Source organism: Exiguobacterium sp. ERU653 (genome assembly GCF_018617775.1).
Taxonomy (GTDB): Bacteria; Bacillota; Bacilli; order Exiguobacteriales; family Exiguobacteriaceae; genus Exiguobacterium; species Exiguobacterium marinum.
Map to the genome: position 1 here is coordinate 1,895,619 of NZ_JACSKV010000001.1, position 41,760 is coordinate 1,937,378.

A 41,760-nucleotide genomic window follows, 5' to 3' on the forward strand; every position below is an offset into this window, starting at 1 on the left:
AAGTGGCAAAAGACATTGGCTCGGGACGGTCACATTAACCCAACCATTGACTGATGTCACTTCCTTATCCGCTTTTCCGACAGCTACTTTTTTCACTGTCGAAAATAAATCATATGTTCAATGTCAATTAGACGCCCTCACGTATGTTACAAAAATTGATAAGATGCCTGAGAGTTTAAATGATGTTCAATATGCAGCTGATGCTTATCCTGATGTTGCTAAAATTCGGTTTGCCGAACCTCACGAATATGCGCATTTTGCACAAGAGATGAAAAATCCGATAGGTAATGAGCCCTATCCAGAGCGAAAAGGCATCGAACACACCCTTTTCCACCTCACCATGCCATTCAATGGTGAGTTCGAACTGACGTTTGAATCTTCAGATGGCGAAGAACACCTGACAATTCCAATTCAATCATCACGTCAACCTTATTTGTCATTCGGACTCGGGACCGAAAAATCTGACGATACGTTACAATATGCGATTTATACAAGTCATGACCAAAATGACTATCAGGAAGTATTACGACCGAAACAAGCTCATATGTCACAGATGTTTGGTGCGAAGATGGCCTCACAACTTCCCACAGTTCTTGTACCCGGCCACCGCTATCCACTCTATAGCTTTACATTTATGAATGAAGGAACAGCTCAGCGCCAAAACGTTTCACTTACGTATCATGAACCTAAATTACTATATGGAAAAGAATTGGACGAAAAGATTCATAATAAATTAAGTAGTCAACGTCATGTCGTTTTCCATGATTTGGCACTTATCGGAACTGAATCAAAAGACGCCCCATTCCTCCAGCATGTCGGTCAAGATGAAATGAAATTTATTTTCCGCGCAATCAAACGGGCCAATGCGACTGCCTATGCAGGCAAACCTGCTCCTACACCTTACGTGACATTATTTAAAGGGGTATGCGCCCAAACGTTTGACGTCAGTTATGAAGGTACGAATGTGTACTTGACCAATTCAAAGACTGGATCTCACTTCAAACTGTTACGTGAAGACGCAATCAAATGGTATAACCTATTTGGAGAAAACAGGTAATCCGACAGATGCGAACGTATCTGTCTTTTTGCATATTCATGAGACAAAGAAAACCCGATTCGCGTCATTTTTTGGGAAGATAAGAAGGGAAAGGAGTGAATCTTTTTGATAAATCCATTTATACGAGACGTGAACCGTCATTGGCGTGTCTCCTATCGACAAAACGGATATCCCCATGTGCAACAAGGATGGGTATTACCACCTGAACAAAAAGAGGCATTCGATCCATTTATTTTGATGGCAGAGGACTGGTTCAAACGTGGAACGTTTTCTGACCACCCCCATCGCGGATTTCAGACAATCACATATGTCATCGATGGTCGCCTAGAACATATTGATAATCATGGCGGACATTCGATTTTAGACGCCGGTGATGTTCAATATATGAACGCCGGGTGGGCTGCTAGACACGCTGAAGAAGCGGTCGAAGATGATTTGATCCATACGTTGCAGCTTTGGTTAAATTTGCCGAAGTCGTTAAAAACGACAACGACTTCCTATCAGAACGTATACGTCGAAGACGCACCCGTTGTTTCCTTCGACGGTGGACAGCTACGTGTCTATTCTGGTGAAATCGCGGGAGTAAAGGGACCGATGGACAGTCTCGTTCCAATTACGATGACCGAAATATTGTTGAAAGAAGGCAGCGAATACGAACACATCCTGCCTGCGAACCATAACAGCTTTATGTACGTACTCGCTGGTTCGATTGAAGTTGGATCTTCTAGAACCCCGCTCCATAAAACTGATGTGGCGACACTGACGTTTGATGAAACATCTGAAGCGAAGAGCACATTTCGACTGAAGGCCACGACACGCACACGGGTGCTCGTCTATTCCGGAAAACCGATTCGGGAAGATTATATTGCGCACGGTCCATTCGTGATGAATACGGAAGAAGAAATCCGTCAAGCCTTCCGTGATTATCATAGCGGAGCATTCGGTCCCCCAGCAGTGAAATAAACAAAGGGAGCTTCTCGACATGAGAGCTCCCTTTACTGGTTATGATCGATCCGGTTGTAACACCGTCTGTTGTGTCGGAACATTTCCGATTGGTACAGTACGCTCGACGAGAACGTAACGCTTGCCTTCCACCTCAAACTTACGGTCGCCAAGATAGTGAGCGGCCTTTCCATCTTCGTATAGTTTCGACAAGATAGCAGGTACGTACTCTTCTAGCTTTGTATAGTGTTCATCAAGGGTCATGACGATATTGCCACCTTTATATCCGAGCCAGTAACTATAAAAGAACCAACCTAACGACAGTACTCCGAGAATTCCTAATCCAATTGTAAGTAGCTCCATCATGTTATTCCTCCAATTTTTTCATGACAATCTGACGTTTCGGGATAAACCCGATTTCGCCATAAAACGAAGCAGCATCCGTATTGCTCATCCAGTAGTCTAGTTCAATCGATTTGAATCGGTGGTCAAGCGCCCATTGCTCCATCCATTCCATCACACGTCGACCATAACCATTCCGTTGATACGTTGTGTCGATACTGATGTGATGAACATACACGGTTCGGACAGCTTGACGAAAAGCATTCGCTTCACTCACTTTCTCCTCGAACCATATGTAACCGATTGGAGTTGCTTCAAGCTGCATCACCATATAGTGATGGCCGTGTCTTCCAATCAGTGTTAAAAAGGCTTCATACATCTTCTCTTCCTCATACTCCGCAAAGAATTCTGGGTTCATCCGGAAATGATGCTCATGAATGGAACGATTCAACCGTGCGATGAGACGTGCATCGGTCGTAGGGATAAATGTGATCTCCATCATCCGGTATAGTTTGAAGAATTTCGATCTTCGTTCACACCGTGCGGTTTTTCAATTCCTCGCAACGTATGGTCATTCGAAGCTTGAGTCCCTTTCCCTCCTAGGCGACGTTGAAGCGGACGTGCCAAAAAGTAACCCACGAGGAGCGAAATAGGTAACACGATAAAAAATGTACCGAGTAGCGTCATCATATACCCTTTGTCTGTATCTCCGGCAATCATGCGGAGAAGAATGAACAGCCCTGTGAATATAAGTGCAGCCAAAGAGTATTCCACACATTTCCCGAGAAATCTTTTCATACGACATCTCCCCCTTTAAGGTTTGATGTATTATACGACCATTCCCATAAAAAGGTTTCAAACCCCATGATTTTCTTTATACCACTGTGTCGCTAGCCGTTCCGTCTCGATAATCCAATTATGCTTCCCTTGAATGTACCCCTCCATATCTTCTGGGTGCTGCGCTGCGAGTTGAAGTTTCAATGCACCATAGTCATCTCGCACGTCAGGAAAGGTACGTAAGTAATCTCGAAAGGCGAGGTGTCTGATGACATCCGGATTCCCCTCTTCAAACACATGCACGTGAACCGTTCTCTCTTCTTCCCCTTTACGGAAATAACGCCGCTTCGGAATACCGTATTCACCGAGTCCTCGATAACCGAGCGCTTCCATCCGCTCCATATACGCATCGACTCGTTCAATGTCCCGTACGACCGGCATCATGTCAATGATTGGTTTCGCTGCTAACCCTTCGACCGATGTGCTTCCGATATGATGAATCGAAACGAGTTCCTCTTCGAATAGTCGACGCAACTTTCCCGCCTCTTCTTCAAATTTCCGCTTCCATTCCGGACTGTACTTCACCACTTCGACTTTTCTCATGATTCGTTCCTCCTCACTAAAATAAATACTCTCTATTGTCATCATACCCTTTCTAAACATCGCTCGACACGACGGATTCCACTTCAAAAGGTTTGTACACAAATAAAATGGGAAACCCTATATTAATGACTTGAGAACTGGAGAGTGAATGGATATGTTGACCGAAGAACAAATCGAAACGTTTAAAAAACGACTGTTGAAAGAAAAAGCAAAGACAGAAGGATATATGGATAACCGGGAAGAGACATATGATGAAGGAGAGCTCTCCCATTACGATAATCATCCTGCTGACTCGGGCGAAGAACTCTTTTTGCGTGAACGCGACCAAGCACTCAACGAACTTGATGAGGAGTTCTTAAGCGATGTCGACAAGGCTTTACTCGCCATTCAAAATGGAACGTATGGAAAATGTGAAGTATGCGGGAAAGACATTGAACTAGACCGTCTTGAAGTCATCCCGGAAGCTACGCTATGTATCGAGCACGCTCGTGCACAGGAAGAAGAAGAGCACGAACATGAACTTGATCGACCAGTCGAAGAAGACGTGTTGAACCCGAATGAGACGGCCCGTCGTAAGGAACTAGACGGAACGGATGAACCCGGTCAAAAAACGGATGCCTTCTCACAAGTTGAAGATTATGGAAGCTCGGATACGATTGCCGATAGTGAAGGCAATCACGATCCGACACGCGAACAATAAAAGATGCCCTGACCTCAATCGAGAGGTTCAGGGCATCTGTCTGCTTAAAACGTTGCTTTCACTGGAGAGGCACCACCGAGGCGTTCTGCCACTTTCATCGGATTGACGGCATTTCCAGCTGAAGTGGCCGAGAAATTGTAGTCCCCTTTATGAATTTCAAAATGTAAGTGTGAACCTGACGAGTTGCCCGTGTTTCCGAGTTGACCAATCGGTTCACCTTGGCGCACCGTCTGCCCCTTTTTCACATCGACTTTGTGCATATGGGCATAGACCGTCGTCCATTTTTGACCGTCTACGTTATGCTCAATTTGAATATGGTTTCCATAAGGTCCACTTGAGCTAACTTTTGTGACTGTTCCAGCTTCTGCGGCGTAAATCGGTGTGCCTGTTTTAGCGGCAATATCGAGACCGTTGTGGAATGTGTATCCGAACTGTCCGCTCGCCGCACCGAATCCTTGAGAGAGGCGTCCTTCTGCCGGCATTAAGAACCGATCAGGAGCCATCGCTTCGTACTGCTTCTTCAAATTGCTTAACTGATTCGTTTGCTGCTTATATTGTTTTGACTTCTCGTCATATGATGTCTTCACATCTTGACGGGTCGCTTCAATCTGTAGTTGTTCTTCTTTTAACTGTTTCAACGTTTCGTTTACTTGCTCTTTCTTTTTAACGAGTACATGATGCGCTTCCTCTGCATCGGCGGCTTCCGCTTTCGCACTCGGTAGGACAGAAGAGACGACTTTTGAAAAGAGTGATCGTTTTGTCGGAACAAGGTCTTCTTCCACTTTTTCTAACTCTATAGAAGTGCCTTCAATCTCGTCTCGCAACGCTTCCGCTTTATGGTCGACTTGCTTCAATTTTGTTTGAATGGCTTGAATGGATTGTTTCGTATCTTTTACTTGCTGTTTCGTTTGTTGCAAGGATTCTTCCGTATGAACAAGGTCTTGCGGGGATATGTCGTTAGCGGATACGGTTTGTCCTTGGAATAAGAGAACACCGGCACCTGCCGTCATGATGAGTTGTTTCCACATATATATAATAAACCCTCCAAATTGATACATTCATAAATTTTAAAAAAGCTACATGTGCGAATATACCACTAGGAGGTTAAACATTTCAATATATGAAGTTTTTCATTTTCGTTTCATAGATGACAGAATGATGTGAAAACCATAACGACCGCTTCACAATCGTTTCACCCACGTTTCCTCGTATAATATTTTGTAAGGACGACCCCAACGATTGAAAGAACGGTGACACCCATGCCACCCAACATGAAGAGCTGTGACATATGTTTGGGGATGTTCGTGGTCAACGCAATTAAAGTTAACGTGTTCCCACCGATCAACCCAATGATGCAAATCACTATTAGTCGCTTCATAAGGCATTCTTCACCATTTCAAATTGTGCTATCTCGTCTTGAACAAATCCTAATCGTTGTGCTGCTTCAATCCATTCAGGACGGTCCGACGTCAAGGTGATATGAAGTGGCGATCGGCTCGCAGCCGCCCGCAACAACCATTCCGCATCCTCGGCGTGACCAAAAACATCGAGCAATACATGATTGCGGTATAACAAAAAACCTTCTTGTTGATCTTCTACCACTTTCACAAGTTCCGCCTCCTGTTGGGTCACACGCACATCGCATTGCCAAATTGGAACATGCTGAGCTGTCGGATATAGTCGGTCGAACAGCGTTTGAATCGGTTCCGAAGTCATCTGAGCGGTCGTTACAAGTGGTACCGCTTGAAAGTAATAAATTTCACGTGTCGTCTTGTATCCAAGTTGATGATAAAGCGACAACGCCGCATCGTTCCCTTGAATCACTTCGAGCAACCGAGTGCCTTTTGCGTTCTCTTCAAATCGTTGCATCAACTCGGTCGCAACTCCTAATTTCCGGACGTGTGGGGCGATCGCAAGACCGCCACAACGCGTCTGCCATCCTGAATCAAGATGTGCAATCCCACTCAATACGACGCCAATCGGCTCTTCTCCGTCATAAGCGACGATTGAACGAGACGGCTGATTTTGGTCTCTTACGAGAAAGACGTCTTCAAACGTCTGCTCGTCGAATTGGAACGGAATGATATAATCAGAAAAACCAGTCATAAACGCGCGATATATATCTTGCAGTGGCGGATTTTGGCGATATGTAAATTGTGTAGACATATAACTCCTCTTTTCTGAAAGAAATGAATAACGACCGAAGGAGACTTCTCATGAAAATCACACTCGAACACCGAAATGAGTCGCACCAATCAATCCTTGATACATTTGATTTACCAACGGACCAAGAGAAGTACACGACTCTTCCAAAAGACATGGATCATTCATTACCTGATGGCGTTCATCCAATTATCGTCGTCGAGGCGAAGCCGATCGGTATGTTTTTATTACATGACAATGAACGCGTCGCTTCCTACACGAACGAACCAAACGCCTTACTGTTCTCCGCTTTTTCCATCAATTATGAGGAGCAAGGCAAAGGTTACGCTAAAGCGGCGCTCCGAGAACTCCCGACATTCGTGCAACAACACTTCCCACATGTTCGTGAAGTCGTCTTGTCGGTCAACTTGAAAAACGAGGCCGCTTTTTCACTCTATACGACAAACGGATGGATTGATACCGGACGTCGAATCGGTGGGCCGATCGGCGAACAACGTATTCTTTCCTTAACGATTTAACAAAAGTAGGCGAGAATTCTCCCTCCCCCTCCGCGGGTATCGGATGAGGAGGACACATCACGATCTGCTGGAGGGAGGAGGGACGGACATGCTGAAAGGCTACACATACAGGCTCCACCCGACGCCTGCACAGGCCGAGTTCCTGGTCCGGACGATTGGTTGCGCCCGGTTCATCTACAACAAGCTGCTCGAGGACCGCATCGCCATCCGCGAGGAGGCGAAAGCGGGGACCGGAACGAGACGGAAACCGGCGACGAACAACCAGCATGGCACGATCCGCATCGAGGCGGGGCTAAATCGGTTTGCGTGATTTGAACAAGATGATTTGTCATTAGGGAGTTCCCTTCAATCGTTCGCAATCTTCCTTCTGTAAGCGCCAAAAGCTCGTTCCTGTGTACAGCTACGATATCCATCACTTCCCCGTCGTCAAAATGAATCGGCTCACCTTGATAGAGATAGCAATACGTATGTGTAAATTCGCGATCGACAAACCCGTCTAGTTCAATCGTGTCTTCAAAAACTCCCATAAAAGCAAGCTGTTCAAACGTCAACGACAGTCCAAGCTCTTCTTCAATTTCACGAACGCCATCTACAATCGTCTCGTCTGCAGTGAGATGTCCCGCCGCAGTGATATCATATTTCCCGGGAAAATCCTGTTTCTCCATGCTTCTTCGCTGAAGGTAGATGAGGTCTTGTTTCTAAAACCAACAGTGGAACGTCTCATGCCAATCCCCATCAAGATGAACCTGTCCTCGCTCCTTCTCCCCTATTTTCCGGTGATTCTCGTCAAAAATGGTGAGGTGCTCCTTCATTCAGACACCCCATCTTCTAAAAATCGAATCGTTCCATTCGTCGCATCCAACTCGGCCTGAATGCCGATTGGGAAAACGTGAGACGGAAACGTGTGTCCGATATCAACATTCGTCAGAATCGGAAAATCTTTTTCTCCGATGACTTCAAGCAACAAGTCGTTGAATGAGAAGGGGGCTGATTGATCTTGAAAATGCTCATGCTTCCCGATGATCAATCCCGAAATTTCATCAAATACGCCAGCCAGCTTTAGCATGCTGAGCGAACGTTCTTCTTCAGCCATGGTCTTGAACGAGTCTTCTAGGAATAGAATCGCTCCTTTCAAATCAGGAAAGTAATCCGATTTGAAGAACCCGGACATCGTGTTCAAATTCCCGCCAATCAACGTCCCCTGTGCCTTCCCATCCCTAAGTGATATCCATCCTTCATTCGGTTGGAACGTCTTGACGCGTTGTTGCGTCGACCAATCGAGCATCTCTTCGGTCCATTTATCAGGGGTATGTAACTGAAACGGAGCGTTTCGTTCTAAGCAGAGAATATCTTTGACATATTGCTCCCCCGCCTCGAACATCCCACCGTATTCACCGAAAGAAGGGACGATTGCCGGACCGTAGAATGTGACGACTTCCGTTTGGGCATAACACGCCATCAAGATTGCCGTCACATCACTATAGCCCATGATGATTTTAGGTTGACGTCGCAATTGCTCATAATCGATATACGGTAGCAATGAGTTTGAATTCGTTCCTCCAATCGTACTGATAATCGCCTTCACTTCAGGGTCATGTAACAATGCATTCAGTTCGTCCGCGCGACTCCGAATGGACGATGACCGATATCCTTCTGTTCTATATGTACACGTGCCCTCTTTCACCTTGAATCCCATCCGCTTGAGCTGTTCGACGCCACGTTGATAGCGCTCCTCAAATTGAACAGGTGCCGGAAAAGAAGGCGTAATGATTCCTATCGTATCCCCGAATTGCAACTTTTGCGGTGTAATCATGATCCCCACTCCAATCCCTTGTAACATCGTTATGACGTATTATACCGCAGGAGTGGTAGATTACGATTCAAAATAAATCAGGGTCTTCCGATAACGTTCTCACTTTTCGAACTTTCGCTGGTCGTCCAGTCCACCCGAGCGCCACAAAGAAAAATGCACCTGCGAATAAGCCAAATAGTGTGGTCAATCCCACTTGAACGCCAACGAACCCATACTGTTCTCCCATTTTCACCAGTAAAATCGGCGCGAACAGACAAGTCATACTGAGTGAAAGAAGACCTCCCCATACTCGTCGCTTTGCATTACCGATTGTAAACCAACCAAACGTAATCCATACACAAGCAACCAATCCTAGCGCCGCAACCGTCATCCACATTCGCCGCACCTCGCCTTTCGTTTTTCTTTCTATTCCCTATTTTTCTTATGATTCCTACTATTTTTTCAAGTAATGAGAGAATTTCCGGGTAAAGGTAAATTAGACAAGATGCGAAACGGGACAATGAAGGAGTGGGTTGATATGAGTTCACGATTAACCTTTGCCCTAGTCTTTCTCGGCCTTTTTTTAATCGTCGTTTATTGGATGAGTACGTGGAATGACAATGTTGTCGAAGGACAGATTGAGCGAGTCGATATTCCTCAGCTATTGATTGAATCTGAGTCCTCAGAAGAAATCAGCTTGCGTGTGATTTTGATCAATGACCAAACAGAAGTGACGGGTATCGTCAATAGCGTACAAGACTTACAAAGCGGTCAGCTCGTCACGATCGAAGTCATTCCCACTGAGTCCGACTTGAACATCGCGCGTACGATTGAAGTCACGTCGCCATGATTTTCTGAAATGAAGCGTAACTTTTCTAGAACTGTGGAATATGAGAAGGAGTCATAAAAAGGAGTGATTAGGTTGATTTCAAATAAATTACTATCTGGAAAAGTAGCGCTTGTCACCGGAGCGGCCTCTGGAATTGGACGTGCCGCTGTCATCCGTTTCATTCAAGCGGGTGCAAAAGTCGCCATTCTTGACCTGAATGAAGAAGATACGATGCGTCTCGCTAGTCTCGTCGGAGAAGAACGGGCCATCGGCATTAGCGCGGATGTTTCGGATGAAGCAGCAATGAAAGAAGCGTATGAACGGACGATTGAGCGATTTGGTCGAATCGACATCGTCTTCGCGAACGCCGGACGAAACGGAACCATCACACCGATTGAACATCTATCTATAGAAGATTGGAACGGTGTTGTAGAGACGAACCTGACGGGAACGTTTTTGACCGTCAAACATGCGATTCCTCATTTGAAAGAGAATGGGGGGAGTATCATCATCACCTCTTCGATTAACGGCAATCGCTACTTTAAAAATTTTGGTTTCAGCGGCTATGCGACAACGAAAGCAGGACAGACCGGCTTTGCGAAAATGGCAGCTGCCGAGCTCGCACAATTCGGAATTCGCGTGAATTCGATTTGTCCAGGGGCGATCGATACGAATATCGACGATTCGACTAATCGGGACGATGCGTTGCTTGAAGAAGTCGTGATCCCCATCGAGTATCCACTTGGGAATCAACCCCTTGCCGGAAAATCCGGTTCCGCGAAACAGGTCGCTGACGTTGTCTTGTTTTTCGCGAGCAACATGTCGAGCCATGTCACCGGTTCTGAAGTGTATGTCGACGGTGCAGAATCCCTCTTGTAACTCAAAATCAGCTCACCTCGCATGAGGTGAGCTGATTATTTGAGGATTGGACTTTTCATGACCGCTTTTTGGTAGAATGGCTGAAATCCGAGCCGTTCCATATTACGTCCGGAGGCCGAATCGACTTTCGTCGTTACGGTCAGGACGTCACATCCAATCACTTTCGCCTCGGCGATTCGTTCCAAAATGAGTTGCGTCTGGTATCCTTTTTGTCGGTAAGTCGGTACGGTGCTCGTCAGAAACAGTTCTCCGATTCCGTCTTGCGTCGCTAGGATCCCACCCGCTACGACAGTGTCCTCTTCTCGGACGAGATAGGCGTGGTTACTCGGTAACGCATAAAACCCTTTGGCCGTATCGACTGTCTCTTGAAGAATCGTTCCAGATTCTGCAAATCCGGCCGCAATCGCGGTTGCCCATTCATTGAGCGTCTCATCCTGTACCTTTTCGACTTGATTCGAAGAAGCTGGTCCGTCATATCGCGTTACATCTAACGTCCACACGTCTAAAAAGTGATCGAGCGTATAATTGCGTTCTTGCAGTAAGCGCAGTAAGGAATCATCCGCTAATGGACAAACTTCGATATGTAGGCGAGACACATTTTTCCCGCGCACCCACTTTTCCATCTGATGCAGGTCATAGAAGCTTGTCGGTCGGTTGAGTCCGAATCCGACTGCAAAGCTCATATTCCCCATTTTGAATACGTGCCCTTTACCTTCAACGTGCAGTTCCGCACCTTCATAGGGAGGGGTTTGTTTGCGGTGTCGAATATAAGCAGACGTCCCCTCCGCTTTTATACCTTCGATGCGTCGTGCCAATTCTAAACGTTTCACTCTGTTCCCTCCCTTGTTTCTTCCATGTTGAGTGTAGCATATCACGTTCGAATCAAGTGACCGAACCGGATCAATCGTTCTTTGACAGTAGGTACGAGTTCAACAGAATCGAGCACGGTGTCCCACTCCTCTAATCTCACATCGACCACTTCATCGATTTGTAAAGAGAGTTGTCTCAAATCAATCGACCGCTCGCTCGTGTATACATACAAATCTAAGAAGTACGTCTCGCGCTTGATCGTCGTCACGAAACGAAGCTGTTCAGGCAAGACACATAGTCCCAATTCTTCTTGAAGTTCACGGACCGCCCCTTCGCGACTCATCTCTCCCGCTAAAATCGAACCGCCTGTCCCTTCCCAAAGAAGAGGATATTTCTTATCAGGATGACGCCTAGAGAGTAACAGTTTGCCATCCGGATCAAATGTGAACACCTCGATGACCGTATGGAACGTGTTCGGTTCCAAGTCGTCACCTCGAAAATGGGTTCGTCCGAGCGGTTGCCGATTTTCGTCTAGTAAATCCCACGTTTCCCGGCTCATGGACGAATCTCATCAACCACAAACGATGACGATCCTTGAATTTCTTCGAGGAATTGAGAGCCGAACAACATGGCCGGTGTAAAACTCCCGGCAAGCATTCGACCGGGACCGAGTAATCGTTTGACGACGGCGAGCGCCCCATACACGGTGAAAGCATACGTACTCGCCGTTTGAATTCGGACGACAATCTTTCGTCCTTCTGCATTTGTCGCTTCGCCCCATACGTAGGTCGATGATTTTTCACGTTCAGCCTCGTCCGGTCCAGATACGTTCTCGTCGACATATCGGAGCAATCGCTTTTGGACGGCGTCTTTTCCAAGAATCGGGCTGAACCATGACAACGTACGTGCAACATAGGCAGCCGCTGTCGGCACCGGCACCCACGTCGTAATATTCGGGATGTCCGTCGTATAGTAGGCGGTCGAAACGTCTCCCCAAGGAATCGCAATCGCGGTGCGGCTTCCACGTCCGAAATCAATCGTTCTGCGCTTTGCCCCAATCGGAAATGGTGATAACTTTCCGTTCACACGCTCCATACTGCTCGACCCAAGCCCACGGACGGCTGTTTTCATCGTTCCTGGTGAAATGCCACCTGCCGCCGAAAAGCCGAGAGCGAGTGATGTCGCATCCGGCAATAGTTCCTTTAACTTTCGCGCCACACAGTCAGTCGGAATGACATCAAATCCAACGCCCGAACATAAAATGATGCCACTTTCCTTCGCCTGAGCCGCCCGTTGTTTAGAATGGACGTATTCAAACACGTCAATTTCCCCGGTAATATCCAAGTAATGCGTGCCCGTCTCCAAACATGCTTCAATCATGACTTGACTCGTATCCGTGAAAGGACCTGCACAATGAAGGACTAAATCTACATCGTGAAGCGCCTCGATTGCGGCTTCACGACTCAATGCAAAAATCGATGTCTCGCAACCGAGTTCGTCTCCGAGTCGATGAATCGAACGCCCATTCCGACCGGCAAGAACCGGACGCATTCCGTCACGAACGGCTTGTCGGGCAACCAGCTCACCCGTATATCCATTCGCCCCATAAATCATCCATCTCATTTTTACTCCTCCTTATGTAAGTTTGTCCTTGTTCGTTTCCCTAAAATAAGTTGAATCGAACGAAAAAATCTTGGATGACATCGATGATATACACACTTCCCGTTACAATAAGCAAATATCCGATTGGGATGAGCAGACTTTTCACTGCAGCTCGTTTCATCACGTCCATCCGATTAATCAGTCGACGATCGATGAGGAAAAACAGAATAGTCGCGAGAAGACTGAGCCATGACAAGACGAGTCCGAATAGTATATGTAAAGCGAACGAGGTGAACCACCTTGATCGTTTCGAACCGAATCGATTCGCCAACCAGTCACTGCACCATGAGGTCACGACACCATAGGTCAACATGATTGGAAAACTGACCGCTACATAGGCAACCGTCATCAGAAGGAAGCCACTCAGTACATCACTCATTCCTCCATTTTCTCGTACACCCGTCATGGTGACCCCGCACGCTAACAGAATCGCATAGATGGGCGAGGTGATCGATGCAACGATGATTTTTCGATTCCACATCTACGTTCCCCCTAATCCCTTCCAACTTTACACGACCTGTTCTGAAAACGCACAAAAACCAGCCTAAATTTAGGCTGGCTTCGCGATTTGTTAATTGTTTGCAACTTCTCCCGCTTTCGTACGGACCGATTGCATCGCTTCCGTCCATGGAAGGAGTTGGTCGATCATATCGTTGACCGATTGTGCTTGAACGTCTTTCGGAGCGAAATGCGTGCCGTTCTCGAAGTCTGTGAAGAGTGAGAGGGCAGGATGGACACGGACGTGAGCGATTGACAATTCACTCAAAACACCCCGTAGATGTTCTGTTGCCCGCGCTCCACCGACAGAACCGTATGAGACGATTCCGGCTGCTTTGTTGTTCCATTCGACGCGTAAGTAGTCGAGTGCGTTTTTAAGAGATGCTGAGATGGAATGGTTGTATTCTTGGACGATGAAGATGAATCCGTCCATTTGCGCAATTTTCTCCGACCAGGTCGCTGCGCCTGATGCGTCTTGACCCGCTTCACCGAGGAGCGGTAAGTTATAATCTGCGATGTCGATGACTTCATAGTTGGCATCGCCACGTTTGTCGGCGAGTTCTTTCACCCATTCCCCGACTTGTGGACTGACGCGACCTTCACGAGTTGATCCGAGTACGATTCCGATGTTTAACATAGTAGTTCCTCCTTGGTTATGTTGTGATGCATCTGATTTTCCAAACAAGCGATTTAAGAAACTCATTTCATGCCCTCATATTCTTTCTCAAATGTTTTCGTGCTTCTGACCGTATCGATTGGTCGTACCATCGCCTCGATTTGCGAACGTTTCGCTTCGAGGAATGGCGGGAGTGACAATTTCTCACCAACTGTCTCATACGGCTCATCCCCCATAAATCCTGGTCCGTCTGTCGCCCATTCAAACAAGATTTGCGGTGCGACACGCGCATAAGAAGATTCAAAGAAGAAGCGATCGACGTAGCCAGAAGTCGGCAAACCGAACTGTTGGAGACGTGCTGTCCATTCATCGAGGACGCTACGATTCTCGACACGGAATGCGACGTGGTGCACGGTACCGAATCCTTGACGTGCTTGCGGAGATGTGTCGTCATGAATGACAATCACTTGCGCTCCGTTTCCACCTTCACCTCCTTCAAAGAGATAGACATCGCCTTCTCGTCCAATCTCTTTGAACAGCATCACTTGCTCCATCACTTGTTTGAAATACGTGATGTCGGCGATCCGAATAAAGATGGGACCGAGTCCCGTGATGGCGTATTCAAGCGGAATCGGACCGTTTTGCCACGGCTCGCCCGACGCGATACCTTCGTTGAACTCATCTGAGATGAGTTGATACGCCTGCTCATCAAAGTCGATAAACGAGAGCGTCTTTTTCCCGAACTGTTCCTGAATCCCCTCGTGCTCGACACCGAGACGGTCGAAGCGACGGAGCCAATACGTCAACGCTTCATCATTCGGCACGCGGAATGATGTCTTCGCGATCTCATTTGTCCCATGCTTGCCTTTCGGGATACCTGGGAAGTCGAAGAAGGTCATGTCTGTCCCGGCATTCCCTTTATCGTCTGCAAAAAATAAGTGATACGTTTGAATGTCGTCTTGGTTGACCGTTTTTTTCACTAAACGCATGCCTAACACGTGAGTGAAGAAATCGTAGTTTTTTTCGGCACTACTCGTGATTGCTGTGACGTGGTGAATTCCTTTAACATGATTCATCATTCTCTCTCCTTTTATATCTTGATTTCAAGATACATGATTAAAATTTTTTGCGGCTTCTGCCCGCTTTCCTATTTGTTTCAACTGTTCAATCGTTTCGTTTAATTGCATCCCTTCAAACACGGCGTTCATATGCTCCGTATGCTTAGGGAAAATATCTTGCATCAAGCGCTCTCCGTCATCCGTCAGCGCCGCGTATGTGATGCGACGATCGCTCGGACAAGCCTTACGAATGAGATACCCTTTTTCTTCTAACCGGTCCACGACGTACGTCATACTTCCGCTCGAGAGGAGAATTTTCTTCCCGATGACTTGAATCGGTTGATCTCCTTTATGATATAAAAACTCGAGTACGGCGAACTCGGTCGCGTTCAATCCGTAAGACGCCACTTCCTGCTTCACCAGGTCTTGTAACGACTGAGAGGCACGTAACAGCACAGTAATTGTTTTTAATGCATCAGATGGTTCCATCTGTCTCCCTCCTTTGTCCAAGAGAGCCATTAACTTAAATTCAAATATCTTTAATTCGAGATAAATATATCATGCGAAGATTTTCCCGTCAATCGATTTGATTCAAAAAAATGAGACGGGTTGTTCCCGTCTCATTCTCCTTTAATCATATGTCTCATTTAAGTTTCTCGCATAGAATGCGATGGCACGGCGGTACCTTGCGATACTCTCGTCCGGTTTCGGGCTGGCGAGTAACTCGAGTAACGCACCCGTCGCCTCTTCATGGCGACCGACGTTATAGTGCGTCATCGCCTGAAACACCTTGAGCGCCCCATGATTCGGGAATTGCTCGATCGCATCTTCAAATAACTGTTCCGCCTCCGCGTATCGACCGAGTGCCCGATACGTGCTGCCGAGTCCGAGATACGATTCTACCAACTCACCCCCGGTCAACCCGAGTCGGATGGCCCGCTCATAATGAGGTACCGCTTGACGTTCTTCCCCGAGCGAGTCATAACACCACGCGCAGTACGCATGTAACCTCGGATTCTTTTCATCTTTCCGCAAGAGCGACAAGAACAGTTGCTTCGCCTGCTCGAGTTGTCCCTCCTCACGGAGACGGACGGCTCGATCAAAGTCATGGTCTTCTGGCACGTCGGTCACCTTCTTCGCAAAATCTTCGTCTAACCAAGCTTGTAGTGTTTCGTAATACTTGCCGATATGCACTCCATCGACGAGTGCATGATGGGCTTGGACGGATAACGGCATGACCAGACGCTCGCCTTGGCGTTCGAACTTGCCCCAAGCGATGCGTGGCACGCTGTCATGTTGTTGCTGATGCGTCGGGTGCATGATACTCGTGAACGTGATCCACGGGACACTCGTGATATACAGCAAATCGTCGGGCTCGTCATCCCCGATCACGACTTCATCGCCAGCTTGCTCCATCCGCGTCGTCACTTCCTGTAAGAATGTCGGTAAATCTTCATAAAACGTAGCCGCACAAAAGTTGAAGACTTCCTCGTCTAACATGACCGTGAACGAAGGGTGGACCACCTCGTGTTCGACGACCTCTTCACCACGAATCCGATAGCGCAATTCCGGAATCGCGTTCGCCGCTCTCACCGCACCGTATAAAAAGAGTTTGAAGAACGATTGATTGCTCTCCTTGGCATATGTATATAGGTTCGTGACATCTACGTTTGCCGTCACATTGAAATGTGGCGCATCAAACGCTTCGAAAAACGCGAAGTGCTTACGTCGTGCCCACGTCTCAATTTCAATTTTTTTCATAAAAACTCTCCCTCCTACGCTCTTACTGTAGCAGAGAGAGTGAATTCGCTCATAGCTTTTGTTTTAACTGTTCGTAATGTCCTTTTGCCAAATCAAAGTAGATGAAGTCTCCACGTTCGATCCGTTCGAGCGTCGCTTCGAACTCACGCCATCCACGTTCGACCTGTTCAGGCGTCAGCTCGCCGCTTTCAGCCGCCGCCTTGAACTCATCCTCATCCTTTTTGACGATATCGCCATTTGGAAATACAAGAATATCGAGCAACAAGTCATCCATGTACGGAATGCCATTTTCTTCGCCGATTCGGTCGACGAGGTCGATATACCATTGCACGATTTCACCGTCAGGGTTGAACATGACCGTCACACCGAACGGTTCATTGTCCGGGAAATATTGGAGCCAAGCAAACCCGGCATCCGCCACGATGAATTCTTCCCCTTTATGCTTTTTATATAATGGTGCCCGAACCTCATCGATTTGGAATAAGGCGACGACGCCTGAAAATTGTTCCGTCTGAACACGAATTTGCGCGTAGCGGTTCTTTAAAATCCGTTCCCAGTCTCGTCGATTCGCATACTTTCGTTTTGCCATATAGATCTCCCCTTTGGTCATCTCTATATGATACAGTTCGCCAGAAGAAGGAAAGTTCCTTGTTAGTCGTACAAATTATGCTGATTGAACCAAACGAGATGACTTTGCTTCAAGCGTTTCCGCTCAACCATACGGACGAACGCGTCTGTCGAGATGAAACGGTTCCCGGGATGGAGGTCGGCCAACATCAAGAGGATGAGGCGTGAACCTCGTTCTCCCTCTTGAAGAGAGATATGCTCCATCTTTCCTTCACCATTGAAGCGATTGATGAACAGTTCGACTTTACACTCCTCTTTTAAGAGACGAGTCGTCACATATGCGACCTGGCTGATGATCGACTCGAAGTCGTGATGCAACGTGTAGCCGGACGGCCCACTCAAATCAACTGCGAATGTGAACGTGTCGAGCGACGTCTTTTGAAAGACTTTCGATTGGACTCGTCCAAGTTTCGCCGTCGCGACCCAGTCGATCTCTTTGACCGGTTCCCCTTCGTAAGGCTTCGAACCTAGAACCTGAAGTGGATTCCGTAAAGGTGATGCGGTCAAAGGACGGTCACCGAGTGCCAATCGTTTCGTACCGACCGGAGGATGTAACGTGAGGGACGGCAACACCGTCCATCGTTTCTCGATCGGGCACTCAAGAAGATACGTCCCGAGATGAAACGGGAGCGTCACAGCAAGTACGCACTCTTCGATATAAGCTGGTCCCCGGAATTCAGCCTGCACACGAAGCACGTGACGAGCCTGATCTGTCCGTAACGTCAAATCCAGACTGTTCGGGGACCGGTCGTGGTCTGGAAAGCTGAGCGCTGTATTGGTTTTCAAGCGAACGCGAACGGGAAGCCCGAGTCGTTCGACGGTTTCACTTCCATCTAGCATCACCTGAACTTCCGTCTCATCCCCGACGAACAGAAGAGACTCGTGCGTATGTATATGAAGACGAAGGGCTTGTTCCAACTGTTTCCGCGTCCGTTCAAAGAACCAGACGATGCCCGCAAGTAAACAAAGTGCATACCCGACAATCTCCATGTACGGGACAAATACGAGAATCACTCCGGCGAATCCGTAGACCGGGATCCATTGTTTCTGTAGGACGTTATGTGTCGAGAACGTCATCATCAACCCTCGACTGGAACAGAAACGGTGTCTAAGATGTAACGGATGATGTCCTGTTTCGTTGATTTGATGCCTCCTTCAAGCGTCAACGTCAGACGATGTGCCAATACATAAGGTGCCACGGCTTTCACATCTTCCGGAATGACATACAATCGATCGTTCAGATAGGCATAACTTTGAGACGCTCGCATGAGCGCGATGGCTCCTCGTGGACTGACACCGACCTCGACAGATTGGTGTTCTCGTGTCGCATGAACGAGCCCGAGTAAATAATCGAGGACGTCATCTTGAATCGATACTTGCTTCACTTCATCTTGCGCTCGGCGCAACTCGTCTAACGTCGCGACTGCCTCCACGGTTTTCCGTGTTTGGCGCATGACTTGTAATAGTAGCTCTCGTTCTTCGACGACATCAGGATAACCGACTGGAATCGAAATGAGGAAACGATCGAGTTGGGCATCCGGTAACGGGAACGTCCCCGCTGATTCGATCGGGTTTTGCGTCGCGATGACAAAAAATGGTTTCAGCATCGGATACGTCTCTCCCCCGATGGAGACTTGTCGTTCTTCCATCGCCTCGAGCAAGGCAGACTGCGTTCGTGGAACCGCTCGGTTGATTTCATCGATCAAGACGATATTCGCAAAGATCGGTCCTTGTCGATGGTCGAACGTCTGCGTCTGCATGTTGAAATAATCTGCGCCAATCACGTCAGACGGTAACAAGTCGGCCGTAAACTGAATCCTTGAAAACGCCCCGTCAAAGCTGGCCGCAATCGTCTTGGCAAGTAACGTTTTTCCGGTACCCGGTACATCTTCTAATAAAATATGTCCTTCCGCGAGTAACGCGGTACAACAAAGGCGTACGACATCCTCTTTTCCTAAATACACCTCGTTCAACTGTTTGATAACCTGCTCCATGCCCATATGACGACCTCCATTTTTTGTCTTAATCAAACTTTACCTTTTTATGGTAAGATAAACAACAAATAGTCTGAACATTCAAAAAGGAGGTAACTTCTTGCGCTGGACGAACAAGTTTTTTCTCATGATTGCCGCCACACTTCTCGTCACCTTTACAATGATGGTGGTTGCGACCGGGATATTCGAATGGCTCTATAACCCGGAAACGATACCGGTCGAGGAAAATAATAGTCCTCCTACGGATTTCAAATCAGATGAAGACAGTAAGCTTTTAATAGATGAATCTAAAGCAGATTATCCGTATGAATTAGATCCTCGAAAAGGAAAAATAAAACCTCTTGAGAGATTTACGGGCTCTGGAGAGTCCACACGACGAAATCTCGGTTTATTGGTCGCTTTGATTGCATTCTGTTTGCTCGGTTTTTATGTCTATCGAAAACGAAAGCAACGTTTGGCGCGTACACGAAGCATCGATTCAAGCACAGACTTGTTCCAACAAGACGTGCAGAACCAGAACGATTCGTCTGTTTCAACGCTCACAGCGTTCACGAACGTTCCGATTCGCGATGCGCTGATCACATTTAACCAATCTCTCGTACCAGCCAAGCGATTGCGTGCCCATGAAACATTGCAAGAGTGGTTCCGACGCATCGATTTACCGATGAACCCGTCCGTTTATCATGCGGTTCGCTACGGCACCTCCTCAGGTGTGACGATTTCTGAAGAAGATACGCTGCATTTTAAGAGCACCCTCGATGATTATGCGGGACGTCCTCACCCCGAGTGAGAATGTGCACAGGTTCTGCTTTTTCATCATGAATGATAAAATGGTGGAAAATGTCAGTTAAGGGGATGGAAACATGAGACGATGGGCGATGTTCGGATTAAGTGCACTTTTACTCACGGGTTGTACGGATACGGTGGCAGACAATCCAACCCCAATCGAATCACCCGATGAACCCATCACCGAATGGACGCGTGAGGACTTTAAAGACGTCTATGACCAATACGAACAAACGAAACCACTCCTCGTTGCGCTCGAGCAACAAGGCATCAAACCGTTTCGCGAGACGTTCGAACGCGTCATCATCGCCGGAAACGGCCTCGAGCATACGTATGCGGATATTTACCCATTCAAGCTCGATGACGGGACGTATGCTACCATTTTCGATAATCAGGACGGAACGGTGATCAATGGATCTGAGTCGGTCGCTCCGCTATTCTGGCAGGAGGAATCCTTCCTTCAATACGTCGAAGAGATTGAAAATCGGAAATTCGGTACAAGTGCTCCACCTACCGATGTCGTCCTCACGCAGGATGAATTCCAAACGGTCTATGACCGCCATGCCTACACGTCAGCCCTCCTCGTCGAACTCGATGAAGCGGGCGTCGAACTGGCCCGGGACCCAATCGATGACGTGATCATCGCCGGGAACGGCGTGACCGAAGTGACTGCCGACTTGTTCGTATTCGATGTCGCGAGCGGATATGCCATCGTATACGACCAGGATGGAGAAATATTAAAAGGTCCCGAATCCATCTCACCGCTCTTTTGGAACGAGAAGGACTATGAGGACCTGTTAGCCAAGAATGAGGGATAATTTCGCCCATTTTCCGATTTTAGCTATGCTATACTCAAATCAATAAACGACCACTAGGGGAGCCTTCGGGCTGAGACGGCATTGTGCCGGACCCTTTGAACCTGATCTGGCTCATACCAGCGTAGGGAAGTGGCTTGGGATACGTCTCTGTATATCCACGCCATTTTTCCGTCTGGAAACGTGGCGTTTTTATTTTGAAAGGAGACTATTCATGCGTATTCAACAACTCACTTGGATGGCGATGCTCGTCGCCATCGCCGTCGTCGGCTCGATGTTCATCTCGATTCCCACAGGTGTCGCCCGCGCTTATCCGATTCAGCATATGGTGAACGTGATTGCCGCAGTCACCATCGGCCCAATCGGAGCCGTCCTCGTCGCATTCGTGACCGGACTCATTCGCGTCATGACCGGCACAGGGTCACTGCTCGCGTTCCCCGGTGGCATGATTGGCGCGTTTCTTGCCGGCATTTTCTTCGTTCGCACGAACCGCTTCTATGCTGCCGCTCTCGGAGAAATCATCGGGACTGGGGTTATCGCTTCGTTGATTGCCGTCCCGTACGCGAAACTGTTGATGGGCTCGACGTTCGGTGCTTTCTTCTTCGTCCCGGCGTTCCTGGCCTCTAGTTTGACCGGCGCGCTTCTCGGTTGGCTCGTCTTGTCACGCGTCAAACAGTTGCGACCGAGTATACTCAAATAAAAGCCCCTCAATTGGATGGAAATGGTAAACTATAGACAACATCTATAGAGGAGGGGTTTTATGTCTCGTTTCAATCAACTTGTAGCGGGTGGTATGTTGTTGTTTTTGTCCGGACTCTTATACACACTCGAACGCATCGCACTCTACATACGTTGGTACGCCGAAATCTCAACCGGGAGTTGGTTGGAAAAACCGACGTTTGTCGATCCGTTTCTCCAAAACTGGTTCGTTACCCTATTCTTCTTTGCAGCTATCGTTCTCTTTTCGATGGGCATGAATGCTACAAAAACAACAAGTCCAGCCGAGAATCCGACCGACTCATGACGGTCGGTTTTTTGTATGATAGACCCAAATCGCTTCACCATTCCATTCATCAATTAAGCCGCTGTCGACAAAGCCGTTCTTCGCATAAAATCGTTTCGCAGCTTCATTCTCTTGATGGAGGCTCAGGATGATATCATCGACATCATATTTTGTCTGAATCCAGTCCACCGCCATGCGTAGGCACTTCGTTCCAACACCTTTCCCCTGTTCGTTTTGATCCATCATGAAACGATCGAGCCACACATACCGTTCTGTCTGGTTTTCTGCTCCGACCATCATGAAGCCAACCGGTCGCTCACCGTCATAAAATGCATAGCTCTGCCAATTATATTTCGTATCCTCAGCCATCTCTTGAAGCGACTCGGCATTTGTCTCGATGAATCGGGATTGTTTCTCGTCCACTGTCAGAGCGATGACCGCATCTCGATTGACTGCATCAATCGGTTGAATCGTGATTTCATTTCCTTTCATGCTTTCACCTCATTGGTTTCTATCCTTTTCTCTCTTCCATACGATTTCTTCCGTAAAAAGTTTCTTACCCCGTATCTTCAAAAGCACGCGTTCGGTACACTAAAATAAATGGGAAGTTGTCGTCTTTTTCACATCATAGCTTCATCCGCTTAGTATTTGACTAGGCCATATCGTACACTTCATCAAAATTGAATGAGAGGAATCATCCTAATGAAACAAATCCATCATATCTGTATCCAAACGCCTGACTATCTTGCGTCCAAGACATTTTACGAAGCACTCGGTTTTGAACTCGTCCAAGAGTCGCGAAACTTCCATACGCGTGACTTCAACAGTTGGCTCAAGCTCGGTGATTTTTATATCGAGCTCCAGACTGCTAAAACGAATGAAACGTTACAAGATTATTCGAAACATATGGCCGGTCCCGTCCATTTTGCGATCTATGTGGATGACCTCAAAGCGGAAGTCGCACGACTCGAACAACTCGGCGTCACGTTTTTACCGAAGCACGGTGGCAACATCTATTTCGTCGTCGACGGTCATTTAAGTAAACTGAAAGCACCAGAAGGAACCATCATTGAACTGCGCGATACGTTTCTGATCAACTGAGGTCGACGTGCCTCTTGTTTGTTGGACACATCTTCACGTTTCCCGCACTCGTTTCATCGGGAATGGATATGAAAAGGATGTGTTGTTCATGATCAAATATCTCGATTATTGGAGCTACTTGTCACTCTCCCTGGCAAAGCTCTTCTTTTTTAGCTGGTTGACCGCGACGGCGTTCGACTTTTCGTTCTTTCTCATCAACTTGGCGACGATTTTGCTCCTGACGAGTTGGGCACTTGCCGTGTCTTATCCGATCCGCCGATGGATTTTATACGTTTCTCTGTTCCTGCATAGTACCCTGCTCGTCTCAGACGTCTGGTACTATCGCTATTTTGAAGACTTATTATCCGTCGCTTTACTATCCGATATCGGGCAGATGGGAGATGTCGGGGGTGGCTTTTTGACGCTCATCCGCCCAATCGATGCGTTCTTCTTTATCGACCTCATCATCTACGGTTTGATTTTGCGTTATATGAAACGTCATCCTGTCCGTGAAGTGAAGTGGAACGGAAGACGGTTAGCGATTGCCGGCTTCACACTTGGATTTCTTCTTTTCACGATCCCGCTCACGCTCAGTTATCAGCGTGGGGAAAAATGGATTGCAGACGACCCGATCTCGAATATGCGTGAATACTACCATCTTGGATTTTGGGGCTATCACGCGATGGATGTCGCTCGAGGCGTCGAACGTGCCATGGGCTGGAACGAAGCCTTGACAGACGAGGAGCGTTCTCAAATCCGAGCACTTTCTTATCAGGAATTAAGTGCCCCGAGTCAGGATACGAACGTCATCGTCTTACAACTCGAATCATTCCAAACATCCGTCATCGATCAACAGATCGATGGACAGGAACTGACCCCGAATTTGAACCGATTGCGACGTGACCTGCTTTACTTCCCGAACGTGTATCATCAGACACATGAGGGACGGACGTCCGATGCAGAGTTCATCGTCAACACGTCACTCTATCCTGTCAAATCTGGTTCCGTCTACACGCGTTTCCCGGGAAATAAGTTCAGCGCACTCTCTCAATCATTGAACGAGGCGGGCTATGATACAGCAGCCATGCACTCATTCCGTAAAGACTTTTGGAATCGGGATGATTTTTACGACAACATCGGGTTCAATCATTTCTTTAGCGACAAAGACTATCCCGATCAAGGAATCATCGGGATGGCACTCAACGACCAGGAATTCTTAAATACGTCGGTTGGATTTATGGAAGAGTTGGATGAACCATTTTACGCATTTTTAGTCGCTTTAACGAGTCATACACCGTACGATATCCCGGAAGACGAGAAGCGGTTGGACCTATCTGATATCGATGACCCCCTTCTCGAAAACTACTATCATACCGTTCATTTCGTCGATGCCGCAGTCGGTCAGTTCATCGAACGATTGAAACAAGATGGGCTGTGGGATGAGACGCTTCTCGTCATATATGGTGACCACGATAGCGGTCTGACGGCACCTGGAGAAGAAATGGCTACCATCGAAGAAGTGGACTCGGCGGTTGACGCGTTTCAACTCGACCGTGCTGTCCCTCTCTTCATCAAACCACCCGGATTGACGACAGGAGAAGTCATGGAGGCGAGCGGTGGACAAATTGATATCGCGCCGACGATTCTCGATTTGCTTGGACTCTCCCCAGCGTATATGCTCGGCGACTCCTTATTGAATGATACGCCGAATCTGACCGTCTTTCGGACGGGTGCCTTCCGATACGAAGATATTTATTACGAACCAGACTTGACCGAACGAGCAGGGAATGGCACGTGCTATTCCGTCGAGACAGAAGAACCGGTCGTCTTTGATCGATGCAGCCCATATATCGACCGCGCGACCAACCAGCTCCGTCTCTCGGATACCATCATCGAGAAAGATGCCCTCTCACAAATCAATCCGTAATCGAAAAGCCTCCCGAGATATGTCTCGAGAGGCTTCTTTCCTAAGTGCTACGCAACTTGGTAGACACGCTTGTACGACCAGTTCAATTCCACACACAATCAGAATCAGACTTCATGTAGCCGATAGACCTCACGTACAGCGAGAAGCTCTCCGGCTTCATCACGATACGCCTGATAGTGCGACGAATGGATATGGTGATTGAGTGCATTTTCATCCTCGTACTTTTCATAGAAGACAAACGTACCTGGCGCATCAATTGCCTCGTGAAGAACGTACGCGAGACACCCTTCTTCCGCTCGTGACGGTGGAATCACACGGTACAACGCATCACGTAACGCCTCTTCTTTTCCGGGATGGGCTTTCAAGATTGCGGTAATGACGATTTCCATACAGTATTCCTCCTTAGATAATGGACCTGACTTTCTGTTCCCGAATCTACCGCAATCTATCCCAAAAAACGGATATCTCATCATACGAGACATCCGTTTCTGCTTATGACTTTTTCTTTGACCGGAATGGCCACCAGACACCATCGCCAAACGAAATCGTAATGGCTGGAATTAAAAGTGGTAACACAATCAAGCCGTATAGTAATAACCCGGTGATGACAATCGTTGCAATCTGGACGAGACTGAGCACACCTGACGGAATCATCGCACCGAACGTCCCGGCGAGGATGACCGCGGCAGTCATAATGACGGTACCCATCTTCGTCATCGAATAGATGAGCGCCTCACGGACCGCCTTCCCATTGATCGTCTCTTCCCGGAATCGATCTAACAGGAAGATGGAGTAGTCAATCCCAAGGGCAATCAACATGACGAAGCCAAAGAACGGAACGGCCCAGCTGATCCCGTCATAGCCGAGTCCTTCTACAAAGATCAGCTCTGTGATCGCCGCCGACGTATAGTACGTCAAGAGAAGCGAAGCAATCATATAGAGTGGCATGATCATCGAGCGGAACAGTGCTGTCAAGACGATGAACAATGTCACCAGCATGATCGCTACCGTTCGATTGAAATCATTCGTCGATGTTTCATTTAAATCGCTATTGATGCTCGAGATACCGGCATATCCGATGGTCGCATCCGCATACGGTGTTCCCGTCACGGCACGATTCATCGTCTCTTTGATTGTCTCGACGGTATCAATCGCTTCTGGCGAATACGGGTCCATCTCCAAGACGACCTCGAGTTGAGTCGCCATTCCTTCATCGAAGACATAGCGTTCGACGGCAGGTGAGAATTCATCCGATGTGAGTGTCCCTTCCGGAAGATATACGCCTGTCTCCCGAAGCGCATCTGCTTCACTCAACTGTTGTAAGAACGAAACGGCTTCGCCGAGACCAGACTCAATTTGCCCTAGCCCGTCGTTCGCTTCGCCAACGCCTGTGGCAAGTTGTCCCAATCCGGTGCTGAGTTCACCAACCTGAGAACCTTGTGCATTCAATGCAGACGCTGCTTCGTTGATTCCTGACTCGATTTGTGTGAGCCCTGCTGACACTTGGCCGAGCTGTCCGACTGCGGCCGGGATGTTTTGAGTCGCTGTCAATCCTTGTCCAATGAGACCAAGTTGACCATTTAACTGATTCAGCCCAGCTGCTGCTTCTGCAAGTGGCGCCCCAGCATTGGCTGAACCACTTGGCAATTGTCCGACGACCGCGTTTAGCCCCTGCTCAATCTCATCTAATCCAGTTTGGACATCACCGAGACCCGTCTGCGCTTCAGTCAAGCCTTCACTGACTTCGCCGAGTTGCGTATCGACATAAAAATCGTCGATCACTTCACCAGTCGGACGTGTGAGCGCACGAACACCATTCACCCCATCAACTTTTTCAAGTTCGCTTGCGAACATTTCAATGTATGGGACTTCTGATTCTGTAATGGCTTGATCTTGTTTCAAAATGACTTGTACCGGAAGAGATTCCCCTTGACCAAACCCTTCAGAAATCAAATTCAGTCCACGAACCGAATCGTACCCGTCTCCAATCTCATCGACGGTATTGAACGAACGGGCATCGTCATATGTGAATAAGACAGGTACTGTAATCAACCCGACGACCAAAATCGATACGAACGGGCGATTGACTGACAATCGACTCAAGATAGCCCAGAGCTTGCTGTCGTGATGTTCGCTCGCCTTCTTCGATGGCCAAAACAGTCGCTGTTTGAGCGTCGCCATAAAGAACGGGACGACCGTGAAGAGAATCAGCAGCAACACCGCAATCCCGACCGCAACGGCGACAGCTGATTTAAAGATTGGAAAATCTGCAAATCCGATGGCAGCGAAACCGACGAATACCGCGAGCCCACTAATCAAGACCGTCCGTCCTGCCGTCTTGTACGTATTGACGATGGCATCTTCGATGGCACGCCCCTCACTCAGCTCCTCTTTGTAACGGCTAAGAAGTAGAATACAATAGTCTGTCCCAATCCCGAACAAGATGGCGACAAGGAAGATTTGTGTGTAGTTGGATACCGGGAACCCGAACCAATCCACGAAGAATGCGACAAAGGATTGGCTCAACAGATACGTGAATCCGACCGCGATGAGCGGGATGAACGGGGTCACGATGGAACGGAAGACGAGAAGGAGTAATCCAAAAATCAACACGACCGTGATGATCTCTGTCTTTTTCAACCCTTCCTGGGCACTTAAGTTCACATCATTGTTAATGATTTCTTCCCCGGTGATATATACTGTCTCCTCTTGCGGGAGCACGTTTTCACGGACATCATCAGCAAACGCATTGATTTCTTCCGTCGTACCTTCTACCGTGATTGGGACGAGAACGATGCGTCCGTCTTCTGAGACAAGCTGTGCCTCTGTCTCCTCGTTTTCGAACGGATCGAGAACATCTGTCACGACCGTTTCATTTTGTTTAAGTTCTTCGATGACACGCGCGACATCTGTTCGCTCCGTCTCACCGATTGATTCGAACTCATAGACGAGGGAGATGGTCTTGTCACTCTTCGCGGCTTCATCTAAAATCGCTTGTGCGCGTTGTGAGTCCATGTCGTCCGCAAGTTGGAAGCTCCCTGCCTCTTCTGCTTGTTTCGTTAAGTTCGGTGCTGCGACAAATAATGCTGTCGTCAATACGATGAGGGAAATGAGAATTCCCCAGCGCCATTGAATGATTTTATGCATGTGTTATTCCTCCCCGATTCGGAGCAATTGCTTTATTTTTCGGAACGTCCGAACAAACTGCTCGATTTCAATTTCGTCTACTTCTCCATCGATGAGGGATTCCACATATCGATAGACGGCACCGTCCACTTCTTCGACGAGCCGTTTCCCTTCTGGGGTCAATTCAATCAATCGTTCCCGTTGATCTTGTCCTCGTCGACTCGTGACGAGTCCTTTTTCGACCAACTTTTTCAGACGATTCGAGACCGCACTTTTATGGACACCTTGTTTTTGCGCCAATTGCCCAGCCGGAGTTGGTCCAAACTGATCGAGTAACTTCAACAGTTGGAGCTGTTCACGCGAATACTCGCGCCATACGTCTCCCTCCATCGCTTCGATGACATGTTCCGTCCCATGGAACATCACTTCTTCAAACAACTGCACCGCTTCGCGCATCAATGCTTTCATTTTTAGTTTACCCCCTAAACTAGATGGTTATAGTTTATGCCCTAAACTAAATGGCGTCAAATAAAAAGACCGATAAGGAGTGCCCTATCGGTTCATAAATCTATATACAAACGTATAAAATGATAAAGTCTGCCCTTCCCATTCAACCTGTCGTACTTGATTGTTACGTGTAAAACCAGCGCGCATCAATACACATTGTGATGCGTGGTGATCGATTAGCGTCTCGGCAATCAGTTCGACATATTCCGGGAGATGGCATGCGAGCAGTTGTTGGAGTGCAGAAGTAGCGTATCCACGACCACTATAATCTTCCCCAATTCGATAACCCACCTCACCGACTCCATCTCTAATCGAATGCACATTCATACGCCCTATGATCGTGTCATTATGCCAAATCACATAATAGCGCCCTGTACCTTCAATTTGCTCGGTTAAAAGACGGTCTAACGCATGACGGAATCCCTGCGGTTCGTAGTATGTATCTCCTCGACTAGGGACAGAGCGTTCGAAGTAGGAACGGTTTTCACATTCAAATAAGTGAAGAGCTGATTGATCGTCAATACTTAACGATTTTAACTTAATCGAGTTCATATCGAAGTCTCCTTGATTTTCAACCTTCTATTGATTCTTGCACCGCTTCTGCCACACGTAACCCAGACAGATAGGCACTTTCGAATCGCGTTCGTCCGGATGGATCATCAGCTTCAAGGAAGACGTCCCCTGCTAAATAGATGGGATGATGGCTTACTTGATAAAACGGCTCATGCCATACATCTTTCGCTTGCGCGTAACGCCAACGTTTTAACTGCCGTGATTGGATACCGAGGTCTCCGACTTCTTCACGCACTAACCGCTCTATTTCAGCAAGTGTCTCTGCTTCCGGTCGCTCATACCACGCCTCACTCCACGCCTCTTCCATATAGACACTTACGAGTGGTGTCGCAGAGATTCCTTTTTGGCGATTATCGACGATTTTTAATACACCAGGTACCAGTTCTTGATCGAGAATACCGTCTGCTCCAATCTGTACATCACCGGCACATTCAAAAAGACCCACGAACGTCGGCGAATATACGAGACGAAGTAGCGCGGGCTTGATCTGGACGACCAAACTCCCTAGTAGTTCGAATGACTGTGGAAGCGGTGCCGTCATCACGACTCGATCATATGAACGCGTCGTCACGTCTGTCTTGACTGTGACGGTTCCGTCTTCTTCCACTTGAACGTTCTCCACTCGTTCATTCAACTGTACGGTCAAATCTTCAGCTAAATGCTTAGCGAGGGCATTCATCCCATTAATCGCGACATAACGTGGATAAGGGTCGGCATACCAGACCCGCACCCAGTTTGCATTCATCCACGACTGTACCTCTCGTTCGAGCTCTTCTCCACGCACCGTGAAATATACCGCTCCATGGTCGGCTCGTCCATCACCGATTCGACGTGTCGCCAAGCGTCCCCCGACGCTTCGACTCTTTTCAATCAGTTCGACGACATGACCTTGACGCACGAGTTCACGCGCTGCGATGATTCCGCTCAGACCGGCCCCGATGATCCCAATCTTCATTCCGCATTCCCCTTTCTCTTCATGAAGATTGTAGCACGTTCATTCAATTCCCCCTCTGTTCGATATGCTTCAGGCTGGCTTGTTCCATTGTTCGTCGTACACCCGACGCGTATCTTCATACATGACAGCGAAGCGCGCAACTACTAACGGACGAACAAGGGAAGTCGCAACTAACAGCGACCAGGATGACAAAATCGGTAATTTGAAAACAATACTCAACGTGAAACCCGTCAAAAAGACCGGAATCATTGGCAGGATCAATTTAAATGCTTCCCATTTCTGTCCACGCATCATCCCACGAGATTTTGTAATTGCTTCTGTTGGGGACAAATGAGGCTCATCTCGCAATATAAAGAAAGTGAATGCGTAAGAAAAGTACTTTATGATTCCTGGAACGATTAGAAGCAGCCCCCACAATAGTTGGAAGAGAACCATGAGTAGGAATGTGGCCAAATTTAAGCGGTAATTCTTCCGAAACGGTTTAAATACATCTTGAAAATGCAATTTCTTATTTCGCACCGTATCTAAAATGATCCAGCTGTATCCGATATACATTGGAAGAGACATCACATATAGGATGAGTCCAACCACACCGATCATCATAAGAATAGTAGAACTGTGTTAGATTCCGTAATACGTCGGATCTATCATAAGCCACACTTCTACTAAAATCGCCATTGCAAAAGACCAACCGATGAGTTTCCCCGTTTTTCCTTTCAAGGCCTCATGTGTCCGTTCTGTCCATGTTTGAATCATTCTACATCTCCCCCTGACTGATACTTTTATATACGGAGCATAGTAAGCACACGTTTCAAATTCATATAAAAAGCAGAGATTCACTCTGCTCGTTCGACCGCTCGATATTCCAATATGTCTCCCGGCTGACAGTCGAGTGCTTCGCAAATCGCTTCAAGTGTCGAGAAACGAATCGCTTTGGCCTTTCCGTTTTTCAATATCGATAAGTTCGCCATCGTGATCCCGACTCGTTCCGACAGTTCCGTCACACTCATTTTCCGTTTCGCCAACATCACATCCAGATTCACAATCATCGCCATTTCTCTCACCTCATATCGTCAAATCGATTTCTTGTTTCATGTCGATGGCGCGCTTCAATAGTTTCTGTAACAACTCAGCGAAAACCGCAATGACAAATGCGGCGAAGACGAAGACGAATCCGATGACTAAAAATCCTGGCGAGTCGTCACGCTCAGCGAACCAATAGAAGAAGGGAAGCAACGCCGTATAGATAACCGTGATGGTCAATGCACAATACTTGATTACCCGAAGTACCTTCACCGCTTCATAGGAGAATGCCTCGTTCCGGTCAATCAATCCTAGTAAGATAAACGTCTGGAACAAAGCCATAAAATAGGGAACTGCCGCCACATACATCCCGATGACAATCGGACGCATCGAATTCGCAATCCATCCCCCGCTCTCGATTGCGTCTCGCCAAAGAAACGGCAGTAAAAAGATACAGGCCGCAAGAATCGGGAGCGACAAGACAATCACTGCTAGTTTCAAAAAGATGGTTTCCCGTTTCATCTGCCAAACACCTCATTTAGTTTTATTTTCTTTATCATATGCTATGATTTATCGTTTATCAATAAATATTTATCGAAAAAAATAGACCACGAGATGTACTCGAGGTCTACTGCATTCATTTCATTGCTTCTAATTCACTTTCGGTCACCCATTTATGATTTGTGACCTCTTCTCCGTCTTCAGTCGTGTAATCAACCATGTAAACGGTCGTCTCTTCCACTGTATCGATAGTCGCTTCTGCGCCGTCCATTCCTTCCATATGGTCGGCAGCCAATACGACCTCATCCCCTTCAGACAAAGGCGCCTCGTCCGGATTATCCAGTTCTTCGTGAATCACCCATTTATGATCTTCTACCGGGTCACCACCTGTAGTCGGTGTATAGCTGACGGCGTAGACCGTCGTATCATATGCACCGACAATCGTCGCCTCCACGCCTTCCATCCCTGGCATGTGATCCGCTGTCATCATCGCGGTTGATCCGACTGGATACGTCGGATCACTGGCTTCCATCAGCCCGTCTGGAACTTCTCCAGACCCCGAGTGATCCATCCCCGAATGGTCCATGCTTTGTTCTTCTGACATCTCCATCGAGGGATCATCTGTCGTATCCCCACAAGCGGCTAATGATGTAGCGAGTACGATGGTACCTAAGCCCATCATCCATTTTTTCTGTTTCATCGAATCTCTCCTTTATTCATACTCACGTTGAGTGTACCCATTCCTAAGAATGGACAGACGTTTTTGAGAGTATTACGATGATTTGTTAACGCATTGCAACAAAAAAGACCAAAATCCCGAAAAATTTTGGTCTTGAACATTATTCAACTGTTACAGACTTCGCCAAGTTACGTGGCTTGTCGACATCACAGTCGCGGGCAAGTGCCGCATAGTACGAGATGAGTTGAAGCGGAAGAACCGTCACGAGTGGCGTGAGAAGCGGTTCAACACGTGGAAGAACGAATGCGTCGTTCTCATGCTCCATTCCTTCCATTGAAATCGTACATGCGATCGCACCACGCGCCACAACTTCCTTGATGTTTCCACGGATGTTGAGGTGTGTGTTCGGTTGAGACACGAGCGTGATGACCGGTGTCCCGTCTTCAATCAAGGCGATCGGACCGTGCTTCAGTTCCCCACCTGGGTATCCTTCTGCTTGGATATATGAGATCTCTTTCAGCTTCAATGCGCCTTCGAGACCGACATATGAATCCAATCCACGTCCGAGGAAGAACGCGTTACGTGACTCTTTCAAGAACTTATCTGCAAGCTCTTCAAAGATTTCTTTTTGTGCCATGATCGAGTCCATTGTCGTTGCAACGAGTGCGAGTTCCTGCATGAGATCAAACGGAAGTTTCTTCCCGTTCGCACGAGCGATGTCGTATGCGAGAATCGCGAGGACGGCAATCTGAGCCGTGTATGCTTTCGTCGACGCGACCGCGATTTCTGGTCCTGCATGGAGGAGCATCGTCTCGTTCGCTTCACGCGAGAGTGTCGATCCTGCTACGTTTGTCAACGTGAGCGCTTTATGGCCAAGCTTTTTCACTTCGACGAGGACGGCACGGCTGTCCGCTGTCTCACCTGATTGTGAGATGAAGAGGAAGAGTGGCTTCTCTGTCAAAAGTGGCATGTTGTAACCGAATTCTGAGGCGACGTGTACTTCAGTCGGTACACCTGCAACGCGCTCGATCAATTGCTTCCCGACAAGACCAGCGTGGTAACTCGTACCGCACGCGACGATATAGACACGGTCTGCTTCCGAGACGAGCTCGCGCACGCCTTCCGTGAGTTCGATGTCACCGTTCTCGTTCTGGTAATGCTGGATGATATTACGGATGACGGCCGGTTGCTCGTCCATCTCCTTCAACATGTAGTGCGCGTACGTGCCCTTCTCGATGTCTGACGCATCGATTTCGGCCGTATATGGTTTGCGTTCGAGCACGTCGCCGTCGAGCGTCTTGATCGTCGCCGTCGAGCGTGTGAGGATGACAATCTCGCCGTCGTGGAGCTCGAGGTACTGGTCTGTCACCTGGAGCATCGCCATCGCGTCCGATGCGACGACGTTGAATGTGCCGTCACCGAGTCCGACGAGAAGTGGTGACTTGTTCTTCCCGATATAGAGGCGCTCTTTGTCCTCTGAGTCGATCATCGCGATCGCGTATGAGCCGTGGAGGTTCGAGAGCGTCTTGCGGAACGCCGCCTCGACATCGCCGAGCTCGACGAAGTGTTTCTCCATGAGCAAGACGATGACTTCCGTGTCTGTTTCTGAGAGGAACGGGACATCAAGCGTCTTCTTGATGAGCTCGTCATTCTCGATTACGCCGTTATGCACGAGCGTGAAGCGTCCTGTCGTGCTCTGGTGCGGGTGGGCGTTCGGTACACTCGGTACCCCGTGTGTCGCCCAACGTGTGTGGCCGATTCCAATCGTGCCGTCTACTTCTGCTGGGATGATTTCGCGTAGCGCAGCAATGCGACCGACTTCTTTGTGAACGTTGACATTATCATGCATCAACGCTAGACCTGCCGAGTCATAACCACGGTACTCGAGTTTTTCAAGACCTTTGAGAAGGACTTCCTTCGCTCCGGTATTCCCAATCATTCCTACAATTCCACACATAAATAAATCTCCTCTATTCTTCGATTTCTCGAAAAAGGAAACGGGCTTTTTCTAAGAGCTGTCAACACACACTTCTTTGTCCGTCCGGTCACCCGGGCGTTTTAAAAGTATGCTTCTCGTCGTGACAGGCGACGAGGAGGCATCCGCCGAAATCTCGATAACCTCCAACCTCGTCAACTCCGCAGAGTTCTGGCGCTTGTTCGTACTCTTGTGTCCTTCCGTTTCCAAGGTCACGCTCTTAATAGTACAAATCACACCCCCATTCGTCAAGAAAATCCGCTGTTTTCTCGATGACAAAACGGAAACAAAAAGGGAATCCAATGTTGGATTCCCTTGTGTTATTCCCGCTTTTGAGAATTTTATCCTTCTAAACCGTAATCTTCGCGAACAACTTGCGCGATTCGTTCAACGTAGCGGTCGCATTCTTCCGCTGTCGGTGCTTCCGCCATCACACGAACGAGAGGCTCTGTTCCCGATGCACGGACGAGAATTCGACCGTTTCCGCCCATTTCTGCTTCCGCTTCTTGAATCGTTGCCAAGACACGCTCTCCGTTCATCGCATCGTTTTTATTCGTCACACGAATATTTACGAGTTTTTGCGGATAAACAGGCATCTCAGCCGCCAATTCAGAGAGTTTGCGGCCCGTCGATTTCACGATTTCTGCCAACTGGACGCCCGATAACATCCCGTCACCTGTTGTCGAGTGATCGAGGAAAATCAAGTGACCCGATTGTTCGCCACCGAGTGTGTACTGGTGTTTTTTCATCTCTTCAACGACATAACGGTCACCGACTGCTGTCTGGAGCGCTGTCATGCCCGCTTCTTCAACAGCTTTATGGAACCCGAGGTTACTCATGACCGTCGCGACAATCGTGTTGTCTTTGAGACGCCCTTTTTCACTCAAGTATTTCCCGCAAATATACATAATTTTGTCTCCATCGACGATTTCACCGTTCTCGTCAATCGCAATCAAACGGTCCCCGTCACCATCAAAGGCAAGGCCCATGTCCGCTCCTTTTTCACGGACGAACTCAGCCAAGTGCTCAGGATGTGTCGAGCCGACACCTTCATTGATGTTTAGACCGTTCGGCGAGTTTCCGATTGTGGATACGTTCGCTTCAAGGTCAGCGAAGAGACGTGCTGCGAGCCCACTCGTTGCCCCATGTGCACAGTCGAGCGCAATGTGAAGGCCATCGAAGTCTTCTTCAACGGTTTGTTTCAACATTTGAAGGTATTTTTGTGCCCCTTCATAATAGTCCGACACGAAACCGAGATCTTTCCCAGTCGGTCGTGGGAGCGTATCTTCCGTAGCGTCTAAAATATCTTCGATTTCTTGCTCAGTCGCATCATCTAATTTAAAACCATCGCTACCGAAGAATTTGATTCCGTTGTCGGCTACCGGGTTGTGCGATGCCGAAATCATGACACCGGCTGTCGCATCTAGCGATTTTGTTAAGTACGCAACTCCAGGTGTTGAGATGACACCAAGACGCATCACTTCTGCACCGATTGAGAGAAGTCCGGCAATCAATGCACCTTCAAGCATATGTCCTGAGATGCGTGTGTCACGACCAATCAATACTTTTGGTTGTTCGCCTTCTGGCAAATGTTTCGACAACACATAGCCACCAGCACGGCCTAAACGATATGCTAATTCCGCAGTTAACTCAGAGTTCGCGACACCGCGAACTCCGTCTGTTCCAAAATATTTACCCATTAGATTAAATCCTCACTTTTGTATGATTGAACATCTTTATTGAATGGAAGATGTTTCTGTTTCTTCATCGACGCTCGTCAGTTGAACATCAATCGTCTTCGGCGAGACAACCGTCACGCCTTTTGGTACTTCGTAATCGACATCTACCGCGTGTGTCCCACCTGGTAATCCTGTCAAATCCAATGTCACGTTAACACTGTTCGATGAAATGGTCTCGAGAAGGGACCGCTTTCCGGACAGAGTGACACTGACCACATCTTGCGTTTGAATCGTATAATTGGTTCGGTCGTACCCCCGTACGTTCACTGGAACAGTCATCCGAATCCGCTCTGTCAATTCGCTCGTGTCATCTTTCGTCTCATCACTCGGACGAATCAGCACTTGAACTTCTACTTCTCTTTTGTCGAGTGACGTGGCTCCTTCAGGGAGACGGAGAGTAACATTTACTTTCTCAGACTTCTTCAAATCATCCAGTTCAATCGGCTCTGTCTCGACTCGATCGAGTTTATCGAGCACCTCTTTTGATCCAAAGACACGAACTTCTGTTTCACCTAGTAATGTATCTACTAACCTGAAGTCGTCCGACACTTCTCCGCTCGTGACGACCTCAATCGGAATCATCACACTCTCATTGTAAATCGGGACAGTCACATTGATGATATTCGGGTCGACCGACACATTCAACGGATTCCCGTTCGCATCTAAAATTGTCGGTGGAATCTCACGAGTGAATGTCTGATTTTGATTCGAGACATCCACATTTAACGTGATTTCTTTGACATTTTGAATGCGACTCGCACCGCCTGTGACTTTGATAGTCGACGGTTCGATTTCAACATCGCCAGCCACTTTCCCTTCCGGTAATTGATCTTTATTCAACAGGTTCACAGACACCGGAACTTCAATCGTTTGCTTCCGATCAATGTAAATTTCAACTGTCTCTCGATCCAATTTGACATTGACGTCTCCACCGAAACCTCGTGCCTCGACTGGGACGCGATGAAATCCGGTTCCAAGGTTGGTCAAATCGACAAACACTTGATAATCTTTCACCAGTTTGGTCATCGTTAAACTACTTGAGGGACCTTGAAGCTCAACACCCATCTCCTCAGGCACGTTGTATGCGACATACTGCACCTCATCAAAAAATACTTCGACCGGTACATCGAGCGTCATGGAACTTTGTCCAACAATCGGCAAAGCGCTAGAAGCGTTGTTCGAGGAACTGGTCTCAGCGACCATTAAGTATAAAAGGACGGCTAAAGCAAGTGCGATGAAGCGGAGAAACCACTTATGTTGTAACCACTGATCAATCACTTACTTATCCCCTCCTTTTTTGCCGAAGAACGAGAGGGTCGCCTCTTTTTCTTCGATGACGAGTTCTTGAATTAATTTATTACGAAGCGCTTCTTCATCTAACTCTCGATATAAGCGTCCTGCGATCGCGAGAGAGACAGCTCCTGTTTCTTCTGACACGGTGAGAGTGACGCTATCTGTCACTTCACTGACCCCAATGGCTGCCCGATGTCGTGTCCCGAGGGCCTTATCGATGTGTGGACTTTCCGAGAGCGGCAAATAGCAGGCTGCTGCCGCAATCTTTCCATCTTGAATAATCATCGCACCATCATGGAGTGGTGTGTTTGGAATGAATAAGTTAATAATTAATTGGGAAGTAATATGCGAATCCATACGAATGCCCGTCTCCACATACTCGTTTAATCCCGTATCTCGTTCAATCGCAATCAACGCACCAATCCGCCGCTTTGACATATATTGCGCAGAACTGACGATGGCTTCAATCATTTGGCGTTGTTGCTCTTCATCACTTGTTCCTGTACGCCCGAATAAGTTGCTCGTCCGACCGAGGTGCTCAAGACCACGTCTCAATTCAGGCTGGAAGATGATGATAATTCCGAGAAGACCGTATGTGATCACCTGATTTAGCAAGAACTGGAGCGTCTTCAACCCGAAGAAACCACTCAAGAACCAACTGACTAGAATGATGGAGATCCCTTTAATTAACTGGACTGCTTTTGTCCCACGTACAATCATCATTAACTTATAAATGACATACGTGACGACGACGATATCTAAAACATCGTTCAAATAATCGTACCAATGTACGTTTTCTGAAAGATTTAAAAATGAGAAATATGATACTTGTTCAAGTAGCGGCAAATGCTCCCCTCCTCAACTACCTAGCTAAATCGTGCAAATTCCATTATATCATCATTTTTGTATATACGCATTGCGTCACACCAAAACGAAACGAGATTGAAACGAAAAAAGACGCCGGAAGCGTCTTTAGAAAAGTTGTTTCATCGAATACCAGATCCACTCGAACATCTGATCGATTTGTTCAAGTTCACCTGTCACTTGCCCGGCACTTGCTAAATACGCACGACCATTGACAGCTGTCGCGTCACCTTGGACGGTACCTTCAATCCGTAAATCGCCACCTTGGACGGTAATGTCTTTCTCGACAGTAACACCCGCTGGCACAATCACTTCATTCTCTGATACGACGACACCTGGTACTTTTGTATACGTCATTGTCTCCGAAGCACTACTCCATAATCCAAGTGTCGCACTAGACATCAAACTAAAGAATAGGACTGCGGCAATCAAACCTGGGTGGCGCTGTAACCAAATCATTTGTTTTGAATGTGGCTTGCGCTCTTTGCGCACAGGTTTGGATAACGTCACAACCGTGTCAGGTCCTTTTTGTACCGGTGTTTCAGGTATAGCGGCCATCACACGGGTCGTAAAATCCGCTGATAACTTTGGACGAGGCAATGCTTTCAGTTCTGCGTCGATTCGTTCATATTGTAGATAAGACTCATATAATTCATCGTCTTCTAACAATTGACGCAATTCGTCAGATTCTTCGGGCAAAACGCCATCTTCCAAATATTGTTGTACTTTTTCTTCAGGAGTCAATTGAACCCCTCCCTATTTTGAAAGATTGTTTTTAACATTTCTCTTCCCCGGAAGATCCTTGTTTTAACTGTTGCGACCGGCATGTCAATCATCACGCTAATTTCTTTTAGCGACAAATCATCCACATATTTTAATAGTAAGGGAATGCGGTATTTGTCAGGAAGTTGTTTGATGGCTTCATGCATCTCACTTCGAATTTCGCGATGAACCACTTGGGCATCGGGTTGAGGTGCTTCATCAGCTAAGTGGTCTTGATAAGTCAAACCGTCTGTACCCGCAATTTCTGCATCCATTGAATACTCCGGTTTCCGTTTCCTCAATCGATCGATGGCAACGTTCGTCGTAATTCGATAGAGCCATGTTTTGAACTTGTATTGCGCATCATACGTATCAATACGTGTATATGCACGTATGAATGCTTCTTGGGCAGCATCTTCCGCTTCGCCACGATCATACAAAATTTTATAGGCGATTGCAAAGACGCCATCCTTGTATAGTTCTACCAGCTCGGCAAACGAATCGTGATTCCCCGCCCTCAATTCGTCAACCAAACGGGTGGTCAGCCGTTCCATCAATCCACTTCCCCTCTCCGCAACACATGCGGTCATTTCTATATACGTCTCACCAGTTGAATTAGTTTCATTAAAGTAAAAAAAGTTTCCACCCCCATTGTAGCAAACGGGTTTGGAAACTGTAAGGAAATCAGACGGTTTCGCCTTCCAATAACAGGTTTTCTTTAGATTTTATAATCGTTTCACACAGACGGTAGGCCAATTGAGCCGTCATGTCGTCCCGGTCTAATGCCGGATTCAATTCGACGAGCTCTACGGCAATCAAATCTTCTGCCTGCATCGCTTCTTTTAAAATCGCTTTGGCCTCGACTTCTGTTAGACCACCATCAACCGGTGTTCCTGTACCCGGAACGAGTGACGCATCGAGACTGTCCATATCAAAACTGATATAAAAACGGTCTACTCGTTCACGAAGATAGCTGAGCGCCTCTTGCATGATCACATCGACCCCACGCGTACGAACTTCTTCTACGGTAATGACTTTTATACCGAGTCGATTGATTTCGTTTATTTCTCCTTCATCGATATCACGAAGGGCAATATACACCAAATGATTTGGCGATAACTTCGAATCACGCCCACCTACTTCTGTCAGACGTATATCCCCCATCCCCATAGCTGCAGCAAGTGGCATTCCATGAATATTACCAGATGGTGAGGTATCCCCCGTATTCAAGTCAGCGTGGGCATCTACCCAAATGACACCAAATGGTCCCGTTTTTGCTAGTCCTGCGAGTGTGCCGATTGCCATACTATGATCGCCCCCAACGATCAATGGGAATCGATTCGCTCTAATTTCGCTATCTATCACTTCTGCCAATTCCGTAACAGTGTGCAATACACCATCTACCCGCTTCAAATGTTCTTCATTTTCACGAATTTCAGATTCCGGTAACACACGAATCGTTTGGTTCACCGCCCCTTTAGGAAGAAGTTTTTCCATCCCTAGTTCGTTCAACTTCATCGGTCCTTGATCGACCCCGAGTTTCCCCTGACCATAACGAAGTGGTACATGAATATATGACCATTGCATCGCCATTCCCCCTTTATACGCTTGATAGTTAAATTGTAAACGCTATCATTCATTTGGTTCAACTCGGCACTATTATGAATAAACATGCAAAAAGGCAGCCTGAATGGTGGCAGGCTGCCTTTCTCTGTACTCTCAAGTGAATGGTTCATGGTTTTAAGCAAAAAAAAACTTAAGTCATCAATAACTTAAGAAAAAAACATATGGTGGAGCCTAGCGGGATCGAACCGCTGACCTCCTGCGTGCAAGGCAGGCGCTCTCCCAGCTGAGCTAAGGCCCCATGAATGGGTAAGAATATGGAGCGGAAGACGGGATTCGAACCCGCGACCCCGACCTTGGCAAGGTCGTATTCTACCACTGAACTACTTCCGCAAAAAATGGTGAGCCATGCAGGGCTCGAACCTGCGACCCTCTGATTAAAAGTCAGATGCTCTACCAACTGAGCTAATGGCTCAAACCTGGTGGGGGGGGGCGGATTCGAACCGCCGAACCCGAAGGAGCGGATTTACAGTCCGCCGCGTTTAGCCACTTCGCTACCCCCCCGAGGAGTGCCGGCGAAAGGATTCGAACCCTCGACCCTCTGATTACAAGTCAGATGCTCTACCAACTGAGCTACACCGGCATATATATAGGTTTGAATTAATAAATAAAGATGGTGGAGGATGACGGGATCGAACCGCCGACCCCCTGCTTGTAAGGCAGGTGCTCTCCCAGCTGAGCTAATCCTCCATATTGGTGACCCGTACGGGATTCGAACCCGTGTTACCGCCGTGAAAGGGCGGTGTCTTAACCGCTTGACCAACGGGCCTAAATTGGCTCCGCAAGTAGGATTTGAACCTACGACCTACCGGTTAACAGCCGGTTGCTCTACCACTGAGCTATTGCGGAACGATCTTGCCTGGCAACGTCCTATCCTCACAGGGGGAGATCCCCCAACTAC

Annotated in this window: 51 protein-coding genes, 8 tRNA genes, 1 pseudogene and 1 riboswitch (1 of these 61 cut by a window edge); of the genes and pseudogenes, 13 read left to right on the forward strand and 47 right to left on the reverse strand. The window is 47.7% G+C overall.

The genetic code is table 11. The annotated features are described in order from the left end of the window. Both KNO95_RS09635 and KNO95_RS09640 read left to right on the forward strand, forming a co-directional pair. Positions 1 to 1,057: the 3' portion of a hypothetical protein gene (locus KNO95_RS09635; protein ID WP_214878858.1), read on the forward strand. It extends 209 nt beyond the left edge of the window; the window shows 1,057 of its 1,266 coding nt (coding positions 210–1,266); the start codon falls outside the window, past its left edge; it ends in the stop codon at positions 1,055 to 1,057. Positions 1,058 to 1,162: 105 nt separating this feature from the next. Next, a complete protein-coding gene (locus KNO95_RS09640) occupies positions 1,163 to 2,020 on the forward strand; it encodes a pirin family protein (protein WP_214878860.1) in 858 nt (285 codons plus the stop codon). Positions 2,021 to 2,059: 39 nt separating this feature from the next. Here the strand turns inward: KNO95_RS09640 and KNO95_RS09645 are convergent, their stop codons facing one another. From KNO95_RS09645 to KNO95_RS09660, 4 genes are read right to left on the reverse strand one after another with little or no spacing between them, the layout of a single operon-like run. Continuing rightward, positions 2,060 to 2,362 (reverse strand): hypothetical protein, encoded by a 303-nt coding sequence (locus KNO95_RS09645; protein WP_214702982.1) that lies wholly within the window; start codon positions 2,360 to 2,362, stop codon positions 2,060 to 2,062. A gap of 4 nt (positions 2,363 to 2,366) precedes the next feature. After that, the gene (locus tag KNO95_RS09650) at positions 2,367 to 2,840 is read right to left on the reverse strand and encodes a GNAT family N-acetyltransferase (protein ID WP_214702980.1); all 474 of its coding nucleotides are present in this window, start codon (positions 2,838 to 2,840) and stop codon (positions 2,367 to 2,369) included. Beyond that, complete coding sequence (locus KNO95_RS09655; RefSeq protein ID WP_026824889.1) at positions 2,840 to 3,139, reverse strand: hypothetical protein; 300 nt, start codon at positions 3,137 to 3,139, stop codon at positions 2,840 to 2,842. The genes KNO95_RS09650 and KNO95_RS09655 overlap by 1 nt, the downstream gene beginning before the upstream one ends. A gap of 57 nt (positions 3,140 to 3,196) precedes the next feature. Then, positions 3,197 to 3,721 carry a GrpB family protein gene (locus tag KNO95_RS09660; RefSeq protein ID WP_214702978.1) on the reverse strand — a complete coding sequence of 175 codons (525 nt, stop codon included), beginning with the start codon at positions 3,719 to 3,721 and terminating at the stop codon, positions 3,197 to 3,199. Between the two features lie 154 nt (positions 3,722 to 3,875). Between KNO95_RS09660 and KNO95_RS09665 the strand changes: the two genes are divergently transcribed. Next, positions 3,876 to 4,421 carry a TraR/DksA C4-type zinc finger protein gene (locus tag KNO95_RS09665; protein WP_026824887.1) on the forward strand — a complete coding sequence of 182 codons (546 nt, stop codon included), beginning with the start codon at positions 3,876 to 3,878 and terminating at the stop codon, positions 4,419 to 4,421. Positions 4,422 to 4,465: 44 nt separating this feature from the next. On the opposite strand, the gene KNO95_RS09670 is transcribed toward KNO95_RS09665, so the two are convergent. The 3 genes from KNO95_RS09670 to KNO95_RS09680 all read right to left on the reverse strand — a co-directional run bounded on the left by KNO95_RS09670 (position 4,466) and on the right by KNO95_RS09680 (position 6,587). Then, a complete protein-coding gene (locus KNO95_RS09670; protein ID WP_214702972.1) occupies positions 4,466 to 5,449 on the reverse strand; it encodes a M23 family metallopeptidase in 984 nt (327 codons plus the stop codon). Between the two features lie 164 nt (positions 5,450 to 5,613). Continuing rightward, positions 5,614 to 5,799, reverse strand: coding sequence for a hypothetical protein (locus KNO95_RS09675; RefSeq protein ID WP_152538865.1), 186 nt, complete (start codon positions 5,797 to 5,799; stop codon positions 5,614 to 5,616). Next, complete coding sequence (locus KNO95_RS09680) at positions 5,796 to 6,587, reverse strand: GNAT family N-acetyltransferase (RefSeq protein WP_214702970.1); 792 nt, start codon at positions 6,585 to 6,587, stop codon at positions 5,796 to 5,798. Before KNO95_RS09680 ends, KNO95_RS09675 begins: the two co-directional genes overlap by 4 nt. Before the next feature lie 50 nt (positions 6,588 to 6,637). Between KNO95_RS09680 and KNO95_RS09685 the strand changes: the two genes are divergently transcribed. Together KNO95_RS09685 and KNO95_RS09690 are read left to right on the forward strand one after the other, a co-directional pair. Beyond that, the gene (locus KNO95_RS09685; protein ID WP_214878862.1) at positions 6,638 to 7,102 is read left to right on the forward strand and encodes a GNAT family N-acetyltransferase; all 465 of its coding nucleotides are present in this window, start codon (positions 6,638 to 6,640) and stop codon (positions 7,100 to 7,102) included. An 88-nt stretch (positions 7,103 to 7,190) separates the two neighbouring features. Continuing rightward, the gene (locus tag KNO95_RS09690; RefSeq protein ID WP_251129301.1) at positions 7,191 to 7,412 is read left to right on the forward strand and encodes a helix-turn-helix domain-containing protein; all 222 of its coding nucleotides are present in this window, start codon (positions 7,191 to 7,193) and stop codon (positions 7,410 to 7,412) included. A gap of 76 nt (positions 7,413 to 7,488) precedes the next feature. On the opposite strand, the pseudogene KNO95_RS14550 reads toward KNO95_RS09690, so the two are convergent. The 3 genes and pseudogenes from KNO95_RS14550 to KNO95_RS09700 form a co-directional block, all read right to left on the reverse strand. Then, positions 7,489 to 7,788 (reverse strand): annotated as a pseudogene (locus tag KNO95_RS14550) (NUDIX hydrolase); the annotation flags it as partial. 122 nt (positions 7,789 to 7,910) lie between these two features. Further along, entirely contained in the window at positions 7,911 to 8,915 is a 1,005-nt protein-coding gene (locus KNO95_RS09695; RefSeq protein ID WP_214878865.1) for a S66 family peptidase, read from the reverse strand. A gap of 67 nt (positions 8,916 to 8,982) precedes the next feature. Further along, positions 8,983 to 9,291: a hypothetical protein gene (locus KNO95_RS09700; RefSeq protein WP_026824883.1), complete on the reverse strand. Its 309-nt coding sequence runs from the start codon at positions 9,289 to 9,291 to the stop codon at positions 8,983 to 8,985. A 141-nt stretch (positions 9,292 to 9,432) separates the two neighbouring features. Here KNO95_RS09700 and KNO95_RS09705 point away from each other — a divergent pair, with 141 nt between their 5' ends. Continuing rightward, on the forward strand, positions 9,433 to 9,744 hold the full coding sequence (locus KNO95_RS09705) for a hypothetical protein (RefSeq protein WP_026824882.1): 312 nt from the start codon (positions 9,433 to 9,435) through the stop codon (positions 9,742 to 9,744). Between the two features lie 72 nt (positions 9,745 to 9,816). Then, on the forward strand, positions 9,817 to 10,602 hold the full coding sequence (locus KNO95_RS09710) for an SDR family oxidoreductase (RefSeq protein ID WP_026824881.1): 786 nt from the start codon (positions 9,817 to 9,819) through the stop codon (positions 10,600 to 10,602). Positions 10,603 to 10,637: 35 nt separating this feature from the next. On the opposite strand, the gene KNO95_RS09715 is transcribed toward KNO95_RS09710, so the two are convergent. The 11 genes from KNO95_RS09715 to KNO95_RS09765 form a co-directional block, all read right to left on the reverse strand. After that, positions 10,638 to 11,432, reverse strand: coding sequence for a GNAT family N-acetyltransferase (locus KNO95_RS09715; protein WP_214878867.1), 795 nt, complete (start codon positions 11,430 to 11,432; stop codon positions 10,638 to 10,640). Positions 11,433 to 11,473: 41 nt separating this feature from the next. Further along, positions 11,474 to 11,971: an NUDIX hydrolase gene (locus KNO95_RS09720; RefSeq protein ID WP_026824879.1), complete on the reverse strand. Its 498-nt coding sequence runs from the start codon at positions 11,969 to 11,971 to the stop codon at positions 11,474 to 11,476. Continuing rightward, positions 11,968 to 13,035 carry a saccharopine dehydrogenase family protein gene (locus KNO95_RS09725; RefSeq protein ID WP_214702956.1) on the reverse strand — a complete coding sequence of 356 codons (1,068 nt, stop codon included), beginning with the start codon at positions 13,033 to 13,035 and terminating at the stop codon, positions 11,968 to 11,970. The genes KNO95_RS09720 and KNO95_RS09725 overlap by 4 nt, the downstream gene beginning before the upstream one ends. Before the next feature lie 40 nt (positions 13,036 to 13,075). Then, positions 13,076 to 13,555, reverse strand: a complete 480-nt coding sequence (locus KNO95_RS09730) for a hypothetical protein (RefSeq protein ID WP_034770800.1) — start codon at positions 13,553 to 13,555, stop codon at positions 13,076 to 13,078. A 90-nt stretch (positions 13,556 to 13,645) separates the two neighbouring features. Further along, a complete protein-coding gene (locus KNO95_RS09735; RefSeq protein WP_371742775.1) occupies positions 13,646 to 14,275 on the reverse strand; it encodes an NADPH-dependent FMN reductase in 630 nt (209 codons plus the stop codon). Continuing rightward, positions 14,272 to 15,264: a ring-cleaving dioxygenase gene (locus KNO95_RS09740; RefSeq protein WP_214878869.1), complete on the reverse strand. Its 993-nt coding sequence runs from the start codon at positions 15,262 to 15,264 to the stop codon at positions 14,272 to 14,274. Before KNO95_RS09740 ends, KNO95_RS09735 begins: the two co-directional genes overlap by 4 nt. A 27-nt stretch (positions 15,265 to 15,291) precedes the next feature. Next, a complete protein-coding gene (locus tag KNO95_RS09745) occupies positions 15,292 to 15,735 on the reverse strand; it encodes a MarR family winged helix-turn-helix transcriptional regulator (RefSeq protein WP_031421914.1) in 444 nt (147 codons plus the stop codon). 141 nt (positions 15,736 to 15,876) lie between these two features. Beyond that, positions 15,877 to 17,007: a tetratricopeptide repeat protein gene (locus KNO95_RS09750; RefSeq protein WP_214878871.1), complete on the reverse strand. Its 1,131-nt coding sequence runs from the start codon at positions 17,005 to 17,007 to the stop codon at positions 15,877 to 15,879. A gap of 49 nt (positions 17,008 to 17,056) precedes the next feature. After that, entirely contained in the window at positions 17,057 to 17,596 is a 540-nt protein-coding gene (locus KNO95_RS09755; RefSeq protein WP_214685214.1) for a ribonuclease FAU-1 family protein, read from the reverse strand. A 62-nt stretch (positions 17,597 to 17,658) separates the two neighbouring features. After that, positions 17,659 to 18,711 carry a DUF58 domain-containing protein gene (locus KNO95_RS09760; RefSeq protein ID WP_214878873.1) on the reverse strand — a complete coding sequence of 351 codons (1,053 nt, stop codon included), beginning with the start codon at positions 18,709 to 18,711 and terminating at the stop codon, positions 17,659 to 17,661. Positions 18,712 to 18,713: 2 nt separating this feature from the next. After that, complete coding sequence (locus KNO95_RS09765) at positions 18,714 to 19,634, reverse strand: AAA family ATPase (protein ID WP_214878875.1); 921 nt, start codon at positions 19,632 to 19,634, stop codon at positions 18,714 to 18,716. Positions 19,635 to 19,728: 94 nt separating this feature from the next. Between KNO95_RS09765 and KNO95_RS09770 the strand changes: the two genes are divergently transcribed. From KNO95_RS09770 to KNO95_RS09785, 4 genes are all read left to right on the forward strand, one after another. Continuing rightward, positions 19,729 to 20,418 (forward strand): hypothetical protein, encoded by a 690-nt coding sequence (locus tag KNO95_RS09770; protein WP_214878876.1) that lies wholly within the window; start codon positions 19,729 to 19,731, stop codon positions 20,416 to 20,418. 73 nt (positions 20,419 to 20,491) lie between these two features. After that, positions 20,492 to 21,232 carry a hypothetical protein gene (locus KNO95_RS09775; protein WP_214878877.1) on the forward strand — a complete coding sequence of 247 codons (741 nt, stop codon included), beginning with the start codon at positions 20,492 to 20,494 and terminating at the stop codon, positions 21,230 to 21,232. Between the two features lie 45 nt (positions 21,233 to 21,277). After that, positions 21,278 to 21,377, forward strand: a riboswitch (TPP riboswitch). A gap of 66 nt (positions 21,378 to 21,443) precedes the next feature. Continuing rightward, positions 21,444 to 21,929 carry an energy coupling factor transporter S component ThiW gene (gene thiW, locus KNO95_RS09780; protein WP_214702938.1) on the forward strand — a complete coding sequence of 162 codons (486 nt, stop codon included), beginning with the start codon at positions 21,444 to 21,446 and terminating at the stop codon, positions 21,927 to 21,929. Positions 21,930 to 21,989: 60 nt separating this feature from the next. Then, on the forward strand, positions 21,990 to 22,253 hold the full coding sequence (locus KNO95_RS09785; RefSeq protein ID WP_214700446.1) for a hypothetical protein: 264 nt from the start codon (positions 21,990 to 21,992) through the stop codon (positions 22,251 to 22,253). Here KNO95_RS09785 and KNO95_RS09790 read toward each other — a convergent pair. Continuing rightward, complete coding sequence (locus KNO95_RS09790) at positions 22,248 to 22,724, reverse strand: GNAT family N-acetyltransferase (protein ID WP_214702931.1); 477 nt, start codon at positions 22,722 to 22,724, stop codon at positions 22,248 to 22,250. The two genes, KNO95_RS09785 and KNO95_RS09790, sit on opposite strands and share 6 nt — an antisense overlap. A gap of 210 nt (positions 22,725 to 22,934) precedes the next feature. Between KNO95_RS09790 and KNO95_RS09795 the strand changes: the two genes are divergently transcribed. Beyond that, positions 22,935 to 23,333 (forward strand): VOC family protein, encoded by a 399-nt coding sequence (locus KNO95_RS09795; protein ID WP_214702929.1) that lies wholly within the window; start codon positions 22,935 to 22,937, stop codon positions 23,331 to 23,333. Between the two features lie 88 nt (positions 23,334 to 23,421). Beyond that, positions 23,422 to 25,239: an LTA synthase family protein gene (locus tag KNO95_RS09800; protein WP_214702927.1), complete on the forward strand. Its 1,818-nt coding sequence runs from the start codon at positions 23,422 to 23,424 to the stop codon at positions 25,237 to 25,239. A 104-nt stretch (positions 25,240 to 25,343) separates the two neighbouring features. Here the strand turns inward: KNO95_RS09800 and KNO95_RS09805 are convergent, their stop codons facing one another. The 25 genes from KNO95_RS09805 to KNO95_RS09920 all read right to left on the reverse strand — a co-directional run bounded on the left by KNO95_RS09805 (position 25,344) and on the right by KNO95_RS09920 (position 41,708). Beyond that, the gene (locus KNO95_RS09805) at positions 25,344 to 25,628 is read right to left on the reverse strand and encodes a putative quinol monooxygenase (protein ID WP_214702926.1); all 285 of its coding nucleotides are present in this window, start codon (positions 25,626 to 25,628) and stop codon (positions 25,344 to 25,346) included. A 103-nt stretch (positions 25,629 to 25,731) separates the two neighbouring features. After that, positions 25,732 to 28,386 carry an MMPL family transporter gene (locus KNO95_RS09810; protein WP_214878878.1) on the reverse strand — a complete coding sequence of 885 codons (2,655 nt, stop codon included), beginning with the start codon at positions 28,384 to 28,386 and terminating at the stop codon, positions 25,732 to 25,734. Positions 28,387 to 28,389: 3 nt separating this feature from the next. Continuing rightward, positions 28,390 to 28,833 carry a MarR family winged helix-turn-helix transcriptional regulator gene (locus tag KNO95_RS09815; protein WP_078147853.1) on the reverse strand — a complete coding sequence of 148 codons (444 nt, stop codon included), beginning with the start codon at positions 28,831 to 28,833 and terminating at the stop codon, positions 28,390 to 28,392. An 84-nt stretch (positions 28,834 to 28,917) separates the two neighbouring features. Beyond that, on the reverse strand, positions 28,918 to 29,424 hold the full coding sequence (locus KNO95_RS09820) for a GNAT family N-acetyltransferase (RefSeq protein ID WP_214702922.1): 507 nt from the start codon (positions 29,422 to 29,424) through the stop codon (positions 28,918 to 28,920). Positions 29,425 to 29,443: 19 nt separating this feature from the next. Then, positions 29,444 to 30,400 carry an NAD(P)/FAD-dependent oxidoreductase gene (locus KNO95_RS09825; protein WP_214702920.1) on the reverse strand — a complete coding sequence of 319 codons (957 nt, stop codon included), beginning with the start codon at positions 30,398 to 30,400 and terminating at the stop codon, positions 29,444 to 29,446. 69 nt (positions 30,401 to 30,469) lie between these two features. Then, positions 30,470 to 30,991 (reverse strand): DUF975 family protein, encoded by a 522-nt coding sequence (locus tag KNO95_RS09830; protein ID WP_353047594.1) that lies wholly within the window; start codon positions 30,989 to 30,991, stop codon positions 30,470 to 30,472. Between the two features lie 30 nt (positions 30,992 to 31,021). Further along, positions 31,022 to 31,156, reverse strand: coding sequence for a hypothetical protein (locus tag KNO95_RS14490; RefSeq protein WP_285801758.1), 135 nt, complete (start codon positions 31,154 to 31,156; stop codon positions 31,022 to 31,024). Positions 31,157 to 31,236: 80 nt separating this feature from the next. Further along, the gene (locus KNO95_RS09835) at positions 31,237 to 31,455 is read right to left on the reverse strand and encodes a helix-turn-helix domain-containing protein (protein ID WP_214702913.1); all 219 of its coding nucleotides are present in this window, start codon (positions 31,453 to 31,455) and stop codon (positions 31,237 to 31,239) included. 10 nt (positions 31,456 to 31,465) lie between these two features. Further along, entirely contained in the window at positions 31,466 to 31,945 is a 480-nt protein-coding gene (locus KNO95_RS09840) for a DUF2975 domain-containing protein (protein ID WP_214702911.1), read from the reverse strand. 115 nt (positions 31,946 to 32,060) lie between these two features. Then, positions 32,061 to 32,624 carry a YdhK family protein gene (locus KNO95_RS09845; protein WP_214702908.1) on the reverse strand — a complete coding sequence of 188 codons (564 nt, stop codon included), beginning with the start codon at positions 32,622 to 32,624 and terminating at the stop codon, positions 32,061 to 32,063. A 139-nt stretch (positions 32,625 to 32,763) separates the two neighbouring features. Next, positions 32,764 to 34,560, reverse strand: a complete 1,797-nt coding sequence (gene glmS / locus KNO95_RS09850; protein ID WP_214702906.1) for a glutamine--fructose-6-phosphate transaminase (isomerizing) — start codon at positions 34,558 to 34,560, stop codon at positions 32,764 to 32,766. A 359-nt stretch (positions 34,561 to 34,919) separates the two neighbouring features. After that, positions 34,920 to 36,278 carry a phosphoglucosamine mutase gene (gene glmM / locus KNO95_RS09855; RefSeq protein WP_214700454.1) on the reverse strand — a complete coding sequence of 453 codons (1,359 nt, stop codon included), beginning with the start codon at positions 36,276 to 36,278 and terminating at the stop codon, positions 34,920 to 34,922. A 36-nt stretch (positions 36,279 to 36,314) separates the two neighbouring features. Further along, entirely contained in the window at positions 36,315 to 37,595 is a 1,281-nt protein-coding gene (locus KNO95_RS09860; RefSeq protein WP_214702904.1) for a CdaR family protein, read from the reverse strand. Next, complete coding sequence (gene cdaA / locus KNO95_RS09865) at positions 37,596 to 38,456, reverse strand: diadenylate cyclase CdaA (RefSeq protein ID WP_026824856.1); 861 nt, start codon at positions 38,454 to 38,456, stop codon at positions 37,596 to 37,598. Positions 38,457 to 38,582: 126 nt separating this feature from the next. Further along, positions 38,583 to 39,218, reverse strand: a complete 636-nt coding sequence (locus tag KNO95_RS09870) for a hypothetical protein (protein WP_214878879.1) — start codon at positions 39,216 to 39,218, stop codon at positions 38,583 to 38,585. Next, a complete protein-coding gene (gene sigW, locus KNO95_RS09875; RefSeq protein WP_012727640.1) occupies positions 39,215 to 39,790 on the reverse strand; it encodes an RNA polymerase sigma factor SigW in 576 nt (191 codons plus the stop codon). Before sigW ends, KNO95_RS09870 begins: the two co-directional genes overlap by 4 nt. A gap of 130 nt (positions 39,791 to 39,920) precedes the next feature. Further along, positions 39,921 to 40,823: an arginase gene (gene rocF / locus KNO95_RS09880; RefSeq protein ID WP_214702893.1), complete on the reverse strand. Its 903-nt coding sequence runs from the start codon at positions 40,821 to 40,823 to the stop codon at positions 39,921 to 39,923. Between the two features lie 201 nt (positions 40,824 to 41,024). Next, positions 41,025 to 41,100: transfer RNA gene (locus KNO95_RS09885), tRNA-Ala, on the reverse strand. A 17-nt stretch (positions 41,101 to 41,117) separates the two neighbouring features. Further along, positions 41,118 to 41,192 (reverse strand) — tRNA-Gly (locus KNO95_RS09890). 6 nt (positions 41,193 to 41,198) lie between these two features. Continuing rightward, positions 41,199 to 41,274: transfer RNA gene (locus KNO95_RS09895), tRNA-Lys, on the reverse strand. A gap of 5 nt (positions 41,275 to 41,279) precedes the next feature. Then, positions 41,280 to 41,363: transfer RNA gene (locus tag KNO95_RS09900), tRNA-Tyr, on the reverse strand. 6 nt (positions 41,364 to 41,369) lie between these two features. Further along, positions 41,370 to 41,442: transfer RNA gene (locus tag KNO95_RS09905), tRNA-Thr, on the reverse strand. A 31-nt stretch (positions 41,443 to 41,473) separates the two neighbouring features. Continuing rightward, positions 41,474 to 41,549: transfer RNA gene (locus tag KNO95_RS09910), tRNA-Val, on the reverse strand. A 4-nt stretch (positions 41,550 to 41,553) separates the two neighbouring features. Further along, positions 41,554 to 41,628 (reverse strand) — tRNA-Glu (locus tag KNO95_RS09915). Positions 41,629 to 41,633: 5 nt separating this feature from the next. After that, positions 41,634 to 41,708, reverse strand: a tRNA-Asn gene (locus KNO95_RS09920). Between the last annotated feature and the right edge of the window lie 52 nt (positions 41,709 to 41,760).

Coding starts and splice junctions, on each gene's coding strand:
- KNO95_RS09650 (WP_214702980.1), bottom strand. CDS start 2,840: ATGGAGATCACATTTATCCCTACGACCGATGCACGTCTCATCGCACGG.
- KNO95_RS09725 (WP_214702956.1), bottom strand. CDS start 13,035: ATGAGATGGATGATTTATGGGGCGAATGGATATACGGGTGAGCTGGTT.
- KNO95_RS09765 (WP_214878875.1), bottom strand. CDS start 19,634: ATGGGCATGGAGCAGGTTATCAAACAGTTGAACGAGGTGTATTTAGGA.
- KNO95_RS09825 (WP_214702920.1), bottom strand. CDS start 30,400: ATGAAGATTGGGATCATCGGGGCCGGTCTGAGCGGAATCATCGCAGCG.
- KNO95_RS09790 (WP_214702931.1), bottom strand. CDS start 22,724: ATGAAAGGAAATGAAATCACGATTCAACCGATTGATGCAGTCAATCGA.
- KNO95_RS09815 (WP_078147853.1), bottom strand. CDS start 28,833: ATGAAAGCATTGATGCGCGAAGCGGTGCAGTTGTTTGAAGAAGTGATG.
- KNO95_RS09750 (WP_214878871.1), bottom strand. CDS start 17,007: ATGAAAAAAATTGAAATTGAGACGTGGGCACGACGTAAGCACTTCGCG.
- KNO95_RS09740 (WP_214878869.1), bottom strand. CDS start 15,264: ATGAATCATGTTAAAGGAATTCACCACGTCACAGCAATCACGAGTAGT.
- KNO95_RS09810 (WP_214878878.1), bottom strand. CDS start 28,386: ATGCATAAAATCATTCAATGGCGCTGGGGAATTCTCATTTCCCTCATC.
- KNO95_RS09660 (WP_214702978.1), bottom strand. CDS start 3,721: ATGAGAAAAGTCGAAGTGGTGAAGTACAGTCCGGAATGGAAGCGGAAA.
- KNO95_RS09705 (WP_026824882.1), top strand. CDS start 9,433: ATGAGTTCACGATTAACCTTTGCCCTAGTCTTTCTCGGCCTTTTTTTA.
- KNO95_RS09745 (WP_031421914.1), bottom strand. CDS start 15,735: ATGGAACCATCTGATGCATTAAAAACAATTACTGTGCTGTTACGTGCC.
- glmM (WP_214700454.1), bottom strand. CDS start 36,278: ATGGGTAAATATTTTGGAACAGACGGAGTTCGCGGTGTCGCGAACTCT.
- KNO95_RS09680 (WP_214702970.1), bottom strand. CDS start 6,587: ATGTCTACACAATTTACATATCGCCAAAATCCGCCACTGCAAGATATA.
- KNO95_RS09675 (WP_152538865.1), bottom strand. CDS start 5,799: ATGAAGCGACTAATAGTGATTTGCATCATTGGGTTGATCGGTGGGAAC.
- KNO95_RS09755 (WP_214685214.1), bottom strand. CDS start 17,596: ATGGCAAAACGAAAGTATGCGAATCGACGAGACTGGGAACGGATTTTA.
- KNO95_RS14490 (WP_285801758.1), bottom strand. CDS start 31,156: ATGATTCAAACATGGACAGAACGGACACATGAGGCCTTGAAAGGAAAA.
- KNO95_RS09820 (WP_214702922.1), bottom strand. CDS start 29,424: ATGAACTCGATTAAGTTAAAATCGTTAAGTATTGACGATCAATCAGCT.
- KNO95_RS09785 (WP_214700446.1), top strand. CDS start 21,990: ATGTCTCGTTTCAATCAACTTGTAGCGGGTGGTATGTTGTTGTTTTTG.
- KNO95_RS09665 (WP_026824887.1), top strand. CDS start 3,876: ATGTTGACCGAAGAACAAATCGAAACGTTTAAAAAACGACTGTTGAAA.
- KNO95_RS09695 (WP_214878865.1), bottom strand. CDS start 8,915: ATGATTACACCGCAAAAGTTGCAATTCGGGGATACGATAGGAATCATT.
- KNO95_RS09685 (WP_214878862.1), top strand. CDS start 6,638: ATGAAAATCACACTCGAACACCGAAATGAGTCGCACCAATCAATCCTT.
- KNO95_RS09760 (WP_214878873.1), bottom strand. CDS start 18,711: ATGACGTTCTCGACACATAACGTCCTACAGAAACAATGGATCCCGGTC.
- KNO95_RS09845 (WP_214702908.1), bottom strand. CDS start 32,624: ATGAAACAGAAAAAATGGATGATGGGCTTAGGTACCATCGTACTCGCT.
- KNO95_RS09645 (WP_214702982.1), bottom strand. CDS start 2,362: ATGGAGCTACTTACAATTGGATTAGGAATTCTCGGAGTACTGTCGTTA.
- thiW (WP_214702938.1), top strand. CDS start 21,444: ATGCGTATTCAACAACTCACTTGGATGGCGATGCTCGTCGCCATCGCC.
- KNO95_RS09835 (WP_214702913.1), bottom strand. CDS start 31,455: ATGGCGATGATTGTGAATCTGGATGTGATGTTGGCGAAACGGAAAATG.
- KNO95_RS09775 (WP_214878877.1), top strand. CDS start 20,492: ATGAGACGATGGGCGATGTTCGGATTAAGTGCACTTTTACTCACGGGT.
- KNO95_RS09690 (WP_251129301.1), top strand. CDS start 7,191: ATGCTGAAAGGCTACACATACAGGCTCCACCCGACGCCTGCACAGGCC.
- sigW (WP_012727640.1), bottom strand. CDS start 39,790: ATGGAACGGCTGACCACCCGTTTGGTTGACGAATTGAGGGCGGGGAAT.
- KNO95_RS09735 (WP_371742775.1), bottom strand. CDS start 14,275: ATGAGTTTCTTAAATCGCTTGTTTGGAAAATCAGATGCATCACAACAT.
- glmS (WP_214702906.1), bottom strand. CDS start 34,560: ATGTGTGGAATTGTAGGAATGATTGGGAATACCGGAGCGAAGGAAGTC.
- KNO95_RS09720 (WP_026824879.1), bottom strand. CDS start 11,971: ATGAGCCGGGAAACGTGGGATTTACTAGACGAAAATCGGCAACCGCTC.
- KNO95_RS09730 (WP_034770800.1), bottom strand. CDS start 13,555: ATGTGGAATCGAAAAATCATCGTTGCATCGATCACCTCGCCCATCTAT.
- KNO95_RS09800 (WP_214702927.1), top strand. CDS start 23,422: ATGATCAAATATCTCGATTATTGGAGCTACTTGTCACTCTCCCTGGCA.
- KNO95_RS09655 (WP_026824889.1), bottom strand. CDS start 3,139: ATGAAAAGATTTCTCGGGAAATGTGTGGAATACTCTTTGGCTGCACTT.
- KNO95_RS09670 (WP_214702972.1), bottom strand. CDS start 5,449: ATGTGGAAACAACTCATCATGACGGCAGGTGCCGGTGTTCTCTTATTC.
- rocF (WP_214702893.1), bottom strand. CDS start 40,823: ATGCAATGGTCATATATTCATGTACCACTTCGTTATGGTCAGGGGAAA.
- KNO95_RS09805 (WP_214702926.1), bottom strand. CDS start 25,628: ATGGAAATCGTCATTACCGCAATCTTGAAAGCCCATCCCGGAAAAGAA.
- KNO95_RS09840 (WP_214702911.1), bottom strand. CDS start 31,945: ATGAAACGGGAAACCATCTTTTTGAAACTAGCAGTGATTGTCTTGTCG.
- KNO95_RS09795 (WP_214702929.1), top strand. CDS start 22,935: ATGAAACAAATCCATCATATCTGTATCCAAACGCCTGACTATCTTGCG.
- KNO95_RS09700 (WP_026824883.1), bottom strand. CDS start 9,291: ATGTGGATGACGGTTGCGGCGCTAGGATTGGTTGCTTGTGTATGGATT.